Origin of the sequence: Pseudoduganella dura (genome assembly GCF_009727155.1) — a bacterium.
Classification (GTDB): Bacteria; Pseudomonadota; Gammaproteobacteria; order Burkholderiales; family Burkholderiaceae_D; genus Rugamonas; species Rugamonas dura.
Map to the genome: position 1 here is coordinate 804803 of NZ_WNWM01000002.1, position 57671 is coordinate 862473.

The 57671-nt window shown below is 66.8% G+C and carries 49 protein-coding genes (2 of these 49 running past the window's edge); 26 read left to right on the forward strand and 23 right to left on the reverse strand.

All coding sequences use genetic code 11. From position 1 onward, the window contains the following. The 4 genes from GJV26_RS03715 to GJV26_RS03730 all read right to left on the reverse strand — a co-directional run. Positions 1–699: the 5' portion of a uracil-DNA glycosylase gene (locus tag GJV26_RS03715; protein WP_155707646.1), read on the reverse strand. It extends 330 nt beyond the left edge of the window; only the first 699 of its 1029 coding nucleotides appear in the window; its start codon is at positions 697–699; its stop codon lies off the left edge, out of view. Beyond that, entirely contained in the window at positions 696–1172 is a 477-nt protein-coding gene (gene rimI, locus GJV26_RS03720; protein WP_155707647.1) for a ribosomal protein S18-alanine N-acetyltransferase, read from the reverse strand. Before rimI ends, GJV26_RS03715 begins: the two co-directional genes overlap by 4 nt. Continuing rightward, positions 1169–1981, reverse strand: a complete 813-nt coding sequence (gene tsaB / locus GJV26_RS03725) for a tRNA (adenosine(37)-N6)-threonylcarbamoyltransferase complex dimerization subunit type 1 TsaB (protein ID WP_155707648.1) — start codon at positions 1979–1981, stop codon at positions 1169–1171. Before tsaB ends, rimI begins: the two co-directional genes overlap by 4 nt. Positions 1982–2096: 115 nt before the next feature. Next, complete coding sequence (locus tag GJV26_RS03730) at positions 2097–3077, reverse strand: DUF1176 domain-containing protein (protein ID WP_173346134.1); 981 nt, start codon at positions 3075–3077, stop codon at positions 2097–2099. 191 nt (positions 3078–3268) lie between these two features. On the opposite strand from GJV26_RS03730, the gene GJV26_RS03735 reads away from it, so the two are divergent. Beyond that, positions 3269–3691 carry a thioredoxin family protein gene (locus GJV26_RS03735; protein WP_155707650.1) on the forward strand — a complete coding sequence of 141 codons (423 nt, stop codon included), beginning with the start codon at positions 3269–3271 and terminating at the stop codon, positions 3689–3691. A 66-nt stretch (positions 3692–3757) separates the two neighbouring features. On the opposite strand, the gene GJV26_RS03740 is transcribed toward GJV26_RS03735, so the two are convergent. After that, positions 3758–4213 (reverse strand): winged helix-turn-helix transcriptional regulator, encoded by a 456-nt coding sequence (locus tag GJV26_RS03740; RefSeq protein WP_155707651.1) that lies wholly within the window; start codon positions 4211–4213, stop codon positions 3758–3760. 127 nt (positions 4214–4340) lie between these two features. Between GJV26_RS03740 and GJV26_RS03745 the strand changes: the two genes are divergently transcribed. Beyond that, positions 4341–5552 (forward strand): MFS transporter, encoded by a 1212-nt coding sequence (locus tag GJV26_RS03745; RefSeq protein ID WP_155707652.1) that lies wholly within the window; start codon positions 4341–4343, stop codon positions 5550–5552. Between the two features lie 37 nt (positions 5553–5589). Next, complete coding sequence (locus GJV26_RS03750; protein WP_155707653.1) at positions 5590–6051, forward strand: Fur family transcriptional regulator; 462 nt, start codon at positions 5590–5592, stop codon at positions 6049–6051. Between the two features lie 58 nt (positions 6052–6109). Here GJV26_RS03750 and GJV26_RS03755 read toward each other — a convergent pair whose 3' ends face one another. Continuing rightward, positions 6110–8389 carry a xanthine dehydrogenase family protein molybdopterin-binding subunit gene (locus GJV26_RS03755; protein ID WP_155707654.1) on the reverse strand — a complete coding sequence of 760 codons (2280 nt, stop codon included), beginning with the start codon at positions 8387–8389 and terminating at the stop codon, positions 6110–6112. A 3-nt stretch (positions 8390–8392) separates the two neighbouring features. Next, entirely contained in the window at positions 8393–11509 is a 3117-nt protein-coding gene (locus tag GJV26_RS03760) for an EAL domain-containing protein (RefSeq protein WP_155707655.1), read from the reverse strand. A 202-nt stretch (positions 11510–11711) separates the two neighbouring features. On the opposite strand from GJV26_RS03760, the gene GJV26_RS03765 reads away from it, so the two are divergent. Next, positions 11712–12224, forward strand: a complete 513-nt coding sequence (locus tag GJV26_RS03765; protein ID WP_155707656.1) for a DUF1993 domain-containing protein — start codon at positions 11712–11714, stop codon at positions 12222–12224. Positions 12225–12321: 97 nt separating this feature from the next. On the opposite strand, the gene GJV26_RS03770 is transcribed toward GJV26_RS03765, so the two are convergent. Next, entirely contained in the window at positions 12322–12516 is a 195-nt protein-coding gene (locus GJV26_RS03770; protein ID WP_155712230.1) for a DUF1289 domain-containing protein, read from the reverse strand. Beyond that, positions 12516–13088: a DUF1415 domain-containing protein gene (locus GJV26_RS03775; protein ID WP_155707657.1), complete on the reverse strand. Its 573-nt coding sequence runs from the start codon at positions 13086–13088 to the stop codon at positions 12516–12518. The genes GJV26_RS03770 and GJV26_RS03775 overlap by 1 nt, the downstream gene beginning before the upstream one ends. A 282-nt stretch (positions 13089–13370) precedes the next feature. Between GJV26_RS03775 and GJV26_RS03780 the strand changes: the two genes are divergently transcribed. The 5 genes from GJV26_RS03780 to GJV26_RS03800 all read left to right on the forward strand — a co-directional run bounded on the left by GJV26_RS03780 (position 13371) and on the right by GJV26_RS03800 (position 19631). Beyond that, positions 13371–14717 (forward strand): transglycosylase SLT domain-containing protein, encoded by a 1347-nt coding sequence (locus tag GJV26_RS03780; protein ID WP_155707658.1) that lies wholly within the window; start codon positions 13371–13373, stop codon positions 14715–14717. 243 nt (positions 14718–14960) lie between these two features. Beyond that, on the forward strand, positions 14961–15752 hold the full coding sequence (gene fabI, locus GJV26_RS03785; RefSeq protein ID WP_155707659.1) for an enoyl-ACP reductase FabI: 792 nt from the start codon (positions 14961–14963) through the stop codon (positions 15750–15752). Between the two features lie 429 nt (positions 15753–16181). Beyond that, positions 16182–17681 (forward strand): DEAD/DEAH box helicase, encoded by a 1500-nt coding sequence (locus tag GJV26_RS03790; protein ID WP_155707660.1) that lies wholly within the window; start codon positions 16182–16184, stop codon positions 17679–17681. Positions 17682–17865: 184 nt separating this feature from the next. Then, on the forward strand, positions 17866–18888 hold the full coding sequence (locus tag GJV26_RS03795) for a L,D-transpeptidase family protein (RefSeq protein WP_155707661.1): 1023 nt from the start codon (positions 17866–17868) through the stop codon (positions 18886–18888). Between the two features lie 17 nt (positions 18889–18905). Continuing rightward, a complete protein-coding gene (locus GJV26_RS03800) occupies positions 18906–19631 on the forward strand; it encodes a M23 family metallopeptidase (RefSeq protein ID WP_229419160.1) in 726 nt (241 codons plus the stop codon). 166 nt (positions 19632–19797) lie between these two features. Here the strand turns inward: GJV26_RS03800 and mepK are convergent, their stop codons facing one another. Beyond that, on the reverse strand, positions 19798–20334 hold the full coding sequence (gene mepK / locus GJV26_RS03805; RefSeq protein ID WP_155707662.1) for a peptidoglycan L,D-endopeptidase MepK: 537 nt from the start codon (positions 20332–20334) through the stop codon (positions 19798–19800). A 112-nt stretch (positions 20335–20446) separates the two neighbouring features. Here mepK and GJV26_RS03810 point away from each other — a divergent pair, with 112 nt between their 5' ends. The 5 genes from GJV26_RS03810 (at position 20447) to GJV26_RS03830 (ending at position 27030) form a co-directional block, all read left to right on the forward strand. Continuing rightward, on the forward strand, positions 20447–20914 hold the full coding sequence (locus GJV26_RS03810) for a MarR family winged helix-turn-helix transcriptional regulator (RefSeq protein WP_155707663.1): 468 nt from the start codon (positions 20447–20449) through the stop codon (positions 20912–20914). Positions 20915–21008: 94 nt separating this feature from the next. After that, the gene (locus GJV26_RS03815) at positions 21009–21968 is read left to right on the forward strand and encodes a LysR substrate-binding domain-containing protein (RefSeq protein WP_155707664.1); all 960 of its coding nucleotides are present in this window, start codon (positions 21009–21011) and stop codon (positions 21966–21968) included. A gap of 190 nt (positions 21969–22158) precedes the next feature. Further along, on the forward strand, positions 22159–23454 hold the full coding sequence (locus tag GJV26_RS03820; RefSeq protein ID WP_155712232.1) for a Glu/Leu/Phe/Val family dehydrogenase: 1296 nt from the start codon (positions 22159–22161) through the stop codon (positions 23452–23454). A 208-nt stretch (positions 23455–23662) separates the two neighbouring features. After that, complete coding sequence (locus GJV26_RS03825) at positions 23663–24754, forward strand: catalase family protein (RefSeq protein ID WP_155707665.1); 1092 nt, start codon at positions 23663–23665, stop codon at positions 24752–24754. A 209-nt stretch (positions 24755–24963) separates the two neighbouring features. After that, entirely contained in the window at positions 24964–27030 is a 2067-nt protein-coding gene (locus GJV26_RS03830) for a S9 family peptidase (RefSeq protein ID WP_155707666.1), read from the forward strand. A gap of 188 nt (positions 27031–27218) precedes the next feature. Here the strand turns inward: GJV26_RS03830 and mqo are convergent, their stop codons facing one another. Next, a complete protein-coding gene (mqo, locus tag GJV26_RS03835) occupies positions 27219–28808 on the reverse strand; it encodes a malate dehydrogenase (quinone) (RefSeq protein WP_155707667.1) in 1590 nt (529 codons plus the stop codon). A 382-nt stretch (positions 28809–29190) separates the two neighbouring features. Further along, the gene (senA, locus tag GJV26_RS03840; protein ID WP_173346135.1) at positions 29191–30393 is read right to left on the reverse strand and encodes a selenoneine synthase SenA; all 1203 of its coding nucleotides are present in this window, start codon (positions 30391–30393) and stop codon (positions 29191–29193) included. Between the two features lie 16 nt (positions 30394–30409). On the opposite strand from senA, the gene senB reads away from it, so the two are divergent. The 3 genes from senB (at position 30410) to leuA (ending at position 34659) form a co-directional block, all read left to right on the forward strand. After that, positions 30410–31387 (forward strand): selenoneine biosynthesis selenosugar synthase SenB, encoded by a 978-nt coding sequence (senB, locus tag GJV26_RS03845; RefSeq protein ID WP_155707668.1) that lies wholly within the window; start codon positions 30410–30412, stop codon positions 31385–31387. Positions 31388–31408: 21 nt separating this feature from the next. Further along, positions 31409–32458, forward strand: coding sequence for a selenide, water dikinase SelD (gene selD / locus GJV26_RS03850; protein ID WP_155707669.1), 1050 nt, complete (start codon positions 31409–31411; stop codon positions 32456–32458). Positions 32459–32961: 503 nt separating this feature from the next. Then, complete coding sequence (gene leuA / locus GJV26_RS03855; protein ID WP_155707670.1) at positions 32962–34659, forward strand: 2-isopropylmalate synthase; 1698 nt, start codon at positions 32962–32964, stop codon at positions 34657–34659. A 105-nt stretch (positions 34660–34764) separates the two neighbouring features. Here leuA and egtB read toward each other — a convergent pair whose 3' ends face one another. Both egtB and egtD read right to left on the reverse strand, forming a co-directional pair. After that, entirely contained in the window at positions 34765–36033 is a 1269-nt protein-coding gene (gene egtB, locus GJV26_RS03860; protein ID WP_155707671.1) for an ergothioneine biosynthesis protein EgtB, read from the reverse strand. An 18-nt stretch (positions 36034–36051) separates the two neighbouring features. Further along, positions 36052–37068, reverse strand: a complete 1017-nt coding sequence (gene egtD, locus GJV26_RS03865) for an L-histidine N(alpha)-methyltransferase (RefSeq protein WP_229419161.1) — start codon at positions 37066–37068, stop codon at positions 36052–36054. A gap of 185 nt (positions 37069–37253) precedes the next feature. Between egtD and GJV26_RS03870 the strand changes: the two genes are divergently transcribed. The 9 genes from GJV26_RS03870 (at position 37254) to GJV26_RS03910 (ending at position 46895) form a co-directional block, all read left to right on the forward strand. Further along, a complete protein-coding gene (locus GJV26_RS03870; protein WP_155707672.1) occupies positions 37254–38114 on the forward strand; it encodes a putative selenate ABC transporter substrate-binding protein in 861 nt (286 codons plus the stop codon). Further along, positions 38115–38960, forward strand: a complete 846-nt coding sequence (locus GJV26_RS03875) for a phosphonate ABC transporter ATP-binding protein (protein WP_155707673.1) — start codon at positions 38115–38117, stop codon at positions 38958–38960. It begins immediately after the preceding gene. Between the two features lie 13 nt (positions 38961–38973). Next, positions 38974–39819: a PhnE/PtxC family ABC transporter permease gene (locus GJV26_RS03880; protein WP_155707674.1), complete on the forward strand. Its 846-nt coding sequence runs from the start codon at positions 38974–38976 to the stop codon at positions 39817–39819. Beyond that, entirely contained in the window at positions 39816–40610 is a 795-nt protein-coding gene (gene phnE / locus GJV26_RS03885; RefSeq protein WP_155707675.1) for a phosphonate ABC transporter, permease protein PhnE, read from the forward strand. The genes GJV26_RS03880 and phnE overlap by 4 nt, the downstream gene beginning before the upstream one ends. 19 nt (positions 40611–40629) lie before the next feature. Beyond that, the gene (locus tag GJV26_RS03890) at positions 40630–41310 is read left to right on the forward strand and encodes an ABC transporter ATP-binding protein (protein WP_155707676.1); all 681 of its coding nucleotides are present in this window, start codon (positions 40630–40632) and stop codon (positions 41308–41310) included. Positions 41311–41451: 141 nt separating this feature from the next. Continuing rightward, complete coding sequence (locus tag GJV26_RS03895) at positions 41452–41739, forward strand: hypothetical protein (protein ID WP_155707677.1); 288 nt, start codon at positions 41452–41454, stop codon at positions 41737–41739. Between the two features lie 353 nt (positions 41740–42092). Then, the gene (locus GJV26_RS03900) at positions 42093–43232 is read left to right on the forward strand and encodes an efflux RND transporter periplasmic adaptor subunit (RefSeq protein ID WP_155707678.1); all 1140 of its coding nucleotides are present in this window, start codon (positions 42093–42095) and stop codon (positions 43230–43232) included. A 3-nt stretch (positions 43233–43235) separates the two neighbouring features. After that, entirely contained in the window at positions 43236–46454 is a 3219-nt protein-coding gene (locus GJV26_RS03905) for an efflux RND transporter permease subunit (RefSeq protein ID WP_155707679.1), read from the forward strand. A 99-nt stretch (positions 46455–46553) separates the two neighbouring features. Next, positions 46554–46895: a YciI family protein gene (locus GJV26_RS03910; RefSeq protein ID WP_155707680.1), complete on the forward strand. Its 342-nt coding sequence runs from the start codon at positions 46554–46556 to the stop codon at positions 46893–46895. 247 nt (positions 46896–47142) lie between these two features. Here GJV26_RS03910 and GJV26_RS03915 read toward each other — a convergent pair whose 3' ends face one another. The 9 genes from GJV26_RS03915 to GJV26_RS03955 all read right to left on the reverse strand — a co-directional run. Beyond that, complete coding sequence (locus GJV26_RS03915; RefSeq protein WP_155707681.1) at positions 47143–47916, reverse strand: GNAT family N-acetyltransferase; 774 nt, start codon at positions 47914–47916, stop codon at positions 47143–47145. A gap of 182 nt (positions 47917–48098) precedes the next feature. After that, positions 48099–48800, reverse strand: coding sequence for a hypothetical protein (locus tag GJV26_RS03920; RefSeq protein WP_229419162.1), 702 nt, complete (start codon positions 48798–48800; stop codon positions 48099–48101). Positions 48801–48894: 94 nt separating this feature from the next. After that, the gene (locus tag GJV26_RS03925; RefSeq protein WP_155707682.1) at positions 48895–49371 is read right to left on the reverse strand and encodes a response regulator; all 477 of its coding nucleotides are present in this window, start codon (positions 49369–49371) and stop codon (positions 48895–48897) included. After that, the gene (locus GJV26_RS03930) at positions 49368–52769 is read right to left on the reverse strand and encodes a response regulator (RefSeq protein WP_155707683.1); all 3402 of its coding nucleotides are present in this window, start codon (positions 52767–52769) and stop codon (positions 49368–49370) included. Before GJV26_RS03930 ends, GJV26_RS03925 begins: the two co-directional genes overlap by 4 nt. Then, positions 52766–53590 (reverse strand): transporter substrate-binding domain-containing protein, encoded by an 825-nt coding sequence (locus GJV26_RS03935; protein ID WP_155707684.1) that lies wholly within the window; start codon positions 53588–53590, stop codon positions 52766–52768. Before GJV26_RS03935 ends, GJV26_RS03930 begins: the two co-directional genes overlap by 4 nt. A 124-nt stretch (positions 53591–53714) precedes the next feature. Next, positions 53715–54449 (reverse strand): carbonic anhydrase, encoded by a 735-nt coding sequence (locus tag GJV26_RS03940; RefSeq protein WP_371866442.1) that lies wholly within the window; start codon positions 54447–54449, stop codon positions 53715–53717. Positions 54450–54779: 330 nt separating this feature from the next. Further along, a complete protein-coding gene (locus tag GJV26_RS03945; protein WP_155707686.1) occupies positions 54780–55325 on the reverse strand; it encodes a hypothetical protein in 546 nt (181 codons plus the stop codon). Positions 55326–55353: 28 nt separating this feature from the next. Then, positions 55354–56808, reverse strand: a complete 1455-nt coding sequence (locus GJV26_RS03950; protein WP_155707687.1) for a Ppx/GppA phosphatase family protein — start codon at positions 56806–56808, stop codon at positions 55354–55356. A gap of 100 nt (positions 56809–56908) precedes the next feature. Beyond that, positions 56909–57671, reverse strand: the 3' portion of a protein-coding gene (locus GJV26_RS03955) for a GGDEF domain-containing protein (RefSeq protein ID WP_189441658.1). 410 nt of this gene lie beyond the right edge of the window; 763 of the gene's 1173 nt are visible here — the last part of the coding sequence; its start codon lies off the right edge, out of view; it ends in the stop codon at positions 56909–56911.

The window sequence follows — 57671 nt, forward strand, 5'->3', positions numbered from 1 at the left end:
CGACAGGTCGACCGCGCGCAGCATGTTGTGCAGCAGCTGGCCCGGCGGGCCGGCAAGCGGCTCGCCGGCTTCCTCGTCGGCCAGGGTGGGCGCGGTGCCCAGCACGAGCCAGCGCGCACGCTTGTCGCCGTGGCCCGGCACCGCCGCGCGGCGCGTTTCGCACAGCCTGCAGCGCGTGCAGCGACGCACCGCGGCCTGCAGTTCGGGCAGTTCCATCGCCGCGATCTCCTCGTCGGTGATCGCGGTTTGCACGGGCGCGCGCTGCACCGGCGCGGCGGCCGGCACGGTGTCGAACCACGACGTGTCTTCATCGCCCGGCGGCGCCTCGGCCTTCGCGCGCGGCGGTGCCGGCTGCTTCAGCGTGGGCGCCTTCGGCGGCGGTGCCGGGGCATTGTCGAACCAGGCGTTGTCGTCGTCCGATGCGGCCGGCGCCGACGCCGCTGCCGGCGCAGGTGCAGGTGCAGCAGGCGCGCGGGCCGGAATCGACGCTGGTGCCGGCGCCGGCGCGGCAACGACAGCGGGCGCAGCGACGGCGGCCCGCGGTTCGACGGCCGCCGGGACTACGGCGGCAGCCGCCGGCTCCTCGTCGGCAAGCCCGGCATCGTGACCCGGCGCGGCATGCGCGCGGCTGCGCAGCAGCCACCGTGGACCGACACCCATCTCCTGCAGGAATGCGTTGCTGCGTTGCGTGATGCTCATAACGCGATCCGCATCACGATGGCGTCCTCGCGCGTGCCGTTCGCGGCCGGGTAATAGCCCTTGCGGCGGCCGATCTCCGTGAAGCCGTAGCGACGGTAGATCTCGAGCGCGCGCACGTTCGACGGCCGCACTTCCAGCAGCATCGATTCCATGCCGAGGCCGCGCGCGCACGCCGCGGACTGGTTCAGCAGGAAGCGCCCCAGCCCCTTGCGCTGCCACCGCGATGCCACGGCCACGTTCAACAGGTGCGCCTCGTCGACCACGCCCATCACGAGGAAGTAGCCGAGCAGCTCGCGCGACGCATCGCGCAGGACCCAGGCGTGATAGCCGTGCTTGAGCGAGTCGGCGAAATTGGTGCGCGTCCACGGATGCGGGTAGACGCTGTATTCGACTGCCACCACTTCGTCGAGGTCGGCCTGTTGCATCGGTTCGTACACCAGGCGCGCGAGATCCCAGGTCGGGCGCTGCGTCATGACGCCACCCCGGACGCCACCCCGGACGCCACCCCGGACACCACCCCGGATGTCAGCCCGGATGCCACCCCCGGTGCGGGCTCGGCTGCAACCGCGGCCGCCTTGGCATCGTTGATCACGGCGCGCTCGGCCTTCGTGTAGGCAACCTTGTTGCGCAGGTACAGCGGCTGCGCGTCCGCGGCCGGCACACCCTGCCCGGCCGCGAACCCGGCTGCGCCCAGCCGCGCGACCTGCGCCGCGTGCGGCAGCACCGTGGTGTCGGCGGCGGTGGCGAACGACCGGCCGGCGAACGCTTCCGGGTAGGCCGTGAAACCGTTGCCGCAGGCCTGTGGCATGCCCTGCGCTTCCGTCCATCCCGGCGCCACATCCGCCGGCGCCGTGAGCATGGGCGGCACGACGGCAACGGGCGTTTCGCCATCGAAACGGTACTGTGCCCAGTACACCTCGTTCATCCGCGCATCGAGCACGGCCAGCACTTCCGTGGCGCCATGCCGTTCGTGGCAGGCCAGCGCCATCGCATCGAGCGTCACAACCGGCACGAGCGGCAGGCCGGCGCCGAAGCCCAGGCCCTGGGCGATGCCGCAGGCGGTGCGCACGCCGGTAAACGAACCGGGGCCGGCGCCATAGGCGATCGCGTCGCAGGCCGCCAGCGCGATGCCCGCTTCGGCCAGCAATTCCTGCACCATCGGCAGCAGCGAGGCCGAGTGCGTGCGCACGCCGTCGGCACTGCGAAAGGTCAGGCGGCCGTCGTGCAGCAGCGCGCAGGAAGCCAGTTCGGAAGATGTTTCAAGGGCGAGAATGGTAGGCATCAAGATCGGCAAGGCAAAGGCACAAGCCGTATTTTACCTCGTGCGGGCGCGGCGGCCCGCTGCCCCGGGCCGATAAAGCCGGCGGACATTCTTCCTGGCCGATCGCGCGGCAATGTCATGGAACCTTGCGCGCCACCCACTTGCGGTGTTCGATCAGGCCCAGCATGCCGCGGCAGTGATCGGCATGGTTCATCATCAGCAGTTCGAAGCTGTCGCCGGTCCACAGCCATTTGGTGGAGTGAAGGCAACCGGCAAAGCCTCGCCCGATATTGGACTCCAGCACCTGGCCGTCGAAATCGGCGTTGATGAGGGCATCCGCCGGCAGGCCATTGGTTGGCGGCTGGAGCTCGCGCGGCCGATAAGGCGGCTGCCCGTTGGCCAGCCAGATTTCGTGAAAACTGTCCATCGGGCCGCGGCCCAGTTCAAGCAGGTACAACAGCCGGCCATCGGCAAGCCGGTAGAGGCCATGGAAGCCGGTGTCCTCTTCGCCGGGGTGGATTTCTGCAAGCAAGGCCGCTTTGATCTTGCGATCGTGGATTGACTGCGCACGCGGCGCCGCACGCAGGACCGGCATGGCCGGCGCCGGCGGAACGGAAGTTTCGGGCCGGCTGCCGCGCCGCACCAGCGCGCCCGGGGTGCCGATCCGGCCCTGCAGCGCATCCATGCGCAACAGCGCCGCCTTCATGCCGGCGAGGGGCAGGGTCCATCGCTGGCGGCCGTCGCTGGCCTGGCCAGCCTTGCCGTCGATCATCCGGTCCAGCAGCTCGTGCGCCGCCTCGTGCGGTATCGGCCCGTTGGCCTGGATCGGGACTGGCCGATAACCGTCTACCGTCATCGTGATGGCAGCGGGCTTTTCCGGCCCGTCTTCGGCCAGGATGAATTTGGCACTGACTGCCGTGGCGGGCCCCGCATCGCGCATCACCTGAAAGGCGATCCACTGCGCAGTTTCACTATCCTGCCCGTAGCCGACCGCCTCGCAGTGGTTGATGTTATCGCACTGCACGATCCAGTCTTCGTATTCCTGCGCGGCACAGAAGAGCGGCGCCAGGAGCGCTACGGCAAGGGAGGCGTTGCGAAGCAGTGCGGGTATCGTCATCGGGCAAACTCGTTGGGTCGATCGGTCATTCGTGGCCTGAACCATAAAACCGGCACTCTACAGGATGACTGGCATGGAAAAACTCGCGAAATGTCACCCTTCGCAAGGTGCCTGGACAGGCAGGACTTTCCGGATTGCTTGCCGGCCAACCCCGCCGTGTCCACCGCCTCGCCACGCTGTACAATGCGGCCATGCACAGCACAACCCTACACGCCGACAACCGCGCCGAAGTGGCCGCCGCGCTGGCGCAGGATCACCTGGTGGTGGCCTGCCTGTGCGCCGCCTGGTGCGGCACCTGCGCCAGCTACCGCACCGCGTTCGAGGAACTGGCCGCGCGCCACCCGCGAAAATACTTCCTGTGGGTCGATATCGAGGACCACGCCGACGTGGTGGGCGATCTCGACGTGGAAAACTTTCCCACGCTGCTGATCCAGCGGCACGAAACCGTGGCCTTCTTCGGCACGATGCTGCCCGACCCGAACGTGGCCAGCCGGCTGATCGACACCATTGCCGCGACCGGCGACGAGGAACTCGACCGCCAGGCCGGCAGCACCGCCGAGCGCCGGCAGTGGCAGCGGGAATGCAACCTGCGGCAGCTGATGGGCACGAGCTGAGCCGTGTAACCTGGCGGCAGCGGCTGAAAGCAGCGGCTGAAAACCGGCAGCCGGGCGGACGCGCCGTCAGGCGCCGCCGTCCACCTTCCTGACAACCGTGCCGGCCGCCGTCACTTCCCGCCCGTCGGCGGTGCGCAGCGCCAGTTCGCCCACTTCCTCTCCCGTTGCCCGGTGCACCAGCACGGAATGCGCTTCGCCGCGCGCGAACAGGTACCGCTCGCCCCACTGCCGCAACGCCACGATGACGGGGAACAGCGCCTCGCCCTTCGGCGTCAGCACATATTCCTGGTAAGCCGAACCGTCCGATGCCGGCCGGCTCGCCAGCACGCCTTCTTCCACCAGCAGCCGCAGCCGGTCCGCCAGGATGTTGCGCGCCACGCCGAGGCTGCGCTGGAAATCGCCGAACCGGCGCACGCCGTCGAACGCGTCACGCACGATCAGCAGCGCCCAGCGTTCTCCGACGAGGTCCACGCCGCGCGCCACCGGACACGGCTCCTCCTGGTGTTTCCTTTTACCCGCCATGCATTCCTCCCATCGATCTCTCCCATGTATTCGTCCCCTGAATCTCTCCCGTTGCAAGTGGTTGCATTTTAAAACTACTACGGTTACGCTTCAACTAGTTTTGTTTTGAAACTACTTTGGAGACTCCATGACATCCATCACGTCCTTCCCTGCGACCCGTCTTGCCCTCTTGGCCACCTCGGCCGCCATCTGCGTGGCCAACGTGTACTATGCGCAGCCGCTGCTCGACCTGATCGCGGCCGACCTGGGGCTGGGCCGCGCGGCGGCCGGCGGCATCGTGACGGCGACGCAACTGGGCAGCGCGCTCGCGCTGCTGTTCGTGGTGCCGCTGGGCGACCGGTTCGACCGGAAACGGCTGATGCTGGCGCAACTCGCCGCGCTGGCTCTCGCGCTGGCCGGCATCTGCGCGGCGCAGCGGATCGGGTCGCTGCTGGGGGCGATGCTGCTGGCCGGCCTGCTGGGCACGGCGATGACGCAGGGCCTGATCGCCAGCGTGGCCGCCGCGGCGCGGGCGCACGAACGGGGCCGCGTGGTCGGCGCGGTGCAGGGCGGCGTGGTGCTCGGGCTGCTGGCGGCGCGCGTGGTGGCGGGCGGTATCGCCGACCTGGCCGGGTGGCGCGCGGTCTATGCGCTGTCCGCCGTGCTGACGGTGTTGCTGGCCGCCCTGCTGTGGCGCGCGCTGCCGGCCGTGCCCGCGCCGGCCCGCCCCCTGCCGTACCGGCAACTGATCGGCTCGATGGTGACGCTGCTGCGCACCGACCGCGTGCTGCGCACCCGGGGCACGATCGCGCTGCTGATGTTCGCGGTGTTCAATATCTTCTGGAGCGCGCTCGTGCTGGAACTGGCCGGCCCGCCCCACGCCCTGCCGCACACGGCGATCGGCGCCTTCGGGCTGGTGGGCATGATCGGCGCGCTGGGCGCGCTGCGCGCCGGCCGCCTGGCGGACCGCGGGCATGGCGAACGCACGACCGGCGCGGCGCTGCTGCTGCTGTGCGCGGCGTGGCTGCCGCTGGCGTTCACGCCCGCCTCGCTGCTGGCGCTGGCGGCCGGCATCATCGCACTCGACCTTGCCGTGCAGGCGCTCCACGTGACCAACCAGAGCCTGATCCTGCACGGCGCCGCCGGCGCGCACAGCCGGCTGATCGGCTGCTACATGCTGTTCTACGCCGTGGGCAGCGGCGCCGGCGCGCTGGCCGCCACGGCCGCGCATGCGGCCGGCGGCTGGCGCCTGGTGTGCCTGCTCGGCGCCGGCGTCAGCGCGGCGGCGCTGCTGTTCTGGCGTGCCACCGTGCGCCTGCCCGCCGCCGCGCCTTCGGCCGATGGGTGCCGGGGAGTATAATCGCCGGGCCTGGCAACCACGCTTGGGCCGCATCGATATGAACAAAGCACTCACCACCGCGCATACAGCAAGCAGCGCCACGGCATCCGCGCCGCGGCCCGAGGAACTGATCAGGGCCACCGGCGCCCGTGTCACGCAGCCGCGCATCCGCGTGCTCGGCTTCCTGCTTGGCCACGACGAACCGCTGACCCACCACGATATCCTCGGGCGCCTGCCGGGCGCCGGGTTCGACGCCGTCACGCTGTACCGCGTGCTGGAATGGCTGACGGAACAGGGCCTGGCGCACCGCATCGCCGGCGGCGACGGGGTGTGGCGCTTTTCCGCCAACCCCGGCAGGGACAGCCACGAGCATGCGCACTTCCAGTGCACCAGCTGCGAAGCCGTGACGTGCGTGACGGATGTGCCGGTGCCCCGCAAGCTGAAGCTGCCCGAAGGCTTCACCGGCGATGAAATCGATCTGCTGATCCGGGGCCGCTGCGCGCGCTGCGCGGCCGGGTAGGCGCCGCGCGCCGGCCTGTGCGGGGCGCCGCCCGGCCTTCACCGGCCAGCGGCTGCCGTCAGGCCAGCCGCAGAGGCAGGCTGCGCAGCCGCTGGCCCGTCAACCTGAATACCGCGTTGGCCACCGCCGGCGCCACCGGCGGCACGCCCGGTTCGCCCACGCCTTCCGGCGGCTCGCCGGACAGCACGATCACCGTTTCCACCATGGGCACCTGGCCCATCCGCAACACCGGGTAATCGCCGAAATTCGACTGCTCCACGCGGCCGCCACGGATCGTGACCGGATCGCCCAGCGCGGCGGACAACCCGAACGCCACGGCCGATTCCATCTGCTGCGTGACATGGCCCGGATTGACGGCCAGCCCGCAGTCGATCGCGCACACGATGCGGTGCACGTGGATGGCGCCGTCGCGCACCGATACCTCGGCCACCTGGGCCACGATCGTGCCGAAGCTCTGGTGCAGCGCCACGCCATGCGCGCGGCCGGCCGGCGGCGTGCCGGCGCGGCGCACCGCGGCATCGAGCACGGCCACGTGGCGCGGATGGTTCAGCAGCATCGCGGCGCGGAACGCCACCGGGTCCTTGCCGGCCGCATGCGCCATTTCATCGACGAAGCTCTCCTTGAAGAACGCGTTGTACGAATGGCCGACCGAGCGCCAGTTCCCCAGCGGTACGATGCTGTCCACGGCCACGTGGGCAATGCGCTGGTGCGGAATCTCGTACGGCATGTCATACGCGCCTTCGACGGTGGTCTTGTCCGGCCCCACCGCCGGCAGGCCGAAATTGCGCAGCGTGTACTGGCCCGTGAGCGCGCCGCCCGCGCCGCTGAAATGCCAGCTCTTGATCGTGCCCGACGCATCGAGCGTGGCGGCCAGGCGTGCCAACGCGGCCGGCCGGTAGACGTCGTGCCGGATGTCCTGCTCGCGCGTCCAGATCATCTGCACCGGCAGGCCGCGGCATTCGCGGGCGATGGCCACGGCCTGCGCCACCATGTCGCCTTCGAGCCGCCGGCCGAAGCCGCCGCCCAGCAGGTGTTCGTGCAGCTCGACCTGTTCCCGACCGACACCGCCCGCGCTTGCCGCGATGGCGATGGCGATCGACGGCGCCTGCGTGGACAGCCACAGCCGCACCTTGCCCTCCGCCACCTGGGCGGTACAGTTGACGGGCTCCATCGCCGCGTGGGCGTGGAACGGCGCGCTGTATTCGGCGCTGATCACGTGCCCGCCATCCTCCTGCCCCGCCGGCCCGTTCCCCGGTACCTGCGCCTCGTCCACCTCGCCCTGCTCGAAATACACGTGGTGCCCGTCGCCATCGAGCGCCGCGCGCAGCTCGCCGAAGATCCGTTCGCTCGACAGCGCATGGTGCGGCCCCGCGTCCCAGCGGATCGCCAGCGCGTCGGCCGCCAGCCTGGCCTGCCAGAACGTTTTCGCCACCACGGCCACGGCGGCCCGCGGGCCGGTCACCGCATTGGTGATGTCGATGACGCTGAGCACGCCCGGCATGCCCAGCACGTCCGCCGCGTTGATGCCGGCGATCGTGCCGCCGAACGACGGGGCCATGCGCAGCGCCGCATACAGCATGCCCTCGGGGCGGGCATCGATGCCGAACCGCGCGGCGCCGTTGACCTTGTCGCGTGCTTCGCGCCGCGGCACGTCGTGCCCGATCAGGCGGAACGCGTGCGGTTCCTTCAGCGTCACGCTGCCCGGCGTTTCGCGCGCCGCGGCCTGCGCCAGGCTGCCGTACGTGGCGCGGCGCCCGCTGCCGTCATGAAACAGCTCGCCATCGGCCGTGCGGATGCTGGCCGCGGGCACCTGCCAGGCCCGGCTGGCCGCCGCGACCAGCATGGCGCGCGCGGCGGCGCCGGCTTCGCGCATCGGCAGCCACGCATCCTTCACGGACGACGAACCGCCTGTCAGGCTGATGCCCAGTTCGCGCGCCACCTTGGCCAGCGTCCAGCGCGCGAAGGCCTGGGTGTTGCCCGTGTCGTCGGGATGGAAAGGCAGCGCGTCGCGGATGGCGGCGATGTTGGCGTAGATCTTGTCGGCCGGCGCCGCGGCGATGGCGACGCGCGCCAGCGGCATGTCCAGCTCTTCCGCCACCAGCATCGGCAGCGCGGTGTGCACGCCCTGGCCCATTTCCGCGCGCGGCACGATGACGGTCACGGTGTTGTCCGGCGCCAGCGCGAGCCAGCCGTTCAGCGCCACCGCGGCGCCATCGAGCGGCAGCGGCGCCCCGGCATGCAGGCGTTGCCGCGGCGGCATCGCTCCCCAGCCGACCACCAGCGTGCCCGCCGCGGCGGTGCCGGCCAGCAGGAAGCGGCGGCGCGTCCACTTCGCCATGGCTCAGGGAAGCCAGCGGCGCAGCAGGTCGTCCGGCATCACCGGGCGGCTGTAGAAGTAACCCTGGGCCAGGTTGCAGCCATGGCGCAGCAGGAAGGCGGCCTGCTCGTCGGTCTCCACGCCTTCGGCGATCACCGACAGGTTCATGCTCTTGCCAAGCTGGATGATGGCGATCGCGATCGCCTCGTCGTTGGCATCCTGGTGGATATCCTGGATGAACGAGCGGTCGATCTTCAGTGTCTGCACCGGCATCTGCTTCAGGTAGGCCAGCGACGAATAGCCGGTGCCGAAATCGTCGATCGCCAGGCCCACGCCGAGGTCGTGCAGGCCGTTGATGTACGTGCGCGCATCGCCGGTGTTCATGATGACCGACTCCGTCACCTCCAGCTGGAGCCGGCGCGGCTCCAGGCCGGTGGCGCGCAGGATCCGGTCGACGGTCGCGACGATCGTGCCGCGCTCGAACTGGCGCACCGACAGGTTGACGGCGATCTTCGGCACCGCCAGCCCGGCCGCCTGCCAGCGCACCATCTGCCGGCACGCCTCGGCCAGCACCCACTCGCCCAGCTGGCTGATGAAGCCGGTATCCTCGGCCAGCGGAATGAACCTGGCCGGCGACACCAGCCCCAGCTCCGGGTGATTCCAGCGCACCAGCGCTTCCACGCCGACCAGCCGGCCGGTATCGATTTCCACCTGCGGCTGGTAGTTCAGGAACATTTCGTCCTTCTCCAGCGAGCGGCGCAGCCAGGCTTCCAGGCGCAGCCGTTCCACGCCTTCGCCCGTCATCGACGGCGAATAGAAGCGGTAGCCGTTGCGACCACGCGCCTTGGCCTGGTACATCGCCACGTCGGCATTCCGGATCAGCATGTTCAGGTCCGTCGCGTCGTGCGGATACAGGCTGATGCCGATGCTGCACGTGACGAACAGCTCGTGGCCGGCCACCATGAACGGCTGCTCGAACATCGCCACCAGCTTCTCGGCCACCAGCGTGGCGGCATACTCGCCACCGATGTCTTCCAGCAGCACCACGAATTCGTCGCCGCCCAACCGGGCCAGCGTGTCGCCGTCGCGCAGCCGGCCCGCCAGCACTTCCGCCACCTGCTTGAGCAGTTCGTCGCCGATATGGTGGCCCAGCGTATCGTTCACGTTCTTGAACCGGTCCAGGTCGATGAACAGCAGCGCCAGCTGCTCGTGCGAGCGCTGCGCGCGCTCCAGCGCGTGCTGCAGCCGGTCGTTGAACAGCAGCCGGTTCGGCAGCTCGGTCAGCGAATCGTGGTGCGCCAGGTGGTCGAGCTTTTCCTCGTTTTCCTTGACCAGCGTGATGTCGCTGAACACGCCCGCATAGTGCGTGGTGACGCCATGGGAATCGCGCACGGCGGTGATCGTCAGCGCCTGCAGGAACTGTTCGCCGCTCTTGCGCACTGCCCACAGCTCGCCGTGCCAGCAGCCCGTGTCGACCAGCCCGGCCCAGAGCTGCGCGTGGAACGCGTCGTCGTGGCGGCCGGAGCGTGTCAGGCCCAGGTCGCGGCCCAGCGCCTCGGCCGCCTCGTAGCCGGTGATCTGCGTGAACGCCGGGTTGACGGCGACGATCGCGCCGTCGCGGTCGACCACCACCACGCCGTCGGCAATGTGTTCGAGCACGGTGGCGGACAGGCGCAGTTTTTCTTCGGCTTCCTTGCGCGACGTGATGTCGGCATACACCCAGATGCTGCCATCGTTCGGCCGGTGCTGGTCGATCGCGCAGCCGCTGACCAGGCACCAGAACAGCGTGCCGTCGCAGCGGCGGTACTGGCGCTCCTCGCTGAAATACTCGCCCTGCCCCAGCGTGGGGTACTGGCGCATGCCGGCGGACTCGAAGTCGAACGACGTGGGGAACACGATGGCGGTGGACTTGCCCACCATGTCGCCCGCCTCGTAGCCGAACAGCGCCTCGCAGCGGGGGTTGACGGACATGATGGTGCGGTGGCGAACGAACATCACGCCGAACATCACGTTGTCGAGGATCGCGCCCTGCTCGGCCAGCAGCGCCTCGATGCGCATCTCGTTGTCCTTGCGCTCGCTGATATCGGACAGGATGCCGTCCACCCAGGCGTCGCCACCATCCGGCGGCGATTGCGGCTGGCCGATTTCCAGCACCCAGCGCTCGGTACCGCTGGCGTCGACGATGCGGTACTCGATTTCGTACGGGCGGCCTTCCTCGATCGCGGCCTTGACCGCGCGGCGCTGCATGCGCCGGTCTTCCGGCGTGATCAGGTTGACCCAGGAATGCGTGGTGCCGCGCATCAGCTGCCCGGCGGTGTAGCCCGAGATGGATTCGATCGCATCGCTGACGAATTCGATCGGGCCGTCGGGGCGGTAGCGGAACACGGCGCCAGGCACCTGCGTGACGATCGTGCGGAAGCGTCCCTCGCGCTGGCGCACGTCCTCGAACAGCCGGCGCAGCGCCACGCGGGTCTGTTCCAGGCGGTCGCCCAGCCGGCCCAGCTCATCGTTGCCGCGGCTTTCGAGGCGCGTTTCGAAATCGCCCTGCGCCAGGCGGTCGGAGAACCGCATCAGCCGGCGCAGCGGGCCGATGACACGCTTGTTGAGGAACAGGATGATCAGCAGCAGCGACACGGTCAGCTGCGCGGCCAGCACGAAGATATAGGAACGGCGCTTTTCGCCCAGCTCCTGGCGGCTGCGCGCGTCGTCCATCTCCACCACCACATGGCCGATCCGCTCGCCGCGCACCACCACGTCGCGCTGGGCACGCACCACGTTCCCGATGGGCCGCGCCGGCGCTTGCTGGTGTATGAACTGCGTGTCGGCCTGGCCGGTCACCTGCACCTGCACCACCGAGCGGTCGCGCATCACCGACTGCACCAGCGACTGCGCCGATTCGGCGTTCATGTTCCACAGCGATTCCTGCATGCCCAGCGCGAGAATGTCGGCATTGCGCTGCAGCGTTTCGTTCAGCGCCGTACGGGCCGACTGCTGCTCGCGCACGCCGACGAGCAGGTAACTGCCCACGATGGCGGGCACGATCAGGCCGCCCAGCACCACCAGCAGCAGCGAGCCATAAATGGATTGCGCGTACAGGACGCCCAGCCGGGCACGCAGGGTGCGGATCGGCGGCTTGGTCATGCAGTTTCGGCAGCCTGGAATTTCAGGGGCATGGGAGGGAGGCAATGAGGGGACGGGAAGGCGCACAATTATCGTAGTGCAATTATGCACGGAAAGCGATGCGCAAGTCACGAATGCACTGCAGTAACGAAGCATGCTTGCAACGTTGTCGGCATGACGATGGCGAACTTGTTATGATGCCCACTCTTTGACAGGAGTTACCATGAGCTTTTCGATGTATTCCGCTTCCGTGCCCGTATTCCACCAGATCCTGAACAGCCTGCTCGAAATCCTCGACAAGGCCGACCGGCATGTCGAGGCGACCCGGATCGACCCGAACGCGCTGCTGCAATACCGCCTCTTCCCGGACATGCTGCCGTTCACGCGCCAGATCCAGATCGCCGCCGACTTTGCCAAGGGTGCCGGCGCGCGGCTGGCCGGGCAGGACGTGCCCGCCTGGGAAGACACGGAAAAAACCTTCGCAGAGCTGAAACTGCGCATCAAGAAAACGCTGGTCTTCCTGGACAGCCTGCCGCGCCACGAGATCGAACACAGCGCCGAGCGGGCGATCACCACGGGCAGCGGCGAGAAGACGCGCCATTTCACCGGCCAGTCCTATTTGCTGCACTATGCGCTGCCGCACTTCTTCTTCCACGCCACGACCGCCTACGACATCCTGCGACACAACGGGATCGAGATCGGCAAGAAGGATTTTATCGGCGTGATTCCGCAGTAATCGGCGTGATCCCGCGGTAATTACCGGCGCAGTGAATACCGGGACAACCGGATTTCCTGCCCGCGAAGGTGCGGCCACGCCTGGCCGCACCGTGCCGCTACCCGTTCCTGCGCGGGTACCCCTCGGCCAGGATGCGCTGCCACACCTTCTCCTTTGCCTCGGCGGACATCGACACCCAGTGCGCCACTTCTATATAAGTGCGGCCGCAGCCGCGGCACACGTCGTCGAACGTGGTCGAGCAGACCGCCACGCATGGCGTATCGGGGCGCTCGGGAACCTTACCCTCGTCCATCACGGGCCTTTCGGGAACAGCTTGTCCCAGCCTTCGTGGCCCAGCGCTTCCATTGTTTCGATATTCCTGTCGAAGATGGCCTCCGCTTCGGGGAACGCTTCCACGGCACGCTCGACGCTTTCCTCGCGCAGCAGGTGCAGCGTGGGATACGGCGAACGATTGGTGAAATTACCGATATCGTTCTTGTGGGTATCGGCGAACTGGTAGTCGGGGTGGAAGCTGGCGACCTGCAGTTCGCCCTCCAGGCCCATGTCTTCGAGCGCCGCATCGGCCACGTCGAGGAACTCGTTGTAGTCTTCGAAGTCGGTCAGGACATGCGGATGGATGATCAGCGTGGTATCGACCTCCTCTGCCGGCGTATCGGACAGCAGCTGCAGCTCGTTCATCAGGGTTTCCAGCAACTCCTCGGGCGTGGCGGCATCGGAGACCACATAGCGGATCTGCCCCTTCACGTGCACGGCCTTGGCGAACGGGCACAGGTTCAGGCCGATCACTGCCTTTTCCAGCCACGCTTCGGTCGCGGCGATGGCACCTGGATGGTCGATGTCGGCCTTGTTCGTTTCATTACTCATGTTCAACTTCCTGCTTTCTGAATACCGGTCAACCATTGTACGCAAGCGATGACGTTTGCGCCATTTTCGGCGAACTTGCAGCCATCGATGCCGAACATGCATTCATTTATATGGACGAGCCAGCTCAAGTTTTTTGTAACGGTGCCGACATATTGCTTGACGGCGACCCAGCAACGTCCTTAAACTCGGCCTTTAAATTGGTAGCACGTCCCCCTGCGCTTGCTCAGGTGCCTTCTTCAGGCGCTTGGTTAGGTTAACCTGACGACAACACAATGGAACGCTATGCGAATTAAGTACACTCCCCTGCTGGCGGCGCTCATCGCCACGGCACCGGCGATCAGCCAGGCCATCGAAGCCGACCCCCTCCCGCTGCTGCCGCTGTCCACCGCCATCAAGGCACCTGCACCAAACCTCGCCCCGACTTCCCATAACGTCATCAAAGCACCGGCCGACGACCCGTACCGGGAAACGGACGTGTGGAACCGCATCCGCACCGGCTTCTCGATTCCCGACCTGAGCAACTCGCTGGTGACCAAGCATGCCAACTGGTATGCCGAGCGGCCCGATCACATGGCGCGCACCTCGGCGCGTGCTTCGCTGTACCTGTTCCACGTGGTGACGGAACTGGAAAAGCGCAACATGCCGACCGAGCTGGCACTGCTGCCGTTCATCGAATCCGCGTTCAATCCGGTCGCCGTCTCCAGCGCGAACGCCGGCGGCATGTGGCAGTTCATGCCCGGCACCGGCCGCGATTTCAACCTGAAGCAGAACGCGTTCAAGGACGATCGCCGCTCCGTGCTGGCCTCCACCGACGCCGCGCTGACCTACCTGCAAAGGCTGTACGACATGTTCGGCGACTGGCAGCTGGCGCTGGCCGCCTACAACTGGGGCGAAGGCTCGGTGCAGAAGGCGATCGCGAAGAACCGCGCCGCCGGCAAGCCGACCGACTTCGAAAGCCTGGCCGACCTGATGCCGGCCGAAACGCGCAACTACGTGCCGAAGCTGCAGGCCGTGAAGAACATCGTGGCCAATCCGGGCCGCTTCGGCCTGTCGCTGCCGCTGATCCGCAACGAGCCTTACTTCACCGCGGTCGACAAGACCAGCGACATCGACCTGGCGATCGCCGCCCAGCTGGCGGAGCTGTCGGTCGACGAGTTCAAGGCGCTGAACCCGCAGTTCAAGCGCCCGGTGATCACCGGCGGCGAGCAGACGCAGATCCTGCTGCCGAAGGAAAACGCCGAGAAGTTCCACCTGAACCTGGCACAGTGGGGCCGTGCGCTCTCCACCTGGACCACGCACCGCGTCAGCGGCGCACGCGAAAGCATCGCTTCGCTGGCATCGAAATTCCGCACCACGCCGGAAGTGATCCGCCAGGCCAACAACCTGCCGTCGCGTGGCGTGCTGAAAGCCGGCTCGACGCTGCTGGTGCCGAAGATCTCGACCAGCACGAACTTCGACATTCCCGCCGATATCGCCGAGAACGCCACCATCGCCGTGGCGGACGAGCCGGTCGCGAAGACCGGCAATTACCGCAAGGCCAAGGCGAGCAACGCCAAGTCCAGGTCGCCGATCAAGCTGGTCAAGGCCCGCGTTTCGCGCGAAAGCGCCGGCAAGAAACGCCGCAACTGACCTCTCCCGCAGGCAACCAAGGCTGCGCGCCCACGGCCCGCAGCCTTTGTCGTTTACAGCCGGACAGCAGCCGGACAGCGGCCGGGCAATGGCCGTGTTGGCAATCGGCCAAGCTTGCAGCCGCCGGCCCCAAGCCATACAATCTCGATCCTGCGGTAACACGTACCACCAGCGGTCGGTCACCAACTAGAACAACAACCCATGCTTGCGCCGACATGTGCGCAACAGGCAATTGGAGTAATCATGGCTTTCTTGCAAGGCAAAAAAATCCTCATCACCGGCTTGCTGTCCAACCGCTCGATCGCCTACGGCATCGCGCAGGCCTGCCACCGCGAAGGCGCCGAACTGGCCTTCACCTATGTCGGTGAACGCTTCAAGAGCCGCATCACCGACTTCGCCGCCGAATTCGGCAGCACGCTGGTGTTCGACTGCGACGTGGCCAGCGACGAGCAGATCGAAGCGCTGTTCCGCGACCTCGGCAAGAGCTGGGACAGCCTCGATGGCTTCGTGCACGCGATCGGCTTCGCGCCGCGCGAGGCGATCGCCGGCGAATTCCTCGACGGCTTCTCGCGCGAGAACTTCCGCGTGGCGCATGACATCTCCGCCTACAGCTTCCCGGCCATGGTGAAGGCCGCGCTGCCGCTGCTGAAACCCGGCTCGTCGGTGCTGACGCTGTCGTACCTCGGCGCGATGCGCGCGATCCCGTACTACAACACGATGGGCCTGGCAAAGGCGTCGCTGGAAGCATCGGTGCGCTACCTGGCCGAGAACCTGGGCCAGCAGGGCATCCGCTCGAACGGCATCTCGGCCGGTCCGATCAAGACGCTGGCCGCCTCCGGCATCAAGGACTTCTCCAAGCTGCTCGGCTTTGCCGCCAGCCACGCGCCGCTGCGCCGCAACGTCACGATCGAGGAAGTGGGCAACACGGCGGCGTTCCTGCTGTCCGACCTGTCGTCCGGCATTACCGGCGATATCGTTTACGTGGACGGCGGCTTCTCCCACGTGATGGGCCTGAACGCCAGCGATTACCTGTAAGCCATGCCGGGCCGGCTGGCCTGCACGGTTCAGAAACCCGTGCAGGATCAGTCGGAATCGGGTATGATGTTGTTTGTGCGTTGCAACAGAGGTCGCACAAAGAAGAAGAACAAGGGTAGTAATACCCGGTATCGCTGCAACGGCAGGGATACCAAATTAATCAGCTACGCAAGCCTTCGCGCATCACGGTTTCTTTGCTTGTACTTCCAGCCAGCATGGCTCGGAGCGAATGCAACTGTCCGGATGGCGCTTATAAAAAGCCCCCCGCCCCTGCGTGTCGCGCATTTCACCGCGCATGACACCGTCCCGGCGCAAAGCTTTTGTGCCGAAATTTCTATTCATGCTGTTTAGAGTCATTTCGTTCGGTTGGCGTTGCTATGTTTGCGTTCTGCGCTTGTGCAGGAACGCGCAATTTTACGAAAGAAATACATGAGTTTTGAAACACTAGGTCTCCACGCATCCCTCATCAAAGCCCTGACGGATTCCGGCTACACGACGCCTACGCCTGTCCAGGAACAAGCTTTGCCTGCCGCGATGGCCGGGAAGGATCTGCTGGTTTCCTCGCAAACAGGCTCCGGCAAGACCGCGGCCTTCATGCTGCCTTCGCTGCATCGCCTGGCTCAGGATGAGTCGGCTGCGCCGCAGGGCCGCACTCCGAACCAGGAAAAACAGGCTGCCAGCGCCCGTGGCGAGCGTCCCCGTTTCAAGGCTGCCCAGCCGAAGATGCTGGTGCTGACGCCGACCCGCGAACTGGCTTTGCAGGTCACCACCGCTACCGACAAGTACAGTATCAACCTGCGTCGCACGAAGGCCGTGGCGATCCTGGGCGGCATGCCTTACCCGAAACAGATGCAACTGCTGTCGCGCAATCCGGAAATCATCGTGGCGACCCCGGGCCGCCTGATCGATCACATGGAATCGGGCAAGATCGACTTCTCCGAGCTGCAGATCCTGGTGCTCGATGAAGCCGACCGCATGCTGGACATGGGCTTCATCGACGATATCGAGAAGATCGTGGCCGCCACGCCGGCAACGCGCCAGACGATGCTGTTCTCGGCCACGCTGGAAGGCACGGTCGGCAACATGGCCCGCCGTATCACGAAGGATCCGATGACGATCCAGATCATGCAGGCTGCCAACAAGCACGAAAACATCACGCAAGTGGTGCACTTTGTGGACGACCTGTCGCACAAGAACCGCCTGCTCGATTACCTGCTGCGCGATGAAACGCTGGACCAGGCCGTGGTGTTCACGGCCACCAAGCGCGATGCCGACACGATCGCCGACCGCCTGAACATCGCCGGTTTCTCGGCCGCCGCACTGCATGGCGACATGCACCAGGGCGCCCGTAACCGCACGCTGGACAGCATGCGCCGTGGCAGCGTGAAAGTGCTGGTCGCAACCGACGTGGCCGCCCGCGGCATCGACGTGCCGACGATCACGCACGTGTTCAACTACGACCTGCCAAAGTTCGCCGAAGACTACGTGCACCGCATCGGCCGTACCGGCCGTGCGGGCCGCAACGGCCAGGCGATCTCGCTGGTGAACCATTCGGAAAACATGAACGTGCGCCGCATCGAACGCTTCACGAAGCAATCGATCCCTGTCAACGTGGTGGAAGGTTTCGAGCCGAAGAAGGCAGCGGCGCCACGCTCCGCCGCGCGTCCGGGCTGGAAGCCGGGCGAAAACCGCAAGCCGGGCCAGCGCAGCTTCTCGAAGCCGGCCGGTGCTCCGCGTGAAGGCGGCGGCTTTGCCCGCGACAGCAGCCACTACCGCAGCGAAGGCACGCCGTTCCGTGCCGATGGCGCACCGCGTCCCGAAGGTGGCTTCCGCCGCGAAGGCGCGCCGGCCCGCAAGGAAGGCGGCGGCTTCCGTCGCGACAGCGCACCGCGTTCCGACGCGCCGCGCCGTCCATGGGGCGAGCGCTGATCCGCTCCATCCGCGTGATGTAATGTAAAAGCCGCCGGGTTCGCCCGGCGGTTTTTTTTTACCTCTCCCCAGCACCGTGAACTCGTGGCATGACCTCGCCGATTTTGAACTGGCGGTCTTATCGCCGGGTGCACATGTACGCTACCGTACAGAATCGCGACACCGGACGCGGCACACTGGGGCCATGAAAAAATTACTGCTCGCCCTCCTTGTCGCCGCGCCGCTGGCGCATGCCCAGAACACGCCGCCCGCCCCGGCCCCCGCTCAACCTGGAACGCCCGCTCAACCTGCGCCGCCCGCGCAGCCGGGCCAGCCCGCCCAGGCCGGGCAAGTCCCTGCGGCGGCGCAGGCACCGATCACGCCGGACCAGGTGCCGCCCGACCTGCGTGCCCAGATCCTGCTGGACCGCGCCCACTTCTCGCCCGGCGAGATCGACGGCAAGGTTGGCAGCAACATGCGCCAGGCGGTTAGCGGGTTCCAGAAAGCCCGCGGCCTGCAGGTGACCGGCACGGTGGACCAGGCCACCTGGGCCGCGCTGGAAGACCGGCAACCGGTCCTCGGCACCTATACGATCACGGCGGCCGACGTCCAGGGCCCGTACGGCCAGGTACCCGCTTCGATGGGCGATAAAGCCAAGCTGGCATCGCTGCACTTCGAAACGATCGAAGAAGCGCTGGGCGAACGTTTCCACGCCAGCCCGGAATTGCTCAAGCAAATGAATCCGGGCAAGAACTTCATGCAGCCGGGGGAAAAGATCCTGGTGCCGAACACCGGTGCGGCCGGGCCGCTGCCGGCCGCGGCGAAACTGGTCGTCGACGATTCGGACCGCACGCTGTCGCTGCTCGATGAAAGCGGCAAAGTCATCGCGCAGTTCCCGGCCAGCACGGGCAGCGAACACGATCCGCTGCCGGTCGGCACGTGGAAAGTCAACGGGGTGGGGCGCAATCCGGACTACCGCTACAACCCCAAGCTGTTCTGGGACGCGAAACCCGGCGAGGGCAAGGCGATCATCAAGCCGGGGCCGAACAACCCGGTGGGCGTGGTGTGGATCGATCTGTCGAAGGAACACTATGGCATCCACGGCACGCCGGAACCTAGCAAAATCGGCAAGACCGAATCGCACGGCTGCATCCGCCTGACGAACTGGGATGCGGCCCGGCTGGCGGGCGTGGTGTCGCCGGGTTTCCAGGTCGTCCTGCAGGATTGAATTGAACAAAGGGGAACATGATGAAATGGCTGCTGACCTTGCTGGTGGGCGCCGTGCTCGGCGTGGTGGGAGCGGTATTGTGGCTCGGGCGTGATGTGCCCGCGGGCAGCGCGCCGGTCGCCGCGGCAGTAACGCCGGCGCCGTCGGTTGCCCCGGCCGCCGCACCCGCTCCCGCTCCCGCTTCCGCTCCCGCCCCTGCCCCGGCGGCTGGCGTTCCGCTGCCGGCCAGCGATCTGCCGGGTGTGCAGCCGCCGGTGCCGGTACCGCCGGCGGCCACCAGTTTCGACATCGACGTGAAACCCACCATCGGCCCGCTGCTGGTGCCGGTGGCCGGCGTAAGTCCGAAAGAGCTGGCCGATACGTTCGGCCAGGCGCGGGGTTCGGAACGGCAGCACGAGGCACTGGATATTCCCGCGGCCAAGGGCACGCCCGTGCTCGCGGTGGCCGATGGGAAGGTGGTCAAGCTCTTCACCAGCAAGCCGGGCGGCCTGACCGTCTACCAGTTCGACCCGTCGGAAAAGTACGCGTATTACTACGCCCACCTGGACAGCTATGCACCGGAACTGAAGGAAGGCCAGCCTATCCGGCGCGGCCAGATGATCGGCCACGTGGGCGTGACCGGCAATTCCGACCCCGATGCCCCGCACCTGCACTTTGCGATTTTCGAACTCGCCGCGGACAAGAAATGGTGGGAGGGAACACCGGTCAATCCGTATCCGTACCTGGCCGGTACGGCGAAATGATCGGGCGATAGCCAGGCACGGAGCCTGGCATTTTTGCGTGTGGAATGAAGCGGAAACAACCTGTGCACTGCGAGCCGGTGCACTGCAAGCCTGTGTACTGCGGCGGCGGCAGGGGCCCGACGCCGGCTTTGCGCGATGCCGGGCGGCATCGACGCACTTGCCGGCGTTACCAGTGCCTTGGGCGTCCCGTATCCATGTGCACGAACTGCGAATCGTGGTAATAGCCCACACCCCCGCTCTTGAGCGCCAGGGCGGCCTTGTGCACCTGCTTCAGGTCCTTGCCCGGAATGCGCAGGTCGATCGCCTTGCCTTCCAGATGCATGCTGTGCTTGGCGACCCCGCCGCTGGCCGCTGCCAGCTTGGCATTGGTTTCCGGCGAACGGTAGCCGGAAATGATGTGCACCACGTTGTTGCTGCCGAATTGCGCGGAGACTTTCTGGACCAGGAGCAGCAGCTCCGGGTCGATCGCGGCGATCGTGTTGCTGCGGTGATCGCGCAGCAGCTTGTTGATATCCTGCAGTGCGTCCGGAATGAACTGGCCTTCCGCCCAGAACACGCTCTTCAGGGACTCGCCCGTGTGCGTGTTGTGGAAGCGCAGGATGCGCTCGTGCGGCGCGGCGACGGCCGCCCGGGCCAGCGCGGGCATGCTCAATGCGGACGCGACTGCAACCGATGTCTTGAGGAATGATCTGCGTTGGTTCATAGGTGAATCATACCCCCGTTTGCAAGCTGGTGCTCGCCATGCCGATTTTTATGGCGCGCCGCAACTTATTGCAATATACTTGAACACTCAAGTACTTTTCAAGGATATCGTGATGAACAACCCGACGAACAATGAGATCAATGACGAGCGCGGCGCGGCCGCACTCGACTTCTGCCTGCGCCTCGCCCGTGTCCAGGCCAGCGTCGTGCGCCGCCTCGATGCCGTGCTGGGCGGCCACCATGGCCTGTCGTTCGGCGACTTCATGCTGCTGCATCACCTGTCGAAGGCGCCGGGGGGAAGGCTGCGGCGCGTCGACCTGGCCGACCGCCAGGGCCTGACGGCGTCCGGCGTCACGCGTACCCTGCTGCCGATGGAAAAGACCGGCCTGGTGGCACGGATGGCCGACGAGCGCGACGCCCGCGTCGGCTTCGCCGCCATCACCCCGGCCGGCCACAACCTGCTCGACAATTCGATGGTGACGGCGCGCGAAACCTGCGCCGAACTGCTCAGGCACGCGCCGCAGGACCAGCTCGATGCGCTGGCGGCGGTCCTCGGCAACGTGCTCGGGCCGGGGGCCTGAGCAGTTGCGGCGGCGTGGCCGGTGCCACTGAGCGATGCTTCGGCCGGCCGGTCAGACGCTACAATGCCGGCTCGCACGCAAACCGGAAAACACGATGGAAACCAAGTGGCTGGAAGACTTCATTTCGCTCGTCGAGACCAATAACTTCAGCCGCTCCGCGCAACTGCGGCACGTGACGCAGCCGGCGTTCTCGCGCCGCATCCAGTCGCTGGAAAACTGGCTCGGCACCGACCTGATCGACCGCACCACGTTTCCCACGCGGCTCACGCCCGCCGGCCACGTGTTCTACGAGCAGGCGCTGGAGATGCTGGGCCAGATCAACGGCGTGCGCGAGCTGCTGCGCCACAAGCGCGTGACCGCGCAGACCACGATCGATCTCGCCGTGCCGCACACGCTGTCGCTGACGTTCGTTCCCAAGTGGATCACGAAGCTGGAGGATGGCTTCGGCCCCATCCACAGCCGGCTGATGGCGCTGAACGTGCACGACGCGGTGCTGCAGCTGGTGGAAGGCGGCTGCGACCTGCTGCTGTGCTACCACCACCCGCGCCAGCCGGTGCAGCTGGACCCGGGCCGCTACGACATGCTGGTGATGGGCCGCGAAGCACTGCGGGCCTATGCCCGCTGCGACAAGGCGAGACAGCCCGCCTTCACCCTGCCCGGCCGCAAGGCCGCGCCGCTGCCGTTCCTTTCCTACACCACCAATGCCTACCTGGGCCGGATGGTCGACCTGATCCTGGCCGATGCCAGGCCCGCGCTGCACCTCGAGAAGCGCTACGAGACCGACATGGCCGAAGGCCTGAAGATGATGGCGCTCGAAGGCCGCGGCATCGCGTTCCTGCCCGAATCGGCGGTCACGCGCGAGGTGAAGCAGAAGCAGCTGGCACGCGCGGACGAAACCGGCAACTGGGAAATCGAGATGGAAATCCGGCTGTATCGCGAACGCCCCTCGCCCGCCCGCCCGGGCAAGCCGCTGGTCGGCGCGTTGTGGGATTTCCTCGAGGAGCAGCTGCAGCCGGCGCGGGCCAAGCGGCGCCTGCACGCATCGGAGCGCTGAACACCGTTTTCCACGTTATGCATTTTTTGCATGGATGGATGCGCAAGCAGCATTGGCTCGGAAATGGCCGTGCATCCTATGATTCGTTTCGCTGGCGGTGACCCACCGCCGAACAAAATCCAAGCGAGACGGAGCCATCCAGATGACGAACAGCGTAACGAGCAACGTGACGAACAACGTGACGAGCAGCATGACGAGCGGCGTGCAGAACCACGCCCTGCCTTCCTACCTCAATCCCGACGACCTCGGGCCATGGGGCCAGTACCTGCAACAGATCGAGCGCGTCACGCCCCACCTGGGCGCCCTGTCGCGCTGGGTCGAAACGCTGAAGCGTCCGAAGCGCATCCTCGCCGTCGACGTGCCGATCGAGCGCGACGACGGCTCCATCGCCCACTACGAAGGCTACCGCGTGCAGCACAACATGTCGCGCGGCCCCGGCAAGGGCGGCGTGCGCTTCCACCAGGACGTGACGCTGTCCGAGGTGATGGCCCTGTCGGCATGGATGACCGTGAAGAACGCGGCCGTCAACGTGCCGTACGGCGGCGCCAAGGGCGGCATCCGCGTCGATCCCAAGACGCTGTCCCGCAACGAGCTGCAGCGCCTGACGCGCCGCTACACCAGCGAGATCAGCTTGATCATCGGCCCGACCAAGGATATCCCGGCGCCGGACGTGAACACCAACGAACAGGTGATGGCGTGGATGATGGATTCCTACGCGATGATCGAAGGTAACCTGTCGACCGGCGTGGTCACCGGCAAGCCGATCTCGCTGGGCGGCTCGCTGGGCCGGCGCGAAGCCACCGGCCGCGGCGTGTTCGTGGTGGGTCGCGAGGCGGCACGCCAGCGCGGCGTGGCCATCGCCGGCGCCCGCATCGCCGTGCAGGGCTTCGGCAACGTGGGCGGCGTGGCCGCCACGATGTTCGCCGAAGCCGGCGCCAGGATCGTGGCCGTGCAGGATCACACCGGAACGATCGTCAACGACGGCGGGCTGGACATTCCGCAACTGCACCGGCACGTGGCCGAGACCGGCGGCGTGAACGGCTTCCCCGGCGCCGAAGCGTTCCTCGACCGTGACGCGTTCTGGGACGTGGCCTCCGACATCCTGATCCCGGCCGCGCTGGAACAGCAGATCACGGCAGCCAATGCGCCGCGCATCCGTACCAAGATCATCCTGGAAGGCGCCAACGGCCCGACCACGCCGGAAGCGGACGACATCCTCACCGACAAGGATGTGCTGATCGTGCCGGACGTGCTGGCCAACGCCGGCGGCGTGACCGTCTCCTACTTCGAGTGGGTGCAGGATTTCTCCAGTTTCTTCTGGAGCGAGGACGAGATCAACGCCCGCCTCACCCGCATCATGCAGGAAGCGTTCAGCGCGGTATGGGAAGTGGCGCAGGACAAGAAGGTAACGCTGCGCACGGCGACCTTCATCCTGGCCTGCACCCGCGTGCTGCAGGCCCGCGAAGTGCGCGGCCTGTACCCGTAACGATCCATGTAGCAAACCGTCCCGACAATTCCACAGAGAAGCCGGGGGAGACTTGGGGCACGACGGCAACGTCGTGCCTTTTTTGCTTGTGCACCAACGGTATCGGGCGCCGGCAAACCGCCGGTATTGTTTGCTGGCTCACAGACAGCAAGGCACCCGGGCGCGAGAATCGCATGGCCTATTTCAATTCCAACAACAAGGAACAGCCATGCGCCCACCGATCGAATACGACCCCCGCTACGAAATCCTCGAAGAGGACGAAGGCGATACCCAGGCCGAACTGCTCGACACGCTGCACGGCATTGCCGACACGACGTTCCGCGACACCGGCAAGCCGCTGCGCAGCGTGCATGCCAAGAGCCATGGCCTGCTGCGCGCCGAACTGCGCGTGCTGACGGACCTGCCTGCCGTGCTGGCACAGGGCCTGTTCGGCACGCCGGGCACCTACCCCGTCATCATGCGCCTGTCCACCACGCCGGGCGACGTGCTGGAAGACAGCGTTTCGACGCCGCGCGGCGCGGCGCTGAAAGTGCTCGGCGTGCAGGGCGAGCGACTGCCGGGCACCGGGGGCGACGGCACGCAGGATTTCGTGCTGGTCAACGGCACCACGTTCCTGAACGCCGGCCCGAAAGCGTTCCTGGGTGGCCTGAAGATGCTGGCGGCCACCACCGACAAGGCGCCGGCCCTGAAAAAGATGCTGTCGGCCGCGTTGCGCCAGGTGGAAAAGGCCGTCGAGAAGGCCGGCGGCGAAAGCGCCACGCTGAAAGGCCTGGGCGGCCAGCCCGCCACCCATCCGCTGGGCGAAACCTTCTACAGCCAGGTGCCGTTCCTGTTCGGGCCATACATGGCGAAGTTTTCGCTGGTGCCCACCGCCGTCGGGTTGACCCGCCTGAAGGATGCGCCCGTGGACTACTCCGCCGACCCGGACGTGCTGCGCCAGGTCGTCGGCGACCATTTCGCCCAGCAGGGTGGCGAGTGGGACCTGCGCGTGCAGTTGTGCACGAACATCGAGGAAATGCCGATCGAGGATGCGTCGGCCGAATGGCCGGAAGAGCAGAGCCCGTATGTGACCGTGGCGCGCGTGGTCGCGCCGCCGCAGGCCGGCTGGAGCGAGGCATTATCCGCCGCCATCGACGAAGGCATGAGCTTCTCGGTCTGGCACGGCCTGGCGGCGCACCGCCCGCTCGGCTCGATCAACCGCGTGCGCAAGGCGGCGTACGAAATGTCGTCGAAACTGCGCGCCCAGCGGCGCGGCGCGCCGATCGTCGAACCGGTGCCGCTGGACGGGCTGCCGTTCTGACGTCCCTGCTGTAGAGGCCGTGTCCACCTGGTGCCAGGCACCAGCTGACAACCTGCCCTCATTTCTGCCGAGCCCGTGTCACTTTGGTGCCAGGCACCAAAGTGACACGGGCTCGGCAACATTTCCAGCGTTCGCTGAGTTGCCATTTGATATCATGCGCGCCTTGGCCGGCGCGCGCCGGCCTCCCCTTTTGGAATCGGAGAAACCGGATGACCCTACGCCTGCTGGCCATCAGCGCCGCCCTCGTGGCGGGCGGCCTTGCAACCGCCCCCAGCACCATGGCCGCGCCGCGCGGCCTGACCATCGAAGACCTCGCGAGCATGGAGCGCGTCGGCAGCCCGGCGCTGTCGCCGGACGCTTCGCGCGTGGTCTACACCGTGCGCAGCACCAGCCTGGAAAAGAACCGCGGCAATACCCAGCTGTGGATGATCGACCTGCGCGCCGCCAACCCGGTACCGCAGCAGCTGACGTCGCACGATGCGAGCAGCACCGATCCCGAATGGTCGGCCAGCGGCGATGCCGTGTACTTCCTGTCGGGCCGTTCCGGCTCGTCGCAGGTATGGCGCCTGCCGGCCGGCGGCGGCGAAGCCGTCAAGGTAACGAACCTGCCGCTCGACGTCGACAGCTTCCACGTGTCGCCGAAGGGCGACCGCCTGGCCGTGACGCTGGCCGTGTTCCGCGACTGCGCCGACCTGGCCTGCACGAAGAAGCGCAACGACGACGGGGCGGCCGGCAAGGCCACCGGCAAGCTGTACGACCAGATGTTCGTGCGCCACTGGGATACGTGGGCGGACGGCAAGCGCAACGTGCTGTACTCGGTGCCGCTGGCCGGCAACGCCGGCGCGGCAAGCAGCACGGTCAGCCTGTCCGGCACGCTCGATGGCGACATCACCAGCAAGCCGTTCGGCGACCGCGGCGAATACACGTTCAGCCCGGACGGCCAGCTCATCGTCTTCTCGGTGCGCGTGGCCGGCAAGGGTGAAGCCTGGTCGACCAACTTCGACCTGTACGACGTGCCGGCCGCCGGCGGCGCCGCGCCGCGCAACCTGACGGCCGACAATCCCGCCTGGGACACGAAACCGCAGTTCTCGCCGGACGGCAAGACGCTCGCTTACCTCGCGATGAAGCGCCCCGGCTTCGAGGCGGACCGCTTCCACATGATCCTGCAGGACGTTGCAACGGGCAAGAAGCGCGTGCTGGCCGAGAGCTGGGACCGTTCGATCGCCGACTATCGCTGGCGCCCGGACGGCAAGGCCCTGCTGGCCAACGCCGACGATATCGGCAACCACCGCCTGTTCTCGCTCGACGCCGCCAGCGGCAAGGTCAGCGCGCTGACGGACAAGGGCTATGTGGCCGAATTCGACGCCCGGCGCGATACCGTGGTGATGGCGCAGAACAGCCTGGCCGGCGGCGCCCAGCTGTTCAGGCTGGCCGGCACGAAAGCCACCCAGCTCACGCAGGTGAACCGCGAACGCCTGGCGGACGTGAAGATGGGCGACTACGAACAGTTCTCGTTCGCCGGCGCCAACGGCGCCACCGTGTACGGCTACGTGATGAAACCGTGGAATGCCGAACCGGGCAAGAAATACCCGGTGGCGTTCCTGGTGCACGGCGGCCCGCAGGGCAGCTTCGGCAACTCGTGGAGCTACCGCTGGAACCCGCAGGTGTATGCCGGCGCCGGCTATGCCACGGTGTTCATCGACTTCCACGGCTCCACCGGCTACGGCCAGGCGTTCACCGATTCGATCAGCGGCGACTGGGGCGGCAAGCCGCTCGAAGACCTGAAGAAGGGTCTCGCCGCGGCCGGCCAGAAGTATCCATGGCTGGACACGTCGAACGCCTGCGCGCTGGGCGCCTCGTACGGCGGCTACATGATGAACTGGATCGAGGGCAACTGGAGCGACGGCTTCAAGTGCATCGTCAACCACGACGGCGTGTTCGACCAGCGCGGCATGGGCTACTCGACCGAGGAACTGTGGTTCACCGAATGGGAAAACGGCGGCACGCCGTACGCGAACCCGGAAGGCTACGAAAAGTTCAACCCGGTGCACCATGTGACCAAGTGGAAGACGCCGATGCTGGTGATCCAGGGCGACCTTGACTTCCGCATCCCCACCGCGCAGGCGCTGGGCACCTTCACCGCGCTGCAGCGCCAGGGCATCAAGTCGAAGCTGCTGGTCTTCCCGGACGAGAACCACTGGGTGCTGAAGCCGGCCAACTCGATCCAGTGGCACCGCACCGTGCTCGGCTGGCTGGACGAGCACCTGAAACCGTAAAGCCTGCGCTGCATCAAAAAATGACCTGGGGCCTGGCCCCAGGTCATTTACTGCGCAAGATCAGGAAATGTCCCGGCGCCTGGCACCAGGACTTTCACTACGGACAAAAAAATCCCCGGCACATGTGTGGCGGGGATTTTTTTTGCCGCTGGGAGGGCCCGGCATTCACCGGCCCCGTCACAGCAACCTTACTTCGGCGCGGCGGCCGGCACGTCCAGCGTGATCGCCTTCAGCTCCAGCACTTCGCTGCTCTGCCGGCGGATCTCGTTCGCGTATGCCGGGTCCGGATTGAGCTTGCGGCCGTACGACGGCACCATTTCCTTCATCTTGGCCTGCCATTCCGGCGTTGCCAGCTTCGCCTTGAACGACGAAGCCTGGATCACCTTCAGCATGATCGGCGCGGCGGTCGATGCGCCGGGCGAGGCGCCCAGCAGCGCGCTCATGGTACCGTCCGAGGAGCTGACCACTTCGGTGCCGAACTGCAGCAGGCCGCCCTTTTTCGGATCGTCCTTGACGATCTGTACACGTTGCCCGGCGTTGACGAGCGTCCAGTCTTCCAGCCTGGCGTCCGGCAGGTAATCGCGCAGCGTCGCCAGGCGGTCTTCCGGGGACTGCATCACCTGCTGGACCAGGTACTTCGTCAGCGGGATGTTGTCGTAGCCGGCCTGGAACATCGGCTTGATGTTGTCGCCGCCGACGGATGCGGGCAGGTCGATCCACGAGCCGTTTTTCAGGAATTTCGTGGAGAAGGTCGCAAACGGTCCGAACAACAGCGCCTGCTTGCCGTCGATGATGCGGGTATCCAGGTGCGGCACCGACATCGGCGGCGAGCCCACCGAGGCCTTGCCGTACACCTTGGCATAGTGCTGCTTGATCAGTTCGGGGTTGCTCGTGACCAGCCACTGGCCGCCGACCGGCACGCCGCCGAAGCCCCGGGCCTCGGGAATGCCGGATTTTTCCAGCAACGGCAGCGAACCGCCGCCGGCGCCGATGAACACGAATTTCGCGCGTACCGTCGTCAGCTTGCCGTCAGCGATGTTCTTGACTGTGACGTTCCAGTTGCCATCCGTACCACGCTTGATATCTTCCACCTGGTGGCCCAGCTTGAGGGTCATGCCGCCGTTGTCGGTCAGGTGTTTCACCATGCTGCGCGTGAGCGTGCCGTAGTTGACGTCGGTGCCGATTTCCATCCGGGTCGCCGCCACTTTCTGGTTCTTGTCGCGGCCGTTCATGACCAGCGGGATCCACTTGCGCAGCTGCTCCTGGTCTTCGGTATAGACCATGCCCTTGAACAGGTTTTCCTTCTGCAGCGCGTCGTAGCGCTTGCGCAGATAGGCGATGTTTTCGTCGCCCCACACGAACGACATGTGCGGCACGTTGTTGATGAAGGTATGGGGGTCGCCCAGGTAGCCCTTTTTCACCTGGTAGGCCCAGAACTGCTTGGACACTTCGAACTGCTCGTTGATGTCGACGGCCTTCTTCGTTTCGATGCCGCCGTCCGGCGTTTCCGGCGTGTAGTTCAATTCGGCGAAACCGGAGTGGCCGGTGCCGGCGTTGTTCATCGCGTCGGAACTCTCGGCCGAGACCGAATCGAGGCGCTCGAACATCTGGATGGTCAGGTCGGGCTGAAGCTCCTTGAGCATCGTGCCCAGCGTGGCGCTCATCACGCCCGCGCCGACCAGTACCACGTCGACCGGTTTATCGGCCGAAGGCGGCGGCGATTTGGTGCATGAGGAAAGGATAAAACAGGAGAACAGGACTACAAGCGACTTACGCATGATGGTATTACCTGAAAGAGTATTGCGATGCTGCCATCGGCCAATATCTGATTAAAAAAAACTTCAACGGCTCTTTGCGAAATACTTCCGGCGGACCCGGCGGGTCGGCCAAAACAATTCCGCAAAGATCGTGCGGCCCGGGGTGGGCGACACGACGCGTAGCGAAAGCAACGTCACGGAGCGGCTCGGCGTTGGACCGGCCCATCGGACCGGCGCATTGGGCCGGTTGAGCCAGGACAGGAGGCAAGCGCGAACAATGGCACGCCCATTCCGGCATGCGGATGGACAGGTCAATATGCCTGGCGTCTATTGAAGAGACAAGGCCCGGAAGGGGCGACGAATCTTAGAACGATCATTCACCGCAATATATCGGGGATACTACTTATTCCCACGCGCAGGTCCTGAACCCGCTGAAGATATCGTCCCGTTCCGGCATGAAGAAATTGCGGAATTTTGCCGCGCCGAAGCGCGATGGCGTGGCGAACGAGGCGCCGCGCAGCACCTGGTGCGTGGCGAACCACGGTTCCGAGTATTCGCGATAGCGGTCCGCCGCGAAGCCGGGATACGGCTCGAACGGCGAAGCCGTCCATTCCCACAACTGCCCCCACCGGAACGCCGGGTGCCCATGCAGCGCGGCATACTCCCATTCCGCCTCCGTGGGCAGGCGGCGGCCGGCCCAGGCGCAGTAGGCCTGCGCTTCGAACAGGCTCACATGCCGCACCGGTTCATCCGGGTTCAGTGTGGCCGGACGGCCGAAGCGCACCGTGCGCCAGCCGCCGCCATCGCGCTCCCAGTAACGGGGCGCGGAGCGTTCCTGCCGCATCAGCCAGCCGGCGCCGGCGGTGCTCCAGAACTGGCGATTGTCGTAGCCGCCGTCGGCGATGAAGTCGCTGTACTGCGCATTGGTCACGAGCGCGGCATCCACGCGGAACGGCGCGACGTAGACGGCATGGGCGCACTTCTCGTTGTCGAACACGAAACCGGCGGCGTCCGCCGGGATGCCCAGCTGCAGCGTGCCTCCCGGCAAGCGAATATCGCCGGAGCGCGCGGCAACCGGCTCATCGTGCGTCAGGTGCGGCGGCGCCTGCAGGCCGAGCGTCTGCAGCGTGTAGAGATAGGCTTCGCCATGCATGTCCTCGTGGGCCAGTGCGAGACGGTAGGGATACAGCGCCTCGTCCGTGTTCGCCTCGCGCGACAGCTTGTCGAGCACCCGGTCGAGCACTTCATGGCAGTAGGTCTTCACGCCGCCGGTTGTGGGCAGGTCGAGCGTCCAGCGGCTGCGGTGCGGCACGTTGGCCGAGTCGAACCAGTCGTCGCCCTTGGTCAGCAGCGACGCGAACCGCGCATCCGCCGGGTGGCTCGACAGTGCCTCGCGCAGGATGAACCATTCGGCGAACCAGGCCGTGTGGCCCAGTTCCCACAGCGGCGGATTGACGATGCGGATCTGCGGCACATTGCGCGGCACGTCCATGCCGGCGGCGGCGAAGCAATCGAACAGGGCGAGCGTATAATGCCGCGCATCCTGCATGGCCTCGGCCAGTTGCTGCGTCCGCGCGGTGCGGAAAGAGGCGGTGAGCGAATTCATACGAGGATTGTAACCAATGGCTGCCTCCGGCAAACCTTCGATCTGTATCGTGAGCCCGGGCACGGCGCGGGACAACAACGGCAACTGGCACACGGCCGACCGCTGGGCGGGTTTCCTGCGCGAGCGCTACGACGTGGCGATCCGGGATACCTGGTCGGAACGATATCCGGTGCCGGACCTGCTGATCGCGCTGCACGCGCGCCGTTCGGCACGGCCGCTGGCCGATTTCGTCGCCCAACCGGACGGCCGGCCGTCGATCCTCGTATTGACGGGAACCGACGTCTACGACGACATCCACCATGACGCCGAGGCCGGGCGCGCGCTGAGGCTGGCCGATGCCCTCGTGGTGCTGCAACCGGCGGCGCTCGATGAACTGCCGGCCGCCGTGCGGCCCGATGCGTACGTCATCTATCAATCCGCCGGGGCGCTGGCGCCGTCGCAACGCCTTCCGAGCCGGCGCAACATCACGATGGTCGGCCACCTGCGCGCCGTGAAGGACCCGGCCACGTTCATGCGCGCCGCGGCGCTGGTCACGGCGCCGGACGTGGCGATGGAGCACCTCGGCGAGGCGCTCGACGCAGGCCTGGAGCGTCTTGCACGGCACACGGCCGATACAGTGGGTCGCTACACCTGGCTCGGCGGCGTGCCCCGCGAGGTCGCCCGCGAGCGCATCCGCGACAGCCACGCGCTGGCGATCTGCTCGACCATGGAAGGCGGCGCCAACGTGATCGTCGAGGCGATCACCAGCGGCGTGCCGGTGCTGGCCAGCGACATCAGCGGCAACCGCGGCATGCTCGGCGACGATTACGCGGGCTATTTCCCCGTCGGCGACGCGGCCGCCCTCGCCCGCCTGGTCGACCGCAGCGCGCTCGACGAAGCGTTCGTCGCGACCCTGCGCGCCCAGTGTGCCGCCCGCGCGCCGCTGTTCGCACCCGAGGCGGAACGGGCAGCCTTGCTGCGCCTGGTGGATAATCTCGTGAAACCGACTCCCTGATGCCCAACTTGGCAAAACACCATGACCACTGAACAGATCAAACTCACCTCGTTTTCCCACGGCGGCGGCTGCGGCTGCAAGATCGCACCCGGCGTACTGTCCGAGATCCTGAAAAACTCGAGCGGCTTCCCGGTGCCGAAGGAACTGCTGGTCGGCATCGAGACGGCCGACGATGCCGCCGTCTACCAGCTCAACGACGAGCAGGCGCTGATCGCCACCACCGATTTCTTCATGCCGATCGTCGACGACCCGTTCGACTTCGGCCGCATCGCCGCCACCAATGCGATCTCCGACGTGTACGCGATGGGCGGCACGCCGATCATGGCGCTGGCGCTGGTGGGCATGCCGATCAACAAGCTGCCCATCGAAACGATCGGCCAGATCATCAAGGGCGGCGAGTCGATCTGCACCGAAGCGGGCATCCCGATCGCCGGCGGCCACACGATCGATTCCGTGGAGCCGATCTACGGCCTGGTGGTACTGGGTCTCGTGCACCCGTCGAAGATCAAGCGCAACGCGGACGCCAGGGCCGGCGACGTGCTCGTGCTGGGCAAGCCGCTGGGCGTGGGCGTGCTGTCGGCGGCGCTGAAGAAAGACATGCTCGACGAGGAAGGCTACGCGGCGATGATCGCCAACACCACGAAGCTGAACAAGCCGGGCAAGGCGCTGTCCGAACTGCCGGGCGTGCACGCGCTGACCGACGTCACCGGCTTCGGCCTGCTGGGCCACCTGCTGGAGCTGGCGCGCGGCGCCGGGCTGACGGCCAGGCTGACGATGTCGCAGATCCCGCTGCTGCCGGGCGTCGAGCAGCTGGCGCACGACGGCATCTTCACCGGCGCCTCGGGCCGCAACTGGGATGCGTACGGCAAGGACGTGACGCTGTCGCCCAACGTCACGCCGGCGCAGCACACGCTGCTGACCGATCCGCAAACTTCCGGCGGGCTGCTGGTGTCGTGCGATCCGTCGGCAGTGGACGAGGTGCTGGCCGTGTTCCGCAGCGGCGGTTTCGAAGCCGCCGCCGTGATCGGCGAGATGGCCGCCGGCGAGCCGCGCGTGCAGGTCGCCGCCTGATGCCATATCGGCATCCCGCGCTTCCCGGCCAAGGCGCGGAGAAGCGCAGGATGCCGGTTTCCGCATACCACACCCGCGACGAATTACCTTGACAACGGCAAACGGCTTCTCTTACATTGATGGCATGTTCACGCATCCGCAACTATCCGCTTTCCTGCTATCGCTTGCCAGCCTATCGCTGGCAACGCCCCTGCTAGCACGCGCCTGATTCGTTTCACCCCTGTGCGCGCTGCACAAAGTCACACCGCCAAGCCGGCCACGAGCCGCACCCGCTTCAGGAACACCGTCAGGAAAGATGCACCGATGCCCGCCATCCATTGCCCCGCCGTCGCTTTCATTGTCCGAGCGCAGCCGCAGCCGTTGCCACTATTGCTATCGCTAGCGACCGGTTGCCTGGTCTAGCGCCCAGTGGCCCACCAGGCAGCCTGCTGCCACATGCAAGCGACCAATGTAACTATCCACAGCGGTCCGCACGACAAAATCCGAGAACCCAGGAGTACACCATGATGTTGCAGAACCCTGCCGCGAAATACCGCGCCTTCCCGCCCGTTCAACTGGCCGACCGCACCTGGCCGAACAAGACGATCACCACGCCGCCGACCTGGATGAGCACCGACCTGCGCGACGGCAACCAGGCGCTGATCGAACCGATGAGCGTGGAAAAGAAGCTGCGCTTCTTCGACCTGCTGATCAAGACGGGCCTGAAGGAAATCGAAGTGGGATTCCCTTCGGCATCGCAGACGGACTTCGACTTCGTGCGCAAGCTGATCGACGAAAAGCGCATCCCGGACGACGTGACCATCATCGTGCTGACCCAGTCGCGCGAAGAACTGATCCGCCGCACCGTGCAGGCCGCGGCCGGTGCGAAGAACGCGATCGTCCACCTGTACAACTCGGTGGCGCCGGTGTTCCGCAAGGTGGTGTTCAACATGTCGCGCGAAGAGATCGTGAACATCGCCACCACCGGCACCACGCTGGTGAAGGAACTGCTGGCACAGCATCCGGAAACCAGCTGGGGCTTCGAATACACGCCTGAATCGTTCTCGACGACGGAGCTGGATTTCTCCAAGCAGATTGTCGACGCGGTTACCGCGATCTGGCAGCCGACGCCGGAGAAAAAGATGATCGTCAACCTGCCCACCACGGTCGAATGCAGCACGCCGAACGTATACGCCGACCAGATCGAATGGATGTGCCGTAACATCGAGCGCCGCGATTCGATCATCATCAGCGTGCACCCGCACAACGACCGCGGCACCGCCGTCGCTTCGGCCGAGATGGCCGTGATGGCCGGCGCCGAGCGCGTCGAAGGCTGCCTGTTCGGCAACGGCGAACGCACCGGCAACGTGGACCTGGTCACGCTGGCGCTGAACCTGTACACGCAAGGCGTGCACCCCGGCCTGGACTTCTCGGACATCGACTCGGTGCGCAAGACCGTCGAGGAATGCAACCAGCTGCCGGTGCACCCGCGCCATCCGTACGTGGGCGACCTGGTCTTCACCGCGTTTTCCGGTTCGCATCAGGACGCGATCAAGAAAGGTTTCGCGAAGCAGCAGCCGGGCGCGGAGTGGGAAATCCCTTACCTGCCGATCGACCCGGCCGACCTGGGCCGCAGCTACGACGCGGTGATCCGCGTGAACAGCCAGTCCGGCAAGGGCGGCATGGCCTACCTGCTGGAGCAGGATTACGGCCTGGTGCTGCCGCGCCGCCTGCAGATCGAATTCTCGCGCGCGGTGCAGGCCGTGGCCGACCAGACCGGCCTGGAAATCACGTCCGAAGGCATCCACGAAATCTTCGAACAGGAATATTTCGCGCAAACGTCGCCGTATGCGTACGTGTCGCACCGGATGACGGAAGACACCAGCGCCGACGAGCCCGTGCAGATCGACATCTCGCTGCTGCACCGCCAGGCGCCGATGGCGCTGCAGGGCGGCGGCAACGGCCCGATCGACGCCTTCGTCGACGCGCTGGGCCTGGACATCAAGCTGATGGACTACCACGAGCACGCGATCGGCCACGGCGCCAACGCCAAGGCGGCCTGCTACGTGGAACTGCGCCTGGAAAACGGCCCGACGCTGTTCGGCGCCGGCATCGACAGCAATATCGTGACGGCGTCGTTCAAGGCGGTGCTGTCGGCGGTGAACCGGCAATTGCGGCAGAAGGAAGTGGCGCCGGCGGATGCGTCGAACGCCGCGGCCTGAGCTGCCTGAGGCTACTGGGGTTTGTCCCCGGTAGCCACTGGTGTCGGACACCAAAAAAAAGCCGGTGTCCGACACCAGACTCTGCTCATCCGCTAACAGCAAGCCCTATCGCGCCAGCCGGATCCCCGTAAACTGCCACCGCGCCCCGGCCGGAAAGAAATTCCGGTAGCTGGCCCGCGCATGCCCGGCAGGCGTCGCGCACGACGACCCCCGCAGCACATACTGGTTCACCATGAACTTGCCGTTGTATTCCCCGATCGCGCCGGCGGCCGGCCTGAACCCGGGATACGGCGTGTAGCTGCTGCTGGTCCACTGCCAGCAATGATCGAACATCTGCGTCAGCAGGCCTGCTTCGTGTCCGTCCTCCTCCGCATCGCCGCCTGGATGCGGCAGCGATGGCGGCGTGCCCGGCAACGTGCCGGCGCTCCGCGCGGCATGTTCCCATTCGGCCTCGGTCGGCAAGCGCGCGCCGGCCCAGTGCGCGTAGGCGTCGGCCTCGAACAGGGAAACGTGCGCCAGCGGCCGCTCCAGGTCCAGCGGCTGCAGCCCCAGCAGCGTGAACTCGAGCCAGTTGCCATGTTCGTCCCGCTGCCAGTACAGCGGCTTGTCGAGCCCCTGCGTGCAAACCCAGTCCCACCCTTCCGCCAGCCACGGCGCCGCATCGCGATAGCCGCCGGCCTCGACGAACGCCAGGAATTCGCCATTCGTCACCAGCCGCGATGCGATGTCGAACGGCTCGACGAACTGGCGGTGGCTCGGCAGTTCATTGTCGAAGCAGAAGCCGTCGCCCTCGTAGCCCACCGCCGTCACGCCGCCTTCGAAGTGCACCCAGCCCGGCGGCGCGCCCGGCAGCGCCCGCGGCAACGGGCCGGCCAGGTACCCGGGGTACAGCCCGTTCTGCGCCAGCAGGTGCTTCACGTCCGTCAGCATCAGTTCCTGGTGCTGCTGTTCGTGCTGCAGGCCCAGCGTCAGCAGCGCGGCGAGGCGGGCGCGGGCTTCGCCATCGAGCCCGCTGCCGATCAACGCGGCGATGCGGTCGTCGACGTTCGCCCGGTACGCCCGCACCTGCGCCATCGGCGGGCGCGTCAGCAGGCCGCGCTGCGGGCGCGGGTGCTTCTCGCCCACGCCGTTGTAGTACGAATTGAAGAGCACGCGGAACGCCGGGTGGAACGGCTGGAACGCGCGCTCCATCGCCTCGAGGATGAAAGTCTCGAAGAACCAGGTGGTGTGCGCCAGGTGCCATTTGATGGGGCTGGCGTCCGGCATCGATTGCGCGCCGCAATCCTCGTCGGACAGCGGCGCGGCCAGCGCCAGCGAATGTTCGCGCACGGCGCGGAAACGGGCCGTCCAGACGGCGGGATCGTTCAGTTGCATGGTTCCTCCACTGGGCTGTCAGTCCGCCGCCGCACGGGCGTGCATCACGGCGAACCAGCCGGCATCGTCGGTCCACACCGCGTCCGCCGTGAAGCCGGCCTGCGCCAGCACCGCGGCAAAGCTCTCCGGTGTGTACTTGTAGCTGTCTTCCGTGTGGATGCGTTCGCCGCGCGCGAAGCGGCGCTCGCCGCCGGGCCAGCACACCGTGAGCGCGGTACGCGCTTCGAGGTGCATCTCGATGCGGCTTTCCGCTGCGTTGAAGAATGCCACGTGCTGCCACTGGCGCACGTCGAAATCCGATCCCGTCAGGTGGTTCAGGTGACGCAGCATGTTCAGGTTGAACGCGGCCGTCACGCCGATCGCGTCGTCGTAAGCTGCATCGAGCACGGCGGCGTCCTTGACCAGGTCCACGCCGATCAGCAGCCCGCCGTCGGCGTACGTGTTGTCGCGCACCCGGCGCAGGAACGCCACCGCCTCGTGCGGCGCGAAATTGCCGATCGACGAGCCGGGGTAGAAGAACTGGCGGCGCGCCGTGTTCACGCCGGCCGGCAACTCGAACGGACCGGAAAGGTCCAGCGCCAGCGCCGTCATCGCGATCGCCGGGAAACGCTGGCGCAGGCGGCCGACCGCCTCGTTCAGGAAGTCCCTCGAGATGTCGATGGGCACATATTGTTGCGGCTGCAACAATGGGAACAGGCTGGCCGCCTTCGCGCAGTTGCCCGCGCCCAGATCGATCAGCGTGCTGCCCGTGCCGATACGGCGCGCGATGTCTTCGCCGTGGATCGCGAAAATCGCCGCTTCGGTTCGTGTGGGATAATACTCGGGCAGTTCGCAAATGGCCTCGAACAGGCGCGATCCCAGGCTGTCATACAGGTATTTCGGCGAAGTGCCGGCCTGTGGCGCAAGCAGCCCGGCCTGGATCTCGGCGATCGTGGCACGATCGCCCTGCGGGGCAATGGCGGCGGCAAGCGGCTCGGCCGGCAAAGCGCGCAACGCGGCAGGCTGGCGTAACGCTCCGGTTCCGGTCATCGGCATGGTCTCTTTCCTTGGTTGTTGCTGTTATCGTTGCTGTTATCGTTGCCGTTGTCGCTGCTGTCATTGTTACTGACAGTCAGGACCACGAGGGCGTTTTGCTATGATACCCAACTGCCAAGAATCGGGCGTCCCGCTCGGCGTCGCTCGGGCATACTGCGATTCCATAACAATTTAATGACACCATCATGAAACCAACCTTCAAGCGCGCCCTCGGCGCATTCGCCCTCGGCACCCTGCTCTCCCTGTCCGCCCACGCCCAGCAGGTGCTGCGCGTATCGGCCATTCCGGACGAAGCGCCGACCGAACTGCAGCGCAAGTTCAAGCCGCTGGGCGAATACCTGTCGAAGAAAACCGGCCTGAAGGTCGAGTTCACGCCGGTGACCGATTACGCCGCATCCGTCGAAGGCCTGGTTAACAACAAGCTCGACATGGTCTGGTTCGGCGGCTTCACCTTCGTGCAGGCCAAGGAACGCAGCAAGGGCCAGGTGGTGCCGCTGGTGCAGCGCGTGGAAGATGAGAAGTTCCGCTCGGTGTTCATCACCACCTCCCCCGCCATCACCAAGCTGGGCGACCTGAAGGGCAAGACGCTGTCGTTCGGCTCCGAATCGTCGACCTCGGGCCACCTGATGCCGCGCTCGTTCCTGCTGGCCGCCAGGATCGATCCGGACAGCGACCTGAAGCGCGTCGCCTTCTCCGGTGCGCATGACGCCACCGTGGCGGCCGTTGCCGGCGGCAAGGTCGATGCCGGCGCGCTGAACATCTCGGTCTGGGAAAAACTGGTCGGCGAGAAAAAGGTCGATACGTCGAAGGTGCGCGTGTTCTACACCACGCCAACCTACTACGACTACAACTGGACGGTGCGCGCCGACATGCCGGCCGACCTGAAGAAGAAGATCACGGATGCCTTCCTGGCGCTGGACGACAGCACCCCGGAAGGCAAGGAGATCCTGGCACTGCAGCGCGCCACGAAATTCATCCCGACGAAGGCGGAAAACTACGTGGCCATCGAAGCCGCGGCGAAGAACGCCGGCCTGCTGAAGAAGTAAATGGCGGGCCGCGATACCGTGCTCCCCGAAGGCCTCGTCTACCGGCTGGAAGGCCTGTCCGCCCGCCATGCGGGCGGCACGCGGGCGTACGCGCTGCAGGACATCTCGCTGGCCGTGCGCGCCGGCGAACAGCTCGCCCTGATCGGCCCTTCCGGCGCCGGCAAGACCACGCTGCTGGCCACATTGTCGATCGGGCACGCGCCCGAGGGCGGCACGTTCGAGGCCTTCGGCACCGACCCATGGCGCCTGTCCGACCGCGAACGCCACAAGCTGCGCGCGCGGCAGTTCCTGGCACCGCAGACGCCGCCGCTGCCGCCCCGGCAGCGCGTCGTCACGGCGGTGCTGGCGGCGCGGCTGCCGGCATGGAGCCTGTGGCAGGCGCTGGTGTCGCTGGTGAAGCCGGCCGATCCGGAAGCGGCGTGGCGCGCCCTGTCGCGCTTCAACCTGGGCGACAAGCTGTATGCGCGCGTGGACCGGCTGTCCGGCGGCGAACGCCAGCGCTGCGGCCTGGCGCGGCTGCTGCTGTCGTCGGCGCAGGCGCTGCTGGTGGATGAACCGCTGTCCGCGCTCGATCCCGCGCTGTCGCAACTCACGCTGGCCACGCTGCAGCAGGAAGCGGCGGCGCGCAACGCGGCGCTCGTCTGCAGCCTGCACCAGGTGGAACTGGCGCTGGCGCACTTCCCCCGCATCGTCGCCCTGAAGGAAGGCCGCGTCGTGTTCGACCTGCCGCGCGACCAGGTCACGCAAGCGATGATCGATGAGCTGTACATGAACGAACATCCGCCGGCGAACGCGCCGCACCCGCACGACCTGCCGGCCAAGCTCGCCGTGGGCGCCTGCCTGTAATTATCGAGATGTAATGCAAAGCATTCCCGCCGCACCGTTTTCCGCGCGTCATCCCGATCCCGCCTGGCGCAGCCGTGTCACGTACACCGCCGTTGCGCTGCTGGTCCTGTGGCCGATGCTCGTTGCCAGCGAATTCAAGCCGGCGCTGCTGTTCGACGGCCAGAGCCTGTCGGCCACGGCGCGCTTCCTGGCCGATTTCCTGCCGCCGGCGCATTCGCCGGAATTCCTGCAGTTGCTGCTGCGCGAGACGTGGCAGACGGTGGCGATCGCCACGTCCGGCCTCACGCTGGCGCTGCTGGGCGCCATTCCCGCCACGCTGATCGTCACCGAGCGGCTGTCGATCTCGCGCCTGGGCACCGGCCGCATGGCATGGGGTTCGCGCATCGTGCGCCAGACCGTGCGCTGGCTGCTGGTGTTGCTGCGCAGCGTGCCGGAACTGGTGTGGGCGCTGCTGTTCGTGCGCATCATCGGGCTCGGCCCCACCGCCGGCGTGCTGGCCATCGCCCTCACCTACTGCGGCATGCTGGGCAAGGTCTACGCGGAAATCCTCGAATCGTCCGAACGCCATGCCAGCGACACGCTGCTGGCCAACGGCGGTTCGCGCCTGAAGGCGTTGCTGTACGGGGCATTGCCCGAATCGGCTTCCGAACTGGTGTCCTACACCGTGTACCGCTGGGAATGCGCGATCCGCGGCTCGGTCGTGATGGGCTTCGTCGGCGCCGGCGGCCTGGGCCAGCGGATGGACGAGTCGATGAAGATGCTGGCCGGCGGCGAGGTATCGGCCATGCTGCTGGTGTTCGTGCTGCTGGTCGCGGCCGCCGACATGGTGTCGAAACAGTTGAGGAGACGCCTCGGATGAACACGCAGAACATGCCTGCCGCGCCGCGGCGCCGCTGGTCGGGCACCGTCATGGCGCTGCTGCTGGCCGCGCTGGTCGTGGCCAGCTTCGCCAGCCTGCCGTTGCACTTCGCCGCCTTCTTCACGGCGGACGCGGTGGCGAGCGTGGCCGAATTCCTCGGCGGCTTCGCGCCGCCCGAGACGGGCGCCGGGTTCCTGCGGAAGACGGCGGTCGCCACCGCCGAGACGCTGGCCATGTCGGCGGTGGGCACGCTGCTGGCCGTGGCCGCCGGCCTGCTGCTGGCGATTCCGGCCGCCGGGCGCTTCGGGCGGGCGCCGCGCGGCATCGTGCGCGCCGTGCTGAACGTGCTGCGTTCGATTCCCGAGCTGGTGTGGGCCTCGGTGCTGCTGATCGCGGCCGGCCTGGGCCCGTTCCCGGGGGCGCTGGCGCTTGGCGCGCATACCGCCGGCGTGCTGGGCCGGCTGTTCGCCGATGCGCTGGAAAACGCCACGCCGCTGCCCGAGCAAAGCCTGCGCACCAACGGCGCCGCGCCGATGGCGGCGTTTTTCTATGCCACGTTGCCCCAGACGCTGCCGCAAATGCTGTCCTACACGCTGTACCGCTGGGAAAACAATATCCGCGCCGCGGCGATCCTCGGCGTGGTCGGCGCGGGCGGCCTGGGGCAGATGCTGAAATACCACCTGTCGCTGTTCCAGATGCAGAAGGCCGCCACCGTGATCCTGGCAATGCTGCTGCTGGTTGCGCTGGTGGATGCCGCCAGTTTCTGGCTGCGGCGCAGCCTGACGAAGTAAGCCCCTCCACAAGGAATCCATGCTGGAACTGCGCAACCTGAGCAAATCGTACGCGGGCGGACGCCCGGTACTGTCAAGCCTGTCATACCGTTTCGAGGCCGGCGAGTTCGTCGCGATCATGGGCGACTCCGGCGTGGGCAAGTCGACGCTGCTGAACCTGGTGGCCGGCCTGGACCACCCCGATCCGGGCCCGGACGCGCCGATCCTGGTGGACGGCATCGCGATGGCATCGCTCGATGACGATGCCGCCACCCGCCTGCGCCGCCAGCGCATGGGGTTCGTTTTCCAGGCATTCCACGTGCTTCCGCATCTCACCCTGCTGCAGAACGTGGCGCTGCCACTGCTGCTGAACGGCATGCCGCAGGGGCGCGCGGGCGAAATGCTGGCCGCCGTGGGCCTGGGCGGGCGCGAGCACGGCTATCCCCACGAACTTTCGGGCGGCGAAATGCAGCGCGTGGCGATCGCCCGCGCGCTGGTGCACCGCCCCGCGCTGGTGCTGGCCGACGAACCCACCGGCAATCTCGATCCCGATACCGCCCACGCGGTGCTGGAAGTGCTGCGCACCGAAATCCGCGCCAGCGGTGCATGCGCGATCATGGTCACCCACTCGGAAGCCGCGGCCGCCATGGCCGATCGCACTCTCATCCTTACCCGTGCTGGATTGCAAAACGCAACGGCTGTCAAGCCGTTGCGTCATTAAGACGTCATATTTTCTCTATAAGACGCGCGCTTTTTTTTATAACCGTAGTATGATTTATGTAACTTGCTTGGTTATTAATAATCTTACATTTTCCGACAAGCCACACGCCTGTTCACGCATTTCTTTTGAGGGAGGAGCAAAATGAGCGTAAGGCAAAAAAAGCTGGAGTTAATTGAAGCGATGAATCGGGCGCGGGCACTGGAACCCTCCAGCTTCGTGCCGAACAAGCTGCTCGATACGCTGATCGAACGATTGAACCTGAAAAACGACGCCGAGCTGTGCCGGGTGCTCGAGGTGCAACCGCCCATCATCAGCAAGATCCGGCACCGCAAGCTGGCCGTTGGCGCAACGATCCTGCTACGGATGCACGAGAAATCGGAGCTGAGCATTCGCGAACTGAAAGAACTCACGAATGCGTCGGTGCACTGACGGTGCAATGCCTGGCGCCGGCATCGCATTCCCGGCGCCCTTCTTCTTCCCGCAGCAATACTCCTCGCATTAAAGCCTCCCCAAGCGTTTCCCCCGGTTTTCCTCCTCGGCCTCGGTAAAGTTCCCGTTACGCGTCTCACTTTCGAGAGATGCCGCCCTCTCCTGCCCGCCCTACACTGGTGAGCCACCAGTGCATCGCACGCCTGCCGTTTCCGGAGGGTACCGCAATGTCCGAGCCGTTCCGCCCGCCTTTTCGCCCGCCTTTTTGTTATCCACCGTGCCTGGCCGCCCTGTTCTCGCAGTTCCCGCGATTGTCGCGGTTCTTGTGCTTCCTTTTCGTGGCCGCTCTCCTGATGTTATTCGCCGGTTGCGACCGGGCCGGCGGCCAGGCGCCCGCCGCCGGCGCGCCGCCGCCGGCTCCCGTGTCCGCCGCCACTGTCATTGAAAAAGAGATCGTCGAAACGCAGGAGTTTTCCGGCCGCCTGGAAGCGGTCGAGCGGGTCGAGATCCGGCCGCGCGTGCCCGGCTATATCACGGCCGTGCACTTCACACCCGGCGCGCTGGTGAAAAAGGGCCAGCCGCTGTTTTCGATCGATCCGCGCCCGTACCAAGCCGAACTCGAACGGGCCGAAGCGAACGTGAATTCGGCGCGCGCCCGCGCCGACCTGGCCGGCGTGGAACTGGAACGGGCCGGGCGGCTGCTGGAAGACCGGGCGATCGCCCGCCGCGAGTTCGACGAGCGGGCGGCCGCGCAAAAAGACCTGCAGGCCGCCGCCCGGTCGGCCCGGGCCGAAGTGGAAACGGCGCGGCTCAATCTCGGCTATACACGCGTGACGTCGCCGATCGACGGCCGCGCCAGCAAGGCCGAGATCACCGTGGGCAACCTGGTCGACGGGAGCGCGGTGCTGACCTCGGTCGTATCGACCGACCGGATCTACGCCAGCTTCGATGGCGACGAGGATACGTACCTGCGCGTGCGCGCCCGTGTCCGTACGGGTGCCCGCGACGATGAATCCGTGCCGGTTCGCATCGGCCTGGCCAACGAAACGGGCTTCCCGCACGAAGGCAGGCTGGAGTTCGTCGACAACCGGCTCGACCCGGCCACGGGGAGCGTGCGGATGCGCGCCACGTTCGCCAACAAGGATGGCACGCTGGTGCCGGGGCTGTTCGCCCGCGTGCAGCTGTCCGGCGGCACGCGCACCGGCGGCGCGGCGCGCGCCCTGCTCATCCACGACCGTGCCGTGAGCACCGACCAGGACCGGAAGTTCGTCTTCGTGATCGGCAAGGACGGCAAGGCCGAATACCGGCCGGTGGTGCTCGGCCCGGCCGCGGATGGCCTGCGCATCGTGCGCAAGGGCCTGGCCCCGGGCGAGAAGATCGTGGTGGGCGGCCTGCAGCGGGTGCGCCCCGGCGCCCCGCTGCAACCGAAGCTCGTGCCGATGGAGCCCCCCGACGCGCCCGCCCAGGCCGGCGCGCAGGCGAAAGCGGGATGAGCCATGAACTTCCCCCGCTTCTTCGTCGACAAGCCGATCTTCGCCGCCGTGCTGTCGATCATCATCTTCGTGGCCGGCCTGATCTCGATCGCCCGGCTGCCGGTTTCCGAATACCCGGAAGTGGTGCCGCCCTCGGTCGTGGTGCGGGCCCAGTATCCGGGCGCGAACCCGAAGGTGATCGCCGAGACGGTCGCCGCGCCGCTGGAAGAACAGATCAACGGCGTCGAGCACATGCTGTACATGGACTCCAAGGCCACGTCGGATGGCGCGCTGGCGCTGACCGTCACGTTCAAGGTGGGCACCAACGTGGAGCAGGCCGAAACGCAGGTGCAGAACCGCGTGCAGCGCGCGCTGCCCAGGCTGCCCGAGGAAGTGCAGCAGATCGGCGTGACCACGGCCAAGTCGTCGCCGAACCTGACGATGGTGGCCCACCTGGTATCGCCGAAAGGCCGCTACGACGACGTCTACCTGCGCAATTACGCGGTGCTGAACGTGAAGGACCAGCTGTCGCGCATTCCCGGCATGGGCGAGGTGATCCTGTTCGGCGCCGGCGACTACGCGATGCGGGTGTGGATCGATCCGCAGAAGCTGGCCGCGCGCGGCATGACGGCGGCCGACGTGGTCGACGCGATCCGCGAGCAGAACGTGCAGGTGGCGGCCGGCGTGGTCGGCGCGTCGCCCACCAGGGGCGCGCAGTTCCAGCTCACCGTGAACACGACCGGGCGCCTGAAGACGGTCGACGACTTCGGCGCGATCATCGTGCGCACCAATGCCGACGGCGCGGTAACGCTGCTGCGCGACGTGGCGCGTGTCGAACTGGGCTCGAACTCGTATGCGCTGCGCTCGCTGCTGAACAACAAGTCGGCCGCCGCGATCGGCATCTTCGAGGCGCCCGGCGCCAATGCGCTGCAGCTGTCGGAAGACGTGCGCGCCACGCTGGCCGCCCTGGAAAAGGATTTTCCCGAGGACGTGGCATGGCAGATCGTCTACGACCCCACGCAGTTCGTGCGCGAATCGATCAATGCCGTGATCCACACGCTGCTCGAGGCGGTGGCGCTGGTGGTGCTGGTGGTAATCGTGTTCCTGCAGACATGGCGGGCATCGATCATCCCGCTGCTGGCGGTGCCGGTATCGATCGTGGGCACGTTCGCCGTGATGATGCTGTTCGGCTTCTCGATCAACACCCTGTCGCTGTTCGGCCTCGTGCTGGCGATCGGCATCGTGGTGGACGATGCCATCGTCGTCGTCGAGAACGTGGAGCGCAACATCGCCGCCGGGGGGTCGCCGCACGATGCCACGATCCAGGCGATGAAGGAGGTGTCCGGCCCGATCGTGGCGATCGCGCTGGTGCTGTGCGCCGTGTTCGTGCCGATCGCCTTCGTGTCCGGCCTGACGGGCCAGTTCTACCGCCAGTTCGCGCTGACGATCGCGATCTCCACCGTGATCTCGGCACTGTGCTCGCTGACGCTGGCACCGGCATTGTCCGCCGCGCTGCTGCGCGCGCACGACGCGCCGAAGGACAGGCTGACACGTGCGATGGACAAGGTGCTGGGTCCGTTCTTCGGCTGGTTCAACCGCTTCTTCGGCCGCGCATCGGCATCGTATGGCCGCGGCGTGAAGGCCGTGATGGCACGCAAGAGCCTGGGGATCGGCGTCTACCTCGCGTTGACGGTGGCCGCCGTGTTCGTGTTCCGCGCGGTGCCGTCCGGCTTCGTGCCGCAGCAGGACAAGCAGTACCTGGTCGGCTTCGCCCAATTGCCGGACGCCGCATCGCTGGACCGCACCGATGCCGTCATCCGCCGCATGTCGGCGATCGCCAGGGAGGTGCCGGGCGTGCTCGATTCGGTCGCGTTCCCCGGCCTCTCGATCAACGGGTTCACCAACGCGCCGAACGCCGGCATCGTGTTCATCGGGCTGAAGCCGTTCGGCGAGCGCAAATCGGCCGAGCTGTCGGGCAACGGCATCGCGGCGGAGGTCAACAAGCGCATGGGCGCGATCGAGGATGCGTTCATCATGGTGTTTCCGCCGCCGCCCGTCAACGGGCTGGGCACGATCGGCGGCTTCAAGCTGATGATCGAGGACCGCGGCAACCTGGGCTACGACGCGCTGTACCAGGCCACGCAGGCCCTGCAGGCGAAGGCGTGGCAGGCGCCGCGGCTGGCCGGCGTGTTCTCCAGCTACCAGATCAACGTGCCGCAACTGTTCGCCGACGTGGACCGTACCCGCGCCAAGCAGCTCGGCGTGCCGCTTCAGACCGTGTACCAGACCCTGCAGATCAACCTGGGTTCGCTGTACGTCAACGACTTCAACCAGTTCGGCCGCACCTACCAGGTGGTGGTGCAGGCCGACGCGCCGTTCCGCTCGCAGCCCGAACAGATCGCGCAGCTGAAGGTGCGCAACGACAAGGGCGAGATGATCCCGCTGTCGTCGCTGATGCGCATCTCCGACACGTATGGCCCGGACATGGTGAACCGCTACAACGCCTACCTGGCGGCGGACATCAGCGGCGGCCCCGCCCCCGGCGTGTCGTCGGGCCAGGCGCAGGAAGCGATGACGGCGCTGGCGCGCGAAGTACTGCCGAAAGGGATCGTGTTCGAATGGACGGACCTGACGTACCAGGAGATCCTGTCCGGGAACACGATGGTGTTCGTGTTCCCGCTGTGCGTGCTGCTGGTGTTCCTGGTGCTGGCCGCGCAATACGAAAGCTGGACGCTGCCGCTGGCCGTGATCCTGATCGTGCCGATGTCGATCCTGTGCGCCCTGCTCGGCGTGAAGCTCACCGGCGGCGACAACAACGTGTTCACGCAGATCGCCCTGTTCGTGCTGGTGGGCCTGGCCTCCAAGAACGCGATCCTGATCGTGGAATTCGCCCGCGAGCTGGAAGACCATGGCCGTACCGTCGTGGAGGCGGCACTGGAAGCGTGCCGGCTGCGGCTGAGGCCGATCCTGATGACATCGATCGCCTTCATCATGGGCGTGCTGCCGCTGGTGTTTTCCAGCGGTGCCGGCGCCGAGATGCGGCATGCGATGGGCGTGGCCGTGTTCGCCGGCATGCTGGGCGTGACGTTCTTCGGGCTGTTCCTCACGCCGCTGTTCTACGTGATCCTGCGCACGCTCGCGCTGCGCATTTCCGGCACGCCGCACAGGCGGCACCATGCGGATACGGGACTGGGCGGGGCTGGGGATCCGGGCGGTGGCGAGGCGCCGTCGCATGCGCCGTGACGCTTCGATACGGAAAAATCGCCGTCGGGCAGGCGCGGTATTTGCGGGTCGATTCCCGAGTCAAATCCTTCCCATCAAAACAATAGCGAGGTCCGGGCAATGACGAAATTTCTTGTCTCGTTTCCAGCGAGCGCCATGGATGTTCCCGACGAGGAAATGACGGCAGTCGCCGAGGCGTCGCATGCGGTGATCAGGGAAGCCAAAGCGGCCGGGATCTATGTTTTCGGCGGCGGGATCAACAGCGGCATCGCTCCACTGATGGTGGCCGCCGACGGGAAGTGCACCAACGAGACCTACCGGGAGACCAGGGAGCTCGACGGAGGGTTTTGTGTGCTTGAGCTGCCATCCAGGGCAAGCGCTGTCGTCTGGGCGGCTAAAATCGCCAGGGCCTGCCGCTGCGCGCAGGAGCTTCGCGAGTTCCACTTCGACGTCGAAAGCTGACCCCACCTGCACCAGCCTCAGCTCGAGGGGGCCTTGTTTGAAATCGCCTGCCGGGATAGCAGCACCACTATCCTGATCAACCTGCCCGAGCAAGCCGCTCGCGCCTTCATATCGAGGTTCCCCGACACCAGGCCTTTGGCGGCTGCCCGTATTTCACCCGGGTAGAAGGAAAACCCGGCCCCGGCTGCCGACCGCGCGGCCAAAAGCAATCGTCCCGGCCTGCGGTTCGCCTGCGTTCGACCAGCGATCAGGCCGCGATCGCCATCTCCTCCACCCCGTAGTGGCGCGCATACCGCGCATCCAGGTTTGCCAGCGGCATCAGCAGGAACAGGTCGGCGCTGTCGAAATCGGGATCCCAGGCCGGTTCGCCGCAGATCCACGCGCCCGAGCGCATGTAGCCCTTCAGCAGCGGCGGAACGCTGGCCGAGGCCGCGGCTTCGATCTTCGTGTGCGGGAACGGCAGGTGCGGCGTGACGCGGTATTCGGCCGGCCCCATCCGCGTTTCGCGCAGTTGCCGGAACACGGCGACGGCATTGTGCCCGCCGTCCGCCAGGCTGATGCTGGCGCAGCCGGCCAGGAAATCGCAGCCCTGCCGCTCCATGTATTCGGCCAGCGCCGCCCACAGCAGCATGATGACGGTGCCGCCGCGGTAATCGGGATGGATGCAGGCGCGGCCGGCTTCGATGATGCGGCCCCGCAGCGGGTTCAGGCGGCCCATGTCGAACTCGCCTTCGGAGTAAAAACGGCCCAGCCGGCGCGCGCCGGCCGGCGCCAGCACGCGGTACGTGCCCACCACCTGCAGCGTGGTGGCGTCGCGTACCAGCAGGTGGTCGCAGTGTTCGTCGAATTCGTCGCAATCGAGGCGGTCCGGCCGTGCGAGCGCCGTCAAGCCCATGCCTTCGATGAAGACGTTGTAGCGCAGGCGCTGTGCCTCGCGCAGTTCTTCCGGCGTGGTGGCGATGCTTGTCAGAAGGCGCGGGCGCGGGGCCCGGTTGCCGGTGGCGTTGGTTGTCAGCTGCATGCTTCGTCCTCTCGGTGAAGTGGAGACGAAGCACAGCGTAGCGGTGGATTACTTCAACAACATGACAGGAATATATCGATTCGGTGACCGTGGCGCCGGCGCGTCAGCTTCCATGGAGGAAGCGATGCCGCGGGCGTCGAAGGCCCGCGGCAGAAGGCGCCGGGATTACGTCACCTGGACACTCAGTCCTTCTTCGGACGGCCGGTCTTCAGTTGCGGCAGCGAGGCCAGCACGCTTTGCAGCGTGGCCATGTCGATCTGGCTGATCAGCGCCACGCCCACGCGCAGCAGTTCGCTTTTCTTGATTTCGAAGCCGGCCTTCAGGCAGGCCTTCTTCACTTCGCCGAGCACCGCATATTCCGTTTCCGGCATTGTGAAGCTGTCGCGTACCAGGCGATCCTTGCGCGGCGCCGCTTTCTCGGCCGGCTTGGCCACGGCCTTGGCCGCTTTTGCCGGCTTGGCGGCCTTGGCTGCCTTCGGTTCGGCCTTGGCTTCGGCGGTCTTCACTGCGGCGGCGGGGGCCTTCGCGGCTTTCGGCGCCGCCTTGGCGGCAGGCTTGGCTTCCGCCTTGACTTCGGCCTTGACGTTCGCCTTGGCTGCAGGCTTGGCGGCGGCTTTCACCACTTTTGCCGCCGGCTTTTCCACCTTGGCAGCCGGCTCCGCGGCCTTGGGCGCGCGGGCTTTCACAGGTTGCGCTTCCGGTGCCGCCGCGTCCTTCACCGCGGCGGCCTTGCGGGGCGCCTTCGCTGCCGGCTTGACGGCAGGCGCCGTGTCGGCGGCGGCCTGCGGCTTGGCGTCCACCCTGGCTGCCGGCTTTTCAGCGGCGGCGGCCGGTTTCGTGGCGGTGTCGGCGGAAGTCTTGGTCACATCGTTCTTCGCGTTCATGCATGCTCCTGGAAATTAAGTTGAACTATATAAACAATATATACCATTTTAGCCGAAACGGCACCATCCCTTACAGTTCTTAAGCCATCTCAAGTCACATTGGCTCGCCGGCGCCCTCGTCGCAGGTCGCGCCGCCGCGCGACGCCAGCAGCGCTTCGAGCTCGGCGTTGCGCAGCGCCAGGTCGCGGCGGGCGGTGCGCAGCGCCAGGTGCGTGGCCACGCGGGCCAGCAGGATAGGCGGGCTGATCGGCCGGGTAATGTAGTCCACGGCGCCCGCCGCCAGCCCCAGCGCTTCGTCTTCCGGCCGGCTCTTTGCCGTCAGCAACAGTACCGGCACATCCGCCGTGCCCGGCTCGCCGACGATGCGGCGGCACACCTCCAGCCCGTCCATGTCGGGCATCATCACGTCCAGCAGCACCAGGTCGACGCCGCCCGTGCACAGGATCCGCAGCGCCGTGGCGCCGTTGGTGGCGACCTTCGTGTCGTACTTCGCCTTCAGCAGCGAGGCCAGCAGCATGATGTTGTCGGGCGTGTCGTCCACGATCAGGATGACGGGGCGGCCGGCGTTCATGGCGCCTCCCCGGCCACCGCATCGAGCACCTGCCGGGCCGCGTCGAATTCATAGGCGGCGATGTGCGCGGCCACGCGCTCCAGTGCCGCCGCCGGGAGCGACGCCGCCAGCGACGTACGCGCACCGGCGAAGTAATCGGTACTGTCGCCGCTGTAGGCGGCCAGCAGTTCGCGCAGCCGCGCGAGCGCCGCGGCACCCTCCTCCTGCGCCGCGGCCGCGGCGACCGGGGTGCCGGCCTCCTGCGCGCCGGAAAAATGGGCATCGAGGCCGGCAACGGCCGTGCGCAGCGACACGGTCAGCTCCTCGACCAGCGTGGCCGCCGGCACTTCGTCCCGGTGCAGCATTTCCTCGATGGCGCGGGCGGCCGCTTCCACCGCATTGGCACCCACGTTGCCGGCCACGCCGCGCAGCGTGTGGGCACGCTTGCGGGCGCTGTCGCGATCACAATGCAGCAGCTGGGTCGCCACCTCGGCGGCGGCATCGCGCTGCGAGTTGCGGAAGCGGTCGAGCAACTGCACGTACAGCGTTTCGTTGCCGGCCACGTGGCGCAGGCCGCGCGCCGTGTCGATGCCCGCCAGCAGCGGCAAGCCGTCCTGGCCAGGCGCGCGCGGCGGGCGCGGCGCCACCGGCGGCATCGCCCGGCCCAGCCAGCGCGCCAGCGTGGCATACAGGGCATCCGGGTCGATCGGTTTCGTCAGGTAATCCTGCATGCCCTCGGCCAGGCAGCGTTCGCGCACGTCGGCCAGCGCATGGGCCGTCATGGCGATCACCGGCAGGCCGTCGAAGCGGCGGTCGCGGCGCAGTTCCAGCGTGGTCTCGTGGCCATCGAGCATCGGCATTTCCAGGTCCATCAGCAGCAGGTCGTAGTGGCCGGGGCCCACCTGCGCCAGCCGGTCGAGCGCCTCGCGGCCGTTGCCGGCGAATTCCACCGCGATGCCCTGGATTTCCATCAGCTCGGCGGCGATCTGCTGGTTGACCGGATTGTCCTCGACCAGCAAGACCCGCCCGGTCACGTCGAGCTTGCCGCCGTCATAGGGCTGGTTGCGGCGACGCGGCGGCGCGAACATCGACACCAGCGTATCGACCAGCATCGACTGGCCGATCGGCTTGAACAGGTAGCCGATGAAACCGGCATCTTCCGCCTCGCGCTGCACCTCCTCGCGGCCGAACGCCGTCAGCAGCACCATGCCCGGCTGCCGCTCCAGCGGCGCCGCCGCCACCCGGCGCGCCAGCTCGATGCCATCCATGCCGGGCATCTGCCAGTCGGTCAGCACCAGCGCATACGGGTCGGCGGCGGCATCGGCGGCCACCACCCCGGCCAGCGCCTCGGCGCCCGACGACGCGGTCTGCACGCGCAGCGGCAGCGCCCGCGCGGCCTCGCCGAGCACCTCGAGCGCCACCGGACTGTCGTCGACCAGCAGCACCCGCGCGTTGTTCAGCGCGGCCGGCACGACGGGCGGCCGCTCCGCCTGGCCCGACAGGCCGAATTCCAGGTCGAACGAGAACAGCGACCCCTTGCCCTGTTCACTGCGCACGGTGATCGAGCCGCCCATCAGCCGCACCAGCTGCTGCGAGATCGACAGGCCCAGGCCGGTGCCGCCGAACTGGCGCGACGTGGAACCGTCGGCCTGGTTGAACGCGCGGAACAGCTTGCCCATCTGCTCCTCCGGCATGCCGATGCCGGTATCGCGCACGGCAAACCGCAGGGCGACCCGGCCAGGTTCCGGGCCCGGCGCCGACAGCTGGGTGCAACACAGTTCCAGTTCGCCCTGCGCCGTGAACTTGACGGCATTGTTGACGAGGTTGATCAGCACCTGCCCCAGCCGCAGCGGATCGCCCACCAGGTGGCGCGGAATCGCCGGCGGCACGTTGAACAGGTATTCCAGCTGCTTTTCGGCGGCGCGCTGGCTCGTCACGCTGGCCACGTTGGCCAGCAAGTCGTCGAGGAAGAACGGTACCTGCTCCACTTCGAGCCGGCCGGCCTCGATCTTCGAGAAATCGAGGATGTCGTTGATGATGCCCAGCAGCGCCAGCGCGGCGCGGTGGATCTTGCTCACGTAATCGTACTGCTTGGTGTTCAGGTCCGTGCGCAGCGCCAGGTAAGCCATGCCGATGATCGCGCTCATCGGCGTACGGATCTCGTGGCTCATGTTGGCGAGGAACTCGGACTTGGCGATGTTGGCCGCCTCCGCCCGCACATTGGCGGCCACCAGCTTCTGCTCGCGTTCGCGCCGTTCGGAAATATCGCGGATGAAGCCGCAAAACTCGAACCCCTCGGCATCGAGGTCGATGCGCGTGATCGACAGCTCGATCGGGAACTCGCTGCCATCCGCATGCAGTGCCTCGACCTCGATGCGCCGGTCCAGCACCTCGCCCGCGCTTTCTCCGGCCAGGTAGCGCGCCATGCCCTCGCGGTGGTCCGTGCGGTAGCGCGGCGGGATGATCAGGGTGTCGAGCTGTTGACCCAGCGCCTCGTCGCGCCCGAAGCCGAAGATGACCTCGGCCTGGCGGTTCCAGCCGACCACGCGGCCGTTGCGGTCCATGGTGACCACGGCATCGAGCGCCGTATCGACGATCGCGCGCAGCTTGCGCTCGCTGTCGCGGGCGACCTGGATCGTGCGCTTCAATTCCTGCGTGCGGGTGTCGATCTTCTGTTCCAGGTCGCCGTTCAGCTCGCGCAGCTCGCTTTCGGCGTAGCGCAGCCTGGTCAGCGTATCGCGGAAGCTGCGCACGGCGATGGACAGCCGGCCCACCTGGTCGGCGCGGCCGATGCCGGAGAGCTGGATATCGGTCTTTCCCTGGGCAAGCTTTTCCAGCGACTTCTGGATATCGCCGAACGGCCGCACGGCCTTGCGCGCGACGACGAACACCGCGCCGACGATGGTCAGCGCCAGCAGCAGGTTGACGGTCACCGCATGCAGCAGTTGCTGCTGCAGCGCCCTGTCGGTCTCGCGGCGGGAATACGTCAGGTCGATCGTGCCCACCAGGTAGTTGCGGGCGCCGTCCTGGAAACTGATGTCGCGGTGTACCGTGATGGCGTTCTTCGCATCGAACTTCGACGCCGCGAAACTGGCCAGCTCGGCGCCGTTCGGCGCCTGCACGCGCAGCATCAGCACTTCCGGCGTGGCGCGCATCGCGTCGACCACGCTGGTGATCGCGGCGCCGTTGATGTCGAACAGGGGCCGCGCGAGCGCCTGCGACAACACCGTCACGAGCCGCTCGGAGCGCTCCCGCAATTGCAGCTCGGCCTCCGCATGCAGCGTGCGCACGGCATACGTGGTGTAGGCGGCCGTGGACAGCAGCACCGCCAGGAAGATCGACACCCCCAGGCGCAGGACGATGTCGCCGCGCCAGGTGTCCCGCAAGTTGCGCAGCGCGCCGGGCATCCGTTTGATCAAGGCTGCTTGCCCTTGCCGGCAGCCGGCACTTCGGCTCTCTCGAGCTTGCGGTATTCGGCGCTGTTGCGCGCCGTTTCCACCGCAGCCCAGATGCGCCGCGACAGGTCGGGCTGCCGCTCGACCATCCGGTGCGACAGCAGCAGGAAGTACGGTTTCTCGACCAGGGGCCGCGGCAGCGCCTCGATCTGCGCACCGTACGGGCCGGTGAGCAGCGTGTGCGCATCGCTGCCGCCGACGGCCGCGGCGGCCAGCCGGCCGGCCAGCAGCTTGCGCACCAGCTCATCGGAGCGCTGGCTGCCCTCGTCCACGGTGACGTTCAGGCTGCGCAACTGGTCGGTCACGGAGTAGCCGAGCTGCGCGCCCACGGCGCCATCGACGTTGTGGAGGGCCTTGCCGTCCCAATCGACATTGCTGCCCTTGCGGCGGATCAGCACGTAGCGGTCGATGTGCATGCGCTTCGACGCATCGGGCGTGGCGCCGCCCGGATATTCGCCGATCTCGCGGCGGTCGGTCTTGAAGCTGACGGCGAACGCGCCGTCCACGGCATTGTCTTTCAGTTGCGCCAGGCAGCGCTTCCACGGCATGCTCCGGAAATCGAAGCGGATCTTCTCGCGCTCGCCGACCAGCTTGAGCAGCTCGAAATTCAGGCCGCGGCCATCCTCGGTGCGCCACGGCCGCACATCGGCCCGTTCGTAGCATAGCGTGACGGTGGGCTGGGCAACGGTGGGCTGGGCATGCGGCGCGGATGCGGCAAGAAGCCCGGCGCAAGCGCCGAGCGCCGCCGTCCGCCACCTCCTCCGCCATGCGCTCCCGACCGCCATCTCCGCCCCCCTTGCATCACAAGCCTATAGTGTAAGCAAAACTGCAAGGCAGGGGTACATTCTCTTTGTCAAGAAATTGCAATCGAACGGGCCGGGCATACCGACATGTGCAACGGCACGCACGTCAGCCGGTCACCTCGACCACCCGGCCATTGAGCGGCTGCACCGGGCGGGCATTCATCCGGTACAGCTTGCGGAACGCCGCCAGCTGTCCTTTGGAAATGTCGACCGGCTGCTTCATGACCTGCCAGTGCACGCCTTCGCTGCATGGCGGCGTGGTCAGCGAACCCATGTAGGCATAGTAGGTGTGCTGCGCCGGCAGCAGCGCGCCCACGTCGACCCCGCCCTCGACGGCATGGTGATCGCCCGCATGGGCCGGCAGCCCGGCGAATACCGGCTTGAGCGCGGCATTTTCCTTGCCCTGCCTGAACAGCACGGCGACCACGGCCAGTTCGCCGGCATCGTTCCGGTGCACCAGGTGCGCGACCAGCGGATAGTGCTTGCCGTTTACCGTTTCCTCGCTCGGCGTATGGAAGTGGAACTGCACCAGCTTGTATTCGCCGCCCGGAAGACGCACCCGGCCGCCTTCCGCCAGGTTGACCTGCACAGTGTGGCCATTGTTGACGACATCGGCGGCGCTGGCCGCGTAGTCGAAACCGATCGGCGCCGGCGCTCCCGCCCTGGCGCCGTGGATATCGATCGGCGATTGCGCCTTGCCCAGCTTGCAGGCGGCGAAATCCTGTTCCAGCTCGCCCCAGTGCGACGTGCCGGCCTTGCCCTTGTATTCCCAATGCGCCGCTGCCTTGTCGGCGGCCTGAACACTTCCCATGGCAGCCAGCGCGGCTGCCGCCAAAATCATTTTTGTTTTCATGAGTGACCCGATTGATCGACGTTGATGGTGCGCCGTTCGCGCGGGCATGCCCGCGCGATCCGGCAGCAGCGACGTTAACAGGATTGCAGGAAAGATTTTGTTAAGGCAAGATGAGCCGAAACTTAAGATGCAAGGTACAGTCGTCACGGCAAGCGAACGGAACACTTTCCTGGCGTCGCAGCTCTTGCAGTATCGATGGTCGAGGCCGCCGCCACCACTCCCGTTCGGGCAGGCGCGACGCATTGCGGAACACACCGGCCCGCACCGCGGAAATGCAGGCTGAAACCACGCGCAGGCCGATACCGACCCCAGGCCCGGTCAGCCGAGCGCCAGCCCTGTCGCCCCGTGCCGCAGCAGATCTTCAATGAGTTCGGCAACGGCACTGGCCGGCGCGGAGCCGAGATCGATCCGGAACCGCAGGCCATCGCCCGCGCGCGCGGGATCGCCGAGGAAATGCACCACGCCACGCAAGCCTTCGGCATTTCTCGGATAAGCATCGTCGGCGTCGAACCAGCGCAGGAACCAGGCGCGCATCAGCGTATTGACCTCGGCATCGGGGATACCGGCGATGTGCAGGTTGAGCCAGTCCCACGAAAACGCCGACACGGCAACGGGCACACCGCCCAGTTCCACGCGCAGCGGCTCGATCCCGACGCATTCCGCCGCGTCGACCGATTGCACCCCGCCCAGCGCCTTGCGCACCAGGTCGCAGCGGCATGGCGTGTCGAGCAGGCCGTCACCGGCCGGGCTCCCGTCGGGCCGGCGCACCACCGGCTCGACATGGAAGCCCGGTCCGGTCGCGGCATGCGACAGCTGGTCGATATAGGGACGCCGGATGCGTTCCAGCAGCGCCACGAGGGTCATGGTGATTCCCGTATGCCGGGCCGGTCCGTCACGACCCGGTCCGCAGGCTCAGGTCGACACCCACCTCGTCCCAGTTCTCCTGCTCCTTCTCGAACCAGTACGACAGGGTGGGATGCCCGCTGACCAGCTCGCGTCGCAGTTCCAGTTCGATGCGGTTCTTCATCCGCAGCTTCGGCTGCGCGTCCGCCACGGTGATCCGGGCGTGCATGAACACGATCGCCAGCCGCAGCGCCACCACGGCCCGGGCGAAATCGGCATCGGCCAGGAATTCCTCCACCTTGCGCAGGTTGCCCTTCTGCGCCATCAGCAGCCGGCTCATCGTGCGCTGGTCGCGCGTGGTGAAACCCGGCAGGTCGGCATTCTCGATCATGTAGGCGCCATGCTTGTGGTGCCCCGTCTGCGACACTGCCTGGCCCACCTCATGCAGCAGGGCGCTCCAGTACAGCAGCCGCGCCGCCGTGTCGGTGGCCGGCTTGAGCTGCTCGAGCAGCGCCAGCGCATCGTCGGCCACGCGCGCGGCGCGGGCCTCGTCGACGTGGAACTTGCGCGCGAAATCGCGCACCGATTGCTCGCGCCGGTCGCGCCGCATCTCGCGCAGGGTCAGGTCCCACATCACGCCCATCCGCAAACCCGCCTCGATCGGCGCCAGTTCATCGATGTCCAGTTCGTGCATCACGCCGATCAGGATCGCCAGGCCGCCCACCACGGTCGACGCGCGGTCCGGGCGCAGGCCCGGCATGTCGATCCGGTTGACGTGGCCGAAAGCGATGAAGCGGCGCTTCAGCGCATCGAGGCTGTCCGGCGTGATGCCCTTGCCCAGGCCGTTCTTTTCGATCACGTCGGCGATCGCCCGGATCGTGCCGGAGGAGCCATAGGCCCGTTTCCAGAACTGCGGCATGTACGGCGGCGCGCCATCCTCGAAATGGCTGCGCGCGGACAGGATCGCCGCCTCGTAGGACGGTGCGTCGACATAGCCGTTGACGAAGAACGCCAGGCTCTGCTTGACGCTGCCCACGCTGAACGATTCGACCCGCTCGATATCGGGCCCGCGCCCGAGGATCAGTTCGGTGGAACCGCCGCCGATGTCGACCACGAGGCGCCGCTCGTTCGGCTGCGCCAGCGCATTGGCCACGCCCATGTAGATCAGCCGCCCTTCCTCCTCGCCCGAAATGATCTCGATCGGGAAGCCGATGGCCGCCTCGGCCTGCGGCAGGAAGGTGGCGATGTTCTGCGCCTGGCGCATCGTGGAGGTGGCCACCACGCGCACCGCGTCGAGCTGGTAGGCCGACAGCGTGATCGCGAAGTTCTGCAGGCATGCGATGGCCTTCTCGCGCGCCGCTTCGGTAAGGTTGCCGGCGGCGTCGAGGCCGGCGGCCAGCCGGATCGGTTCCCGCATGCTTTTCAGCACGCGGATCGTGTCGCCGTCATGTTTGCCTATTGAAAGGCGGAAACTGTTCGATCCGAGATCGACCGCTGCATACATCGGGGATTCCATTGATTTATATTGTTTATATTGAAAATCCTATCACATTAGACCGCCCTCATGACGGCTTCATGACAGGATTCGTGCGCGCTGGCCAGCTTCAGGTGCCGGTGTCCTCGTCGTGCACCGGCGGGGGCGCGGCCACCACCTGGTTGCGGCCGCGCAGCTTGGCCGCCTGCAGCGCCTCGTCGGCGCGCTTGAACAGGCTGACGGTGGAGTCGTCGGCACGGATCGTCGTCACGCCCAGGCTGGCCGTCAGCGAGATCACCGCGCGTTCCGCCTTCACCGGGTTCGCCTCGATCGATGCGCGAATCCGCTCGGCCACGACCACCGCGTCCGCCAGCGTGGTGCGCGGCAGCTGGATGGCGAATTCGGCGCCGCCCAGCCGTCCCATCATGTCGCTGTCGCGCAACTGGCCGCGGCAGGCCTCCACCATCGCCTTCAGCACCTTGTCCCCCGTGCCGTGGCCATAATGATCGTTGACGCGCTTGAACCCGTCCAGGTTCAGGATCAGCAGCGCGGTGGGCGTGCCGGGCCGGCGCGCCAGCGCGAGCCACGGCGCCAGCGCCCCGTAGAAGCCCTGGCGGTTCGGCACATCGGTCAGCGCGTCCACCACCTCCAGCCGCGCCAGATCTGCCTGCAGCGTCTCGCGCGCCAGCAGCAGGTAGCCGGCGGCGCCGATCAGCATCGCCAGGTAGAAGGCCACGTAGCCAAGGCCCTGCAGCTGCGCCGGGCCCACGCCCGTCCAGCCCTGCGGCAGCGCCATGGCCAGCAGCCCGCGCCCGGCAATGGCCAGGCCCAGGGCGGCCAGCGCCACCGCCAGGAAGCGGCGCAGCATCGTGGCCGTGCTCCAGCCCAGGCCC

What these genes read in the sequence shown, in the direction of transcription:
- rimI (WP_155707647.1), bottom strand. Translation starts at nt 1,172, where the DNA reads ATGACGCAGCGCCCGACCTGGGATCTCGCGCGCCTGGTGTACGAACCG.
- tsaB (WP_155707648.1), bottom strand. Translation starts at nt 1,981, where the DNA reads ATGCCTACCATTCTCGCCCTTGAAACATCTTCCGAACTGGCTTCCTGC.
- GJV26_RS03730 (WP_173346134.1), bottom strand. Translation starts at nt 3,077, where the DNA reads ATGACGATACCCGCACTGCTTCGCAACGCCTCCCTTGCCGTAGCGCTC.
- GJV26_RS03735 (WP_155707650.1), top strand. Translation starts at nt 3,269, where the DNA reads ATGCACAGCACAACCCTACACGCCGACAACCGCGCCGAAGTGGCCGCC.
- GJV26_RS03740 (WP_155707651.1), bottom strand. Translation starts at nt 4,213, where the DNA reads ATGGCGGGTAAAAGGAAACACCAGGAGGAGCCGTGTCCGGTGGCGCGC.
- GJV26_RS03745 (WP_155707652.1), top strand. Translation starts at nt 4,341, where the DNA reads ATGACATCCATCACGTCCTTCCCTGCGACCCGTCTTGCCCTCTTGGCC.
- GJV26_RS03750 (WP_155707653.1), top strand. Translation starts at nt 5,590, where the DNA reads ATGAACAAAGCACTCACCACCGCGCATACAGCAAGCAGCGCCACGGCA.
- GJV26_RS03755 (WP_155707654.1), bottom strand. Translation starts at nt 8,389, where the DNA reads ATGGCGAAGTGGACGCGCCGCCGCTTCCTGCTGGCCGGCACCGCCGCG.
- GJV26_RS03760 (WP_155707655.1), bottom strand. Translation starts at nt 11,509, where the DNA reads ATGACCAAGCCGCCGATCCGCACCCTGCGTGCCCGGCTGGGCGTCCTG.
- GJV26_RS03765 (WP_155707656.1), top strand. Translation starts at nt 11,712, where the DNA reads ATGAGCTTTTCGATGTATTCCGCTTCCGTGCCCGTATTCCACCAGATC.
- GJV26_RS03770 (WP_155712230.1), bottom strand. Translation starts at nt 12,516, where the DNA reads ATGGACGAGGGTAAGGTTCCCGAGCGCCCCGATACGCCATGCGTGGCG.
- GJV26_RS03775 (WP_155707657.1), bottom strand. Translation starts at nt 13,088, where the DNA reads ATGAGTAATGAAACGAACAAGGCCGACATCGACCATCCAGGTGCCATC.
- GJV26_RS03780 (WP_155707658.1), top strand. Translation starts at nt 13,371, where the DNA reads ATGCGAATTAAGTACACTCCCCTGCTGGCGGCGCTCATCGCCACGGCA.
- fabI (WP_155707659.1), top strand. Translation starts at nt 14,961, where the DNA reads ATGGCTTTCTTGCAAGGCAAAAAAATCCTCATCACCGGCTTGCTGTCC.
- GJV26_RS03790 (WP_155707660.1), top strand. Translation starts at nt 16,182, where the DNA reads ATGAGTTTTGAAACACTAGGTCTCCACGCATCCCTCATCAAAGCCCTG.
- GJV26_RS03795 (WP_155707661.1), top strand. Translation starts at nt 17,866, where the DNA reads ATGAAAAAATTACTGCTCGCCCTCCTTGTCGCCGCGCCGCTGGCGCAT.
- GJV26_RS03800 (WP_229419160.1), top strand. Translation starts at nt 18,906, where the DNA reads ATGATGAAATGGCTGCTGACCTTGCTGGTGGGCGCCGTGCTCGGCGTG.
- mepK (WP_155707662.1), bottom strand. Translation starts at nt 20,334, where the DNA reads ATGAACCAACGCAGATCATTCCTCAAGACATCGGTTGCAGTCGCGTCC.
- GJV26_RS03810 (WP_155707663.1), top strand. Translation starts at nt 20,447, where the DNA reads ATGAACAACCCGACGAACAATGAGATCAATGACGAGCGCGGCGCGGCC.
- GJV26_RS03815 (WP_155707664.1), top strand. Translation starts at nt 21,009, where the DNA reads ATGGAAACCAAGTGGCTGGAAGACTTCATTTCGCTCGTCGAGACCAAT.
- GJV26_RS03820 (WP_155712232.1), top strand. Translation starts at nt 22,159, where the DNA reads ATGACGAGCGGCGTGCAGAACCACGCCCTGCCTTCCTACCTCAATCCC.
- GJV26_RS03825 (WP_155707665.1), top strand. Translation starts at nt 23,663, where the DNA reads ATGCGCCCACCGATCGAATACGACCCCCGCTACGAAATCCTCGAAGAG.
- GJV26_RS03830 (WP_155707666.1), top strand. Translation starts at nt 24,964, where the DNA reads ATGACCCTACGCCTGCTGGCCATCAGCGCCGCCCTCGTGGCGGGCGGC.
- mqo (WP_155707667.1), bottom strand. Translation starts at nt 28,808, where the DNA reads ATGCGTAAGTCGCTTGTAGTCCTGTTCTCCTGTTTTATCCTTTCCTCA.
- senA (WP_173346135.1), bottom strand. Translation starts at nt 30,393, where the DNA reads ATGAATTCGCTCACCGCCTCTTTCCGCACCGCGCGGACGCAGCAACTG.
- senB (WP_155707668.1), top strand. Translation starts at nt 30,410, where the DNA reads ATGGCTGCCTCCGGCAAACCTTCGATCTGTATCGTGAGCCCGGGCACG.
- selD (WP_155707669.1), top strand. Translation starts at nt 31,409, where the DNA reads ATGACCACTGAACAGATCAAACTCACCTCGTTTTCCCACGGCGGCGGC.
- leuA (WP_155707670.1), top strand. Translation starts at nt 32,962, where the DNA reads ATGATGTTGCAGAACCCTGCCGCGAAATACCGCGCCTTCCCGCCCGTT.
- egtB (WP_155707671.1), bottom strand. Translation starts at nt 36,033, where the DNA reads ATGCAACTGAACGATCCCGCCGTCTGGACGGCCCGTTTCCGCGCCGTG.
- egtD (WP_229419161.1), bottom strand. Translation starts at nt 37,068, where the DNA reads ATGCCGATGACCGGAACCGGAGCGTTACGCCAGCCTGCCGCGTTGCGC.
- GJV26_RS03870 (WP_155707672.1), top strand. Translation starts at nt 37,254, where the DNA reads ATGAAACCAACCTTCAAGCGCGCCCTCGGCGCATTCGCCCTCGGCACC.
- GJV26_RS03875 (WP_155707673.1), top strand. Translation starts at nt 38,115, where the DNA reads ATGGCGGGCCGCGATACCGTGCTCCCCGAAGGCCTCGTCTACCGGCTG.
- GJV26_RS03880 (WP_155707674.1), top strand. Translation starts at nt 38,974, where the DNA reads ATGCAAAGCATTCCCGCCGCACCGTTTTCCGCGCGTCATCCCGATCCC.
- phnE (WP_155707675.1), top strand. Translation starts at nt 39,816, where the DNA reads ATGAACACGCAGAACATGCCTGCCGCGCCGCGGCGCCGCTGGTCGGGC.
- GJV26_RS03890 (WP_155707676.1), top strand. Translation starts at nt 40,630, where the DNA reads ATGCTGGAACTGCGCAACCTGAGCAAATCGTACGCGGGCGGACGCCCG.
- GJV26_RS03895 (WP_155707677.1), top strand. Translation starts at nt 41,452, where the DNA reads ATGAGCGTAAGGCAAAAAAAGCTGGAGTTAATTGAAGCGATGAATCGG.
- GJV26_RS03900 (WP_155707678.1), top strand. Translation starts at nt 42,093, where the DNA reads ATGTTATTCGCCGGTTGCGACCGGGCCGGCGGCCAGGCGCCCGCCGCC.
- GJV26_RS03905 (WP_155707679.1), top strand. Translation starts at nt 43,236, where the DNA reads ATGAACTTCCCCCGCTTCTTCGTCGACAAGCCGATCTTCGCCGCCGTG.
- GJV26_RS03910 (WP_155707680.1), top strand. Translation starts at nt 46,554, where the DNA reads ATGACGAAATTTCTTGTCTCGTTTCCAGCGAGCGCCATGGATGTTCCC.
- GJV26_RS03915 (WP_155707681.1), bottom strand. Translation starts at nt 47,916, where the DNA reads ATGCAGCTGACAACCAACGCCACCGGCAACCGGGCCCCGCGCCCGCGC.
- GJV26_RS03920 (WP_229419162.1), bottom strand. Translation starts at nt 48,800, where the DNA reads ATGAACGCGAAGAACGATGTGACCAAGACTTCCGCCGACACCGCCACG.
- GJV26_RS03925 (WP_155707682.1), bottom strand. Translation starts at nt 49,371, where the DNA reads ATGAACGCCGGCCGCCCCGTCATCCTGATCGTGGACGACACGCCCGAC.
- GJV26_RS03935 (WP_155707684.1), bottom strand. Translation starts at nt 53,590, where the DNA reads ATGGCGGTCGGGAGCGCATGGCGGAGGAGGTGGCGGACGGCGGCGCTC.
- GJV26_RS03940 (WP_371866442.1), bottom strand. Translation starts at nt 54,449, where the DNA reads ATGATTTTGGCGGCAGCCGCGCTGGCTGCCATGGGAAGTGTTCAGGCC.
- GJV26_RS03945 (WP_155707686.1), bottom strand. Translation starts at nt 55,325, where the DNA reads ATGACCCTCGTGGCGCTGCTGGAACGCATCCGGCGTCCCTATATCGAC.
- GJV26_RS03950 (WP_155707687.1), bottom strand. Translation starts at nt 56,808, where the DNA reads ATGTATGCAGCGGTCGATCTCGGATCGAACAGTTTCCGCCTTTCAATA.